The 54,621-nt window shown below is 71.0% G+C and carries 64 protein-coding genes; 10 read left to right on the top strand and 54 right to left on the bottom strand.

All coding sequences use genetic code 11. The features are described from left to right. Window positions 1-115: 115 nt before the first annotated feature. From tsaD to glmS, 12 genes are all read right to left on the bottom strand, one after another. Window positions 116-1,147, bottom strand: coding sequence for a tRNA (adenosine(37)-N6)-threonylcarbamoyltransferase complex transferase subunit TsaD (gene tsaD, locus D5H75_RS32205; protein ID WP_119930356.1), 1,032 nt, complete (start codon window positions 1,145-1,147; stop codon window positions 116-118). After that, on the bottom strand, window positions 1,140-1,574 hold the full coding sequence (rimI, locus tag D5H75_RS32200) for a ribosomal protein S18-alanine N-acetyltransferase (RefSeq protein WP_119930467.1): 435 nt from the start codon (window positions 1,572-1,574) through the stop codon (window positions 1,140-1,142). The genes tsaD and rimI overlap by 8 nt, the downstream gene beginning before the upstream one ends. A gap of 14 nt (window positions 1,575-1,588) precedes the next feature. Next, window positions 1,589-2,230, bottom strand: coding sequence for a tRNA (adenosine(37)-N6)-threonylcarbamoyltransferase complex dimerization subunit type 1 TsaB (tsaB, locus tag D5H75_RS32195; RefSeq protein WP_119930355.1), 642 nt, complete (start codon window positions 2,228-2,230; stop codon window positions 1,589-1,591). Between the two features lie 11 nt (window positions 2,231-2,241). Next, the gene (locus D5H75_RS32190) at window positions 2,242-2,862 is read right to left on the bottom strand and encodes a class F sortase (protein ID WP_119930354.1); all 621 of its coding nucleotides are present in this window, start codon (window positions 2,860-2,862) and stop codon (window positions 2,242-2,244) included. A gap of 1 nt (window position 2,863) precedes the next feature. After that, window positions 2,864-3,397, bottom strand: a complete 534-nt coding sequence (locus D5H75_RS32185; RefSeq protein ID WP_147425342.1) for a hypothetical protein — start codon at window positions 3,395-3,397, stop codon at window positions 2,864-2,866. A gap of 199 nt (window positions 3,398-3,596) precedes the next feature. After that, window positions 3,597-4,115, bottom strand: coding sequence for a tRNA (adenosine(37)-N6)-threonylcarbamoyltransferase complex ATPase subunit type 1 TsaE (gene tsaE / locus D5H75_RS32180; protein ID WP_119930352.1), 519 nt, complete (start codon window positions 4,113-4,115; stop codon window positions 3,597-3,599). Then, the gene (locus tag D5H75_RS32175; RefSeq protein ID WP_242454645.1) at window positions 4,112-5,086 is read right to left on the bottom strand and encodes an alpha/beta fold hydrolase; all 975 of its coding nucleotides are present in this window, start codon (window positions 5,084-5,086) and stop codon (window positions 4,112-4,114) included. The genes tsaE and D5H75_RS32175 overlap by 4 nt, the downstream gene beginning before the upstream one ends. 107 nt (window positions 5,087-5,193) lie before the next feature. Further along, window positions 5,194-6,309: an alanine racemase gene (gene alr / locus D5H75_RS32170; protein ID WP_119930350.1), complete on the bottom strand. Its 1,116-nt coding sequence runs from the start codon at window positions 6,307-6,309 to the stop codon at window positions 5,194-5,196. Window positions 6,310-6,636: 327 nt separating this feature from the next. Then, window positions 6,637-8,091, bottom strand: coding sequence for an NAD(P)H-hydrate dehydratase (locus tag D5H75_RS32165; protein WP_119930349.1), 1,455 nt, complete (start codon window positions 8,089-8,091; stop codon window positions 6,637-6,639). Next, window positions 8,088-8,453 (bottom strand): holo-ACP synthase, encoded by a 366-nt coding sequence (locus D5H75_RS32160; RefSeq protein WP_119930348.1) that lies wholly within the window; start codon window positions 8,451-8,453, stop codon window positions 8,088-8,090. The genes D5H75_RS32165 and D5H75_RS32160 overlap by 4 nt, the downstream gene beginning before the upstream one ends. Window positions 8,454-8,662: 209 nt before the next feature. After that, on the bottom strand, window positions 8,663-10,105 hold the full coding sequence (locus D5H75_RS32155; RefSeq protein WP_119930347.1) for an alkaline phosphatase PhoX: 1,443 nt from the start codon (window positions 10,103-10,105) through the stop codon (window positions 8,663-8,665). A gap of 233 nt (window positions 10,106-10,338) precedes the next feature. After that, on the bottom strand, window positions 10,339-12,189 hold the full coding sequence (glmS, locus tag D5H75_RS32150) for a glutamine--fructose-6-phosphate transaminase (isomerizing) (RefSeq protein ID WP_119930346.1): 1,851 nt from the start codon (window positions 12,187-12,189) through the stop codon (window positions 10,339-10,341). 180 nt (window positions 12,190-12,369) lie between these two features. Here glmS and coaA point away from each other — a divergent pair, with 180 nt between their 5' ends. The 7 genes from coaA (at window position 12,370) to D5H75_RS32120 (ending at window position 18,344) form a co-directional block, all read left to right on the top strand. Next, window positions 12,370-13,308 (top strand): type I pantothenate kinase, encoded by a 939-nt coding sequence (gene coaA, locus D5H75_RS32145; RefSeq protein WP_119930345.1) that lies wholly within the window; start codon window positions 12,370-12,372, stop codon window positions 13,306-13,308. Window positions 13,309-13,426: 118 nt separating this feature from the next. Further along, window positions 13,427-14,398, top strand: a complete 972-nt coding sequence (locus tag D5H75_RS32140; protein WP_119930344.1) for a DUF389 domain-containing protein — start codon at window positions 13,427-13,429, stop codon at window positions 14,396-14,398. 170 nt (window positions 14,399-14,568) lie between these two features. Then, window positions 14,569-14,706 carry a hypothetical protein gene (locus D5H75_RS42135; RefSeq protein WP_202638712.1) on the top strand — a complete coding sequence of 46 codons (138 nt, stop codon included), beginning with the start codon at window positions 14,569-14,571 and terminating at the stop codon, window positions 14,704-14,706. 27 nt (window positions 14,707-14,733) lie between these two features. Beyond that, window positions 14,734-15,648, top strand: coding sequence for an ABC transporter ATP-binding protein (locus tag D5H75_RS32135; protein ID WP_119930466.1), 915 nt, complete (start codon window positions 14,734-14,736; stop codon window positions 15,646-15,648). Further along, window positions 15,638-16,525, top strand: coding sequence for an ABC transporter permease subunit (locus D5H75_RS32130; protein WP_119930343.1), 888 nt, complete (start codon window positions 15,638-15,640; stop codon window positions 16,523-16,525). Before D5H75_RS32135 ends, D5H75_RS32130 begins: the two co-directional genes overlap by 11 nt. Then, entirely contained in the window at window positions 16,522-17,631 is a 1,110-nt protein-coding gene (locus tag D5H75_RS32125) for an ABC transporter ATP-binding protein (protein WP_119930342.1), read from the top strand. Before D5H75_RS32130 ends, D5H75_RS32125 begins: the two co-directional genes overlap by 4 nt. Next, window positions 17,628-18,344, top strand: coding sequence for an ABC transporter permease (locus D5H75_RS32120; protein WP_119930341.1), 717 nt, complete (start codon window positions 17,628-17,630; stop codon window positions 18,342-18,344). The genes D5H75_RS32125 and D5H75_RS32120 overlap by 4 nt, the downstream gene beginning before the upstream one ends. Before the next feature lie 86 nt (window positions 18,345-18,430). Here the strand turns inward: D5H75_RS32120 and glmM are convergent, their stop codons facing one another. From glmM to rplM, 3 genes are read right to left on the bottom strand one after another with little or no spacing between them, the layout of a single operon-like run. Further along, entirely contained in the window at window positions 18,431-19,783 is a 1,353-nt protein-coding gene (gene glmM, locus D5H75_RS32115) for a phosphoglucosamine mutase (protein WP_119930340.1), read from the bottom strand. Between the two features lie 4 nt (window positions 19,784-19,787). After that, window positions 19,788-20,300 carry a 30S ribosomal protein S9 gene (rpsI, locus tag D5H75_RS32110; RefSeq protein ID WP_119930339.1) on the bottom strand — a complete coding sequence of 171 codons (513 nt, stop codon included), beginning with the start codon at window positions 20,298-20,300 and terminating at the stop codon, window positions 19,788-19,790. 42 nt (window positions 20,301-20,342) lie between these two features. Next, complete coding sequence (gene rplM / locus D5H75_RS32105) at window positions 20,343-20,786, bottom strand: 50S ribosomal protein L13 (protein ID WP_119930338.1); 444 nt, start codon at window positions 20,784-20,786, stop codon at window positions 20,343-20,345. 313 nt (window positions 20,787-21,099) lie between these two features. On the opposite strand from rplM, the gene D5H75_RS32100 reads away from it, so the two are divergent. The 3 genes from D5H75_RS32100 (at window position 21,100) to D5H75_RS32090 (ending at window position 26,556) form a co-directional block, all read left to right on the top strand. Beyond that, on the top strand, window positions 21,100-21,738 hold the full coding sequence (locus D5H75_RS32100) for a CAP domain-containing protein (RefSeq protein WP_202638711.1): 639 nt from the start codon (window positions 21,100-21,102) through the stop codon (window positions 21,736-21,738). A gap of 37 nt (window positions 21,739-21,775) precedes the next feature. Beyond that, window positions 21,776-22,924, top strand: coding sequence for a hypothetical protein (locus tag D5H75_RS32095; protein ID WP_119930336.1), 1,149 nt, complete (start codon window positions 21,776-21,778; stop codon window positions 22,922-22,924). A 116-nt stretch (window positions 22,925-23,040) separates the two neighbouring features. After that, complete coding sequence (locus D5H75_RS32090) at window positions 23,041-26,556, top strand: hypothetical protein (RefSeq protein WP_147425341.1); 3,516 nt, start codon at window positions 23,041-23,043, stop codon at window positions 26,554-26,556. 78 nt (window positions 26,557-26,634) lie between these two features. On the opposite strand, the gene truA is transcribed toward D5H75_RS32090, so the two are convergent. From truA to D5H75_RS31895, 39 genes are all read right to left on the bottom strand, one after another. Next, window positions 26,635-27,507, bottom strand: a complete 873-nt coding sequence (truA, locus tag D5H75_RS32085; RefSeq protein WP_119930334.1) for a tRNA pseudouridine(38-40) synthase TruA — start codon at window positions 27,505-27,507, stop codon at window positions 26,635-26,637. A 90-nt stretch (window positions 27,508-27,597) separates the two neighbouring features. Continuing rightward, window positions 27,598-28,176 carry a 50S ribosomal protein L17 gene (gene rplQ, locus D5H75_RS32080; RefSeq protein ID WP_119930333.1) on the bottom strand — a complete coding sequence of 193 codons (579 nt, stop codon included), beginning with the start codon at window positions 28,174-28,176 and terminating at the stop codon, window positions 27,598-27,600. A 93-nt stretch (window positions 28,177-28,269) separates the two neighbouring features. Continuing rightward, the gene (locus tag D5H75_RS32075; RefSeq protein ID WP_119930332.1) at window positions 28,270-29,286 is read right to left on the bottom strand and encodes a DNA-directed RNA polymerase subunit alpha; all 1,017 of its coding nucleotides are present in this window, start codon (window positions 29,284-29,286) and stop codon (window positions 28,270-28,272) included. Between the two features lie 99 nt (window positions 29,287-29,385). Next, complete coding sequence (gene rpsD / locus D5H75_RS32070) at window positions 29,386-30,012, bottom strand: 30S ribosomal protein S4 (RefSeq protein ID WP_119930331.1); 627 nt, start codon at window positions 30,010-30,012, stop codon at window positions 29,386-29,388. 17 nt (window positions 30,013-30,029) lie between these two features. Continuing rightward, on the bottom strand, window positions 30,030-30,434 hold the full coding sequence (gene rpsK / locus D5H75_RS32065; RefSeq protein ID WP_119930330.1) for a 30S ribosomal protein S11: 405 nt from the start codon (window positions 30,432-30,434) through the stop codon (window positions 30,030-30,032). 40 nt (window positions 30,435-30,474) lie between these two features. Then, window positions 30,475-30,855: a 30S ribosomal protein S13 gene (gene rpsM / locus D5H75_RS32060; RefSeq protein WP_119930329.1), complete on the bottom strand. Its 381-nt coding sequence runs from the start codon at window positions 30,853-30,855 to the stop codon at window positions 30,475-30,477. Between the two features lie 176 nt (window positions 30,856-31,031). Next, complete coding sequence (rpmJ, locus tag D5H75_RS32055) at window positions 31,032-31,145, bottom strand: 50S ribosomal protein L36 (RefSeq protein WP_009740505.1); 114 nt, start codon at window positions 31,143-31,145, stop codon at window positions 31,032-31,034. A 41-nt stretch (window positions 31,146-31,186) separates the two neighbouring features. Next, the gene (infA, locus tag D5H75_RS32050; protein ID WP_119930328.1) at window positions 31,187-31,408 is read right to left on the bottom strand and encodes a translation initiation factor IF-1; all 222 of its coding nucleotides are present in this window, start codon (window positions 31,406-31,408) and stop codon (window positions 31,187-31,189) included. 540 nt (window positions 31,409-31,948) lie between these two features. After that, a complete protein-coding gene (locus D5H75_RS32045) occupies window positions 31,949-32,374 on the bottom strand; it encodes a DUF1707 SHOCT-like domain-containing protein (protein WP_119930327.1) in 426 nt (141 codons plus the stop codon). Beyond that, window positions 32,358-33,197 carry a type I methionyl aminopeptidase gene (gene map, locus D5H75_RS32040; protein ID WP_119930326.1) on the bottom strand — a complete coding sequence of 280 codons (840 nt, stop codon included), beginning with the start codon at window positions 33,195-33,197 and terminating at the stop codon, window positions 32,358-32,360. Before map ends, D5H75_RS32045 begins: the two co-directional genes overlap by 17 nt. A 201-nt stretch (window positions 33,198-33,398) precedes the next feature. Next, window positions 33,399-34,052, bottom strand: coding sequence for an adenylate kinase (locus D5H75_RS32035; protein WP_119930325.1), 654 nt, complete (start codon window positions 34,050-34,052; stop codon window positions 33,399-33,401). Beyond that, entirely contained in the window at window positions 34,052-35,368 is a 1,317-nt protein-coding gene (secY, locus tag D5H75_RS32030; RefSeq protein ID WP_119930324.1) for a preprotein translocase subunit SecY, read from the bottom strand. Before secY ends, D5H75_RS32035 begins: the two co-directional genes overlap by 1 nt. 176 nt (window positions 35,369-35,544) lie before the next feature. Continuing rightward, a complete protein-coding gene (gene rplO / locus D5H75_RS32025; RefSeq protein WP_119930323.1) occupies window positions 35,545-36,000 on the bottom strand; it encodes a 50S ribosomal protein L15 in 456 nt (151 codons plus the stop codon). A 2-nt stretch (window positions 36,001-36,002) separates the two neighbouring features. Further along, window positions 36,003-36,185, bottom strand: a complete 183-nt coding sequence (gene rpmD, locus D5H75_RS32020; protein ID WP_119930322.1) for a 50S ribosomal protein L30 — start codon at window positions 36,183-36,185, stop codon at window positions 36,003-36,005. 2 nt (window positions 36,186-36,187) lie between these two features. After that, window positions 36,188-36,820: a 30S ribosomal protein S5 gene (gene rpsE / locus D5H75_RS32015; protein ID WP_119930321.1), complete on the bottom strand. Its 633-nt coding sequence runs from the start codon at window positions 36,818-36,820 to the stop codon at window positions 36,188-36,190. 41 nt (window positions 36,821-36,861) lie between these two features. After that, window positions 36,862-37,245, bottom strand: coding sequence for a 50S ribosomal protein L18 (gene rplR, locus D5H75_RS32010; protein WP_119930320.1), 384 nt, complete (start codon window positions 37,243-37,245; stop codon window positions 36,862-36,864). A 2-nt stretch (window positions 37,246-37,247) separates the two neighbouring features. After that, window positions 37,248-37,787, bottom strand: coding sequence for a 50S ribosomal protein L6 (gene rplF, locus D5H75_RS32005; RefSeq protein ID WP_119930319.1), 540 nt, complete (start codon window positions 37,785-37,787; stop codon window positions 37,248-37,250). Window positions 37,788-37,803: 16 nt separating this feature from the next. Further along, complete coding sequence (gene rpsH / locus D5H75_RS32000; protein WP_119930318.1) at window positions 37,804-38,202, bottom strand: 30S ribosomal protein S8; 399 nt, start codon at window positions 38,200-38,202, stop codon at window positions 37,804-37,806. Window positions 38,203-38,315: 113 nt separating this feature from the next. Next, window positions 38,316-38,501 carry a type Z 30S ribosomal protein S14 gene (locus tag D5H75_RS31995; RefSeq protein ID WP_119930317.1) on the bottom strand — a complete coding sequence of 62 codons (186 nt, stop codon included), beginning with the start codon at window positions 38,499-38,501 and terminating at the stop codon, window positions 38,316-38,318. Between the two features lie 29 nt (window positions 38,502-38,530). Further along, window positions 38,531-39,100 carry a 50S ribosomal protein L5 gene (gene rplE / locus D5H75_RS31990; protein ID WP_119930316.1) on the bottom strand — a complete coding sequence of 190 codons (570 nt, stop codon included), beginning with the start codon at window positions 39,098-39,100 and terminating at the stop codon, window positions 38,531-38,533. Beyond that, complete coding sequence (gene rplX / locus D5H75_RS31985; RefSeq protein ID WP_147425348.1) at window positions 39,100-39,393, bottom strand: 50S ribosomal protein L24; 294 nt, start codon at window positions 39,391-39,393, stop codon at window positions 39,100-39,102. The genes rplE and rplX overlap by 1 nt, the downstream gene beginning before the upstream one ends. 9 nt (window positions 39,394-39,402) lie before the next feature. Next, window positions 39,403-39,771, bottom strand: coding sequence for a 50S ribosomal protein L14 (rplN, locus tag D5H75_RS31980; RefSeq protein ID WP_119930314.1), 369 nt, complete (start codon window positions 39,769-39,771; stop codon window positions 39,403-39,405). Window positions 39,772-39,907: 136 nt separating this feature from the next. Beyond that, on the bottom strand, window positions 39,908-40,183 hold the full coding sequence (rpsQ, locus tag D5H75_RS31975) for a 30S ribosomal protein S17 (RefSeq protein ID WP_119930313.1): 276 nt from the start codon (window positions 40,181-40,183) through the stop codon (window positions 39,908-39,910). Further along, window positions 40,176-40,412, bottom strand: coding sequence for a 50S ribosomal protein L29 (gene rpmC / locus D5H75_RS31970; protein WP_119930312.1), 237 nt, complete (start codon window positions 40,410-40,412; stop codon window positions 40,176-40,178). Before rpmC ends, rpsQ begins: the two co-directional genes overlap by 8 nt. Next, on the bottom strand, window positions 40,412-40,828 hold the full coding sequence (gene rplP / locus D5H75_RS31965) for a 50S ribosomal protein L16 (RefSeq protein WP_119930311.1): 417 nt from the start codon (window positions 40,826-40,828) through the stop codon (window positions 40,412-40,414). The genes rpmC and rplP overlap by 1 nt, the downstream gene beginning before the upstream one ends. Window positions 40,829-40,830: 2 nt before the next feature. After that, the gene (rpsC, locus tag D5H75_RS31960) at window positions 40,831-41,655 is read right to left on the bottom strand and encodes a 30S ribosomal protein S3 (RefSeq protein WP_119930310.1); all 825 of its coding nucleotides are present in this window, start codon (window positions 41,653-41,655) and stop codon (window positions 40,831-40,833) included. Beyond that, a complete protein-coding gene (rplV, locus tag D5H75_RS31955; protein WP_119930309.1) occupies window positions 41,655-42,020 on the bottom strand; it encodes a 50S ribosomal protein L22 in 366 nt (121 codons plus the stop codon). The genes rpsC and rplV overlap by 1 nt, the downstream gene beginning before the upstream one ends. 29 nt (window positions 42,021-42,049) lie before the next feature. After that, window positions 42,050-42,328 carry a 30S ribosomal protein S19 gene (rpsS, locus tag D5H75_RS31950; protein ID WP_119930308.1) on the bottom strand — a complete coding sequence of 93 codons (279 nt, stop codon included), beginning with the start codon at window positions 42,326-42,328 and terminating at the stop codon, window positions 42,050-42,052. An 11-nt stretch (window positions 42,329-42,339) separates the two neighbouring features. Further along, on the bottom strand, window positions 42,340-43,176 hold the full coding sequence (rplB, locus tag D5H75_RS31945) for a 50S ribosomal protein L2 (RefSeq protein ID WP_119930307.1): 837 nt from the start codon (window positions 43,174-43,176) through the stop codon (window positions 42,340-42,342). Window positions 43,177-43,200: 24 nt separating this feature from the next. Continuing rightward, on the bottom strand, window positions 43,201-43,503 hold the full coding sequence (rplW, locus tag D5H75_RS31940) for a 50S ribosomal protein L23 (protein WP_119930306.1): 303 nt from the start codon (window positions 43,501-43,503) through the stop codon (window positions 43,201-43,203). Continuing rightward, on the bottom strand, window positions 43,500-44,144 hold the full coding sequence (gene rplD / locus D5H75_RS31935) for a 50S ribosomal protein L4 (RefSeq protein ID WP_119930305.1): 645 nt from the start codon (window positions 44,142-44,144) through the stop codon (window positions 43,500-43,502). The genes rplW and rplD overlap by 4 nt, the downstream gene beginning before the upstream one ends. A gap of 2 nt (window positions 44,145-44,146) precedes the next feature. Beyond that, window positions 44,147-44,809: a 50S ribosomal protein L3 gene (rplC, locus tag D5H75_RS31930; RefSeq protein WP_119930304.1), complete on the bottom strand. Its 663-nt coding sequence runs from the start codon at window positions 44,807-44,809 to the stop codon at window positions 44,147-44,149. 14 nt (window positions 44,810-44,823) lie between these two features. Continuing rightward, a complete protein-coding gene (gene rpsJ, locus D5H75_RS31925; RefSeq protein WP_013156110.1) occupies window positions 44,824-45,132 on the bottom strand; it encodes a 30S ribosomal protein S10 in 309 nt (102 codons plus the stop codon). A gap of 102 nt (window positions 45,133-45,234) precedes the next feature. Further along, the gene (gene tuf, locus D5H75_RS31920; protein WP_119930303.1) at window positions 45,235-46,428 is read right to left on the bottom strand and encodes an elongation factor Tu; all 1,194 of its coding nucleotides are present in this window, start codon (window positions 46,426-46,428) and stop codon (window positions 45,235-45,237) included. An 86-nt stretch (window positions 46,429-46,514) separates the two neighbouring features. Further along, window positions 46,515-48,563, bottom strand: a complete 2,049-nt coding sequence (fusA, locus tag D5H75_RS31915; RefSeq protein WP_242454653.1) for an elongation factor G — start codon at window positions 48,561-48,563, stop codon at window positions 46,515-46,517. Between the two features lie 114 nt (window positions 48,564-48,677). After that, window positions 48,678-49,148: a 30S ribosomal protein S7 gene (gene rpsG, locus D5H75_RS31910; RefSeq protein ID WP_119930301.1), complete on the bottom strand. Its 471-nt coding sequence runs from the start codon at window positions 49,146-49,148 to the stop codon at window positions 48,678-48,680. A 1-nt stretch (window position 49,149) separates the two neighbouring features. Further along, window positions 49,150-49,524, bottom strand: a complete 375-nt coding sequence (rpsL, locus tag D5H75_RS31905; RefSeq protein ID WP_119930300.1) for a 30S ribosomal protein S12 — start codon at window positions 49,522-49,524, stop codon at window positions 49,150-49,152. A 404-nt stretch (window positions 49,525-49,928) separates the two neighbouring features. Continuing rightward, window positions 49,929-50,435 carry a hypothetical protein gene (locus tag D5H75_RS40990; protein WP_147425340.1) on the bottom strand — a complete coding sequence of 169 codons (507 nt, stop codon included), beginning with the start codon at window positions 50,433-50,435 and terminating at the stop codon, window positions 49,929-49,931. A gap of 189 nt (window positions 50,436-50,624) precedes the next feature. Beyond that, complete coding sequence (locus D5H75_RS31895) at window positions 50,625-54,500, bottom strand: DNA-directed RNA polymerase subunit beta' (protein ID WP_119930298.1); 3,876 nt, start codon at window positions 54,498-54,500, stop codon at window positions 50,625-50,627. Window positions 54,501-54,621 lie beyond the last annotated feature (121 nt).

Here is a 54,621-nt window from a genome sequence, read left to right as displayed (position 1 = left end):
GCAGACTATGCGAGCCATCGCCACCACAGCGTCACACAGTGGGGCCATCCCGAACATACCTCCGGGGTATCAGCGGCGGCGGCCCGGCGTGGCCCTCAGGGGGCGTGGAGCCCCGTCACAGGGTGACGGCGGTGATGGGCAGCGAGGAGTCGGCGGGGATGTCGAGGTGGGACGGGGCGACCCCGGCCGCGACCAGCTCGGAGCCCAGCGCGGCGACCATCGCGCCGTTGTCGGTGCACAGCTTGGGGCGGGGCACGCGCAGCCGGATTCCGGCGGCGTCGCACCGCTCCTGCGCCAGGGCGCGCAGCCGGGAGTTGGCCGCGACGCCGCCGCCGATGAGCAGGTCCTTCACGCCGTGCTCGCGGCAGGCGGCGATCGCCTTGCGCGTGAGCACGTCCACGACCGACTCCTGGAAGGACGCGGCCACGTCGGCCACCGGCACCGGCTCGCCCGAGCGCTCCCGGGCCTCGACCCAGCGAGCCACGGCGGTCTTCAGCCCGGAGAAGCTGAAGTCGAAGGTGCCGTCGTCGTACTTCCCGCGCGGGAAGAAGATCGCCTCGGGAGAGCCCTCGCGGGCGGCGCGGTCGATGTGGGGGCCGCCCGGGAACGGCAGGCCGAGCACCCGCGCCACCTTGTCGAACGCCTCCCCCGCCGCGTCGTCCACGGTCGAGCCGAGCGAGATCACCGAGGTGGCCACGTCGGGCACGAGCAGCAGCGAGGAGTGCCCGCCGGAGACGAGCATGGCGACGCAGGGCTTGGGCAGCGCGCCGTGTTCGAGCTGGTCCACGGCGACGTGGGCGGCCAGGTGGTTGACGCCGTAGAGCGGCTTGCCCAGGCCGAGGGAGTACGCCTTGGCGGCGGCGACCCCGACCAGCAGCGCCCCGGCGAGCCCGGGACCGGCGGTGACGGCGATGGCGTCGACGTCTGCGAACTTCACCCCGGCCTCGGCGAGCGCGCGCTCGACCACCGGGGTCATCGCCTCCAGGTGGGCGCGGGAGGCCACCTCGGGCACGACGCCGCCGAACCGCGCGTGCTCCTCCATGCTGGAGGCGATGGCGTCGGCCAGCAGCGTGTGCCCGCGCACGATGCCGACCCCGGTCTCGTCGCAGGACGTCTCGATGCCGAGCACGAGTGGTTCGTCACGCATCCCGGTTCTCCCCCCGCATCATCACGATCGCGTCGGTTCCGTCGTCGTAGTAGGCCCGGCGCAGCCCGATCTCCCTGAAGCCGAACCGTTCGTACAGCTCGCGCGCCCGCGGGTTGTCGGCCCGCACTTCGAGGAACACCTCGCGCGCGCCGCGGCGGGCGGCCTCGCCGAGGAGCTCGGTGAGCAGGAGGCGGCCCGCGCCCCGGCGCTGGTACGGCGCGGCGACGGCGATGGTCTGGACGTCGCCCTGGTCGGCCGCCGCGAACAGCCCGGCGTATCCCACTATCTCGCCCTCCGGAGTGACCGCGACGACGTAGTGCCGGGTGGGGGCGGCCAGTTCCTCGCGGAACATCCGCTCGCTCCAGGCGTCGGCGGGGAACAGCGCCCGCTCGATCGCCAGCACCGCGGGCACGTCGTCCCCGGTCATCGGGCGCAGGCTGATCACTGCGACACCTTCTTTGGCGCCGCGGGCACCTTCGCGTCGGGCCTGCGCAGGTAGATCGGCCAGGGCGCGTCCAGCTCCCCGCCCGCGCGGAGCCGTTCGACCACCAGGGCCGCCAGCGCCCCCGCCGAGGGGTGCTCGGGCCCTGTGGCGTTGGGGAACGCCTCGGGGTACAGCACCGCGCCCGCCCCGGCCACCGGCTCGTCGGTCGCCACGTCGGCGGGCTTGTCCACCGAGGGGCCGAGGAAACGCGTGCGCGCGTCGCCGTACCGGGCCCAGAAGACCTCCTTGCGGCGGGCGTCGGTGGCCACGGTGAACTGCGTCTCCAGCCCCGTCTCGTGGGCCAGGACGTCGAGCGTGCACACGCCGTACGCCGGGACGCCGAGCGCGGTGGACAGGGCCTGCGCGGTCATCAGGCCGACGCGCAGCCCGGTGTACGGCCCGGGGCCCGTGCCCACGGCTATCGCCGTGAGGTCGGAGCGGTCGGCCCCGGCTTCGGAGAGCACGTGCCCGATGGCGGGGACCAGGAGCTCCCCGTGTCGGCGGGCGTCGATCGTCGTCGCGTCGGCGAGCACCCGGTCCCCGTCGTGCACGGCGACGGTGACCGCGGGCGTCGCGGTGTCAAAGGCCAAGACCAGCACGGATGAGAAGCCTATCCGGCCGCCGGGGTGAGCCCGGTCAGCTTGGCGTAGACGATCACGTTCTCCTTGTACTCATGCCGGGCGCGGTCGAACCCGCCCCCGCACGTGACCAGGCGCAATCCCGGCGCGCTGTAGACCTTCTCGACCGGGAAGCGGTCCTTGTCCACGCTCTCGACCGACTCGACCCGGTAGGAGGCGACCTTGCCGTCGCTGCGGGTGATCCGCAGGGACGCGCCCTTCTTCACCCGCTTGAGGTCGTAGAACACCGCCGGCTCGGTGCGGGTGTCCACGTGCCCGATGATCACCGAGGCGCCCTTGTCACCGGGCACGACGCTGTGCTCGAACCACCCGGCCACCTCCGGCTTCTCGTACGGCGGCAGCTCGATGTCGCCCTCGTCGTCGAAGCCGAGCAGCATCAGCTCGGCGTCCACCTTCAGCGAGGGGATCTCCAGGCGCTCGGGCGCGACCGGCGGCGCGTCGAGCGTGTCGGGGCCGCTGGTGACCGCCCAGAGCAGGCCGCCGGACACGAGCGCGGCGACCGCGATCCTGGCCAGGCCAGGGGAGCCCGGACCCGCCTTCTTGGAGACGTTGCGCGCGCCCGCGGTCTTGGGGCCGCGAAGCAGCGCGACCATCTCAGCCGTTCGCCGCCCTGCGGCGCGCGAACGCGACGCCGACGCCGCCCGCGACGACGATCAGGGCGCCGATGCCCAGCGGGCCGAAGGACATGCCGTCGTCCTCGCCCGCCGCGCCGAGCGCGGTGCCTCCGCCGCCGGCCTTCGGGCCCTTGGTGGGCAGCGGGCCGACGATCTCCAGGTTGGCCTGGCCGGTGTGGTTGGACTCGCAGCGCACCTTGACCTCGTAGGTCTTGGCCTCCAGCGAGGTCTCCAGCTTGGCCACGCCGCGCACGCCCGCCTGCCCCTCGGTGATGGGCTGGAGCGTGACGGTGCCGAACGCGGGTGAGGTGGCGATGCCGCGCAGCGGCTTGCCCACCTCGCGCGGGCACTGGGCCACGATCTCCACGGTCTTGCCCGGGCCCGTCACCGTGCGCGCGGGATTGAGCGTGACCTCGATCTCCTGCCCGGCCGACGCGTAGGCCGCGCCCCCGCCGCCGAGGACCAGGGCCCCCGCCCCGAGCCCCGCGGCAATCGCCTGCTTGAACCTGTGCACCGCCCGCACCCCACTTCGCCGCACGGCAGACACGCGCAAGGAACGCGTGACCTCATCTTAGGAGATCTTTACCTGAACGACGGATCTATAACGAGAGAATGTCCGCCGTGTCGCGAAAGGTCCGCCCACGCCCGCCGATTCCCGGACCTGCCGGGGCGGCGAGCGCGGGGGGACGCGGGAAACGCGGGGGACGCGGATCTCAGAAGGGGAGAGGCGTCCAGCGGGGGCCGACCGGGGTCATGCGGACCTCCCGGACGTCGTCTCCCCCGGGGCCGTCGCCGCCCTCAGCGCCGTCGCCGCCCTCGCCGCCGCCGGCGCGGGAGATCTCGATCTCCAGCCGCTCCTCGGACAGGCCCTCCACCAGGCCGGAGCCCCACTCGACGACCGTGACGGACTCCTCCAGCGAGGCGTCCAGGTCCAGGTCGTCCACCTCGACGTCGCCGCCGAGCCGGTAGGCGTCCACGTGCACCAGCGCGGGCCCGCCGCGCAGCGACGGGTGGACGCGGGCGATCACGAACGTCGGGGACGTGATCGGCCCGCGCACCTTCAGGCCCTCCGCCAGGCCCTGCGTGAACGTGGTCTTGCCCGCGCCCAGCGACCCGGACAGCACCAGCAGGTCCCCGGCGCGCGCGGCCTCGCCGACCCGCCGGCCGAGGTCCTGCATGTCCGCCACCGTCGGCACGCGGAACACGCGCGCCTCTCCGTGCCCCGGGCTCATGCCGTACGCCTCTCGGGGGCGAGCCGCCACGCGCGGGACACCAGGTCGCGCAGGGCGTCGTTGACCACGCCCGGCTGTTCGAGCTGGACCAGGTGGGAGGCGCCCGCGACCTCGATGAGCTGGCTGCGGGGCAGGCTGTCGGCGATGGCCTTGCTGTGGTCCGGCGGCGTCAGCCAGTCCTCGCCGCCGACGAGCACGGTGACCGGGATGCGTTCGAGCACGGGCAGCGCGCTCAGCTTGTCGTGCGACATCAGCGCCGGGTAGAAGTCGGCGATCACGTCGATCGGGGTGGACCTGATCATCGTCTCGGCGAAGTCCACCACGGTCGGGCTGATGTTCTTGGAGTCGCCGAACGCCAGGTGGCGCAGCGCCAGGAAGGCCACGTCGTTGCCCAGGCGGCGGCTCGGCTCGACCAGGTCGGGGCGGCGGCCCAGCGCGCGGACGGTGGGCGGCAGGGCCTTGTGCACGAGCTTGGCGAACATCGCGGGCAGGCCCAGGGTGATCTCGGCGAGCTTGCCCGCGGACGTGGCGATCAGCGCGACGCCGCGGACCCGCTCCTCGAACACCTCCGGGTGCCGGTCGGCCAGCGCCATGATCGTCATGCCGCCCATGGAGTGGCCCACGAGCACCACCGGCCCGGGCGCCACGGCCTGGATCACCTCGTACAGGTCATCGCCGAGGCGGTCCACCGTGCAGTCCTCGCGGGAGCACCGGTCCGAGTGCCCGTGACAGCGCTGGTCCCAGAACACCAGGCGGTGCTCCTTGCGCAGCTCACGCCGCTGGTAGTGCCAGGAGTCCAGGTTCAGGGTGTAGCCGTGGCAGAAGACGACGGTCACCGGGGCGTCCTCCGGCCCGTCGACCTCCACGTGCAGGCCGACCCCGTCGGAGGTCGTCACGGTCTGCGCGCGCCCGCGCAGCTCGCCGAACGGCTCGTTGGCCTCCAGGTCCGGGCGCAGGCGTATCCGGCCCACGGCGTACCTCTTGACGGCGACTCCCGCCGCGACACCGGCCGAGGCGGCTCCGACGATCGCCCCCGCTATACCGACCTTCCGCCGTCTCGTCATCGCTGCTCCCACCTTCACACGTACACGCGCGGAACACGCGCACCGATCCTCGTCACGATCTCATGAGTGATGGTGCCGAGCGCGTCGGCCCACTCTTGCAGGGTCGGCTCCCCCGCGTCACCCGGTCCGAACAGGGTCACGACGTCCCCGGCGCGCACCGGGTCGTCGCCCACGTCGATCACGAACTGGTCCATGCACACCCGCCCGGCCACGCGCCGCCGTACGCCCGCGGCCAGCACCTCGCACGTGTTGGTGGCGTGGCGCATGATCCCGTCGGCGTATCCGAGGGGGATGAGGGCCAGGGTGGTCTCGCGGTCGGTGACGTACTGGTGGCCGTAGGAGACGCCGCTGCCCGCGGGGACCCGCTTGGCCATCGCGACCTGCGCCTTCAGCGTCATCGCCTGGCGCAGCCCGAAGTCGCCGAGCTCCGGGATGGGGCTCAGGCCGAACGCGGCGATGCCGGGCCTGACCATGTCGTAGCGCGCCTGCGGGACGGTCAGCGTGGCGGCCGAGTTGGCGAAGTGCCGGATGACGTGGCTGCCGACCCCGGCGTCGTCGGCGATCTTCAGCGCCTCCTCGAACAGGTCGAGCTGGCTCTGGATCGAGCCGTCGCCGGGGATGTCGGCGCAGGCGAAGTGCGACCAGACGCCGACGACGTCGATGACGCCCTCGGCGCGCGCCTTGAGCGCGTGGTCCACGAGGGTGGGCCAGTCGGCCGCGGTCGCTCCCCCGCGCGAGATGCCGGTGTCGGCCTTGAGGTGCACCTTGGCGACCCTGCCGGTGCGGCGGGCCGCGGCGGCGATCTCGTCGACCAGCCAGATCGCGCCGGCGGAGAGCTCGACGTCCTGGGTCACGGCCTCGTCGAGCGGCTCTCCGGGGGGGATGATCCACGCGAGGATGGGCGCCTCCACGAACGCGGCGCGCAGCTCCAGCGCCTCGCGGACGTAGGCCACCCCGAGCCGCCCGGCGCCGCCCTGGAGCGCGGCGTGGGCGCAGCGGACCAGACCGTGCCCGTAGGCGTCCGCCTTGACGGCCACCATCATCTCCGCCCCCGGCGCGTGGTCGCGCAGCAGAGCGACGTTGTGCCTGATCGCGGACAGATCCACGACGGCTTGCGACGGGTGGTTCATACCTTCCAGTCTCGCAGGGTCACCGGCCTGCCGTGTCCGGGAACACCCGCGGCTCCCCCGAATTACGTAGTCCCCCGGACCCCCGCGCCTCCCGATCCGCACCCCTGCCGACCTCCCGAAAGCCTCTTTTCCTCGCATTGCCCCCACCCGCCCCGCCACCGGCTCCCGCGAGCCCTCCACGCCTCCGCCCGCACCGTCTCACCCCCGCTCATCGGGGCGAGTTATCCACAGAACGGGGTTCGGGTGGGATGAGGTGGCCCGCCGGGGCGCATCGTGGATCCCGGCGGGACGCGGGTGGCGCGTTCCACGGCCGGAGGGGGCGCGATGTCAGGGGATCAGCGAGCGGAAGGCCTCGGGCAGGCGGGCGATGACGTCCTCCGCCGAGATGGGGCTCTCGCCGTACGGCAGGCCGGCGGGCGCGCCGGTCGCGGCGCGGCGGGCGGCGAGACCGTGCAGGTAGGCCGCGGCCGACGCGGCGTCGTAGCAGCTCAGGCCGCCGGCCAGGAGCGCGCCCGCCAGGCCGGACAGCACGTCGCCGGTGCCGCCCGTGGCCAGCCACGGGGTCCCGGTGGGGTTGACCCTGACGGGCCGGTCCACCTCGGCGATCAGCGTCGTCGAGCCCTTGAGCAGCACGGTCACGCCCAGTTCCTCGGCCGCGCGCCGGGCGTGCTCCAGCCGCCGCGCCTCGATCCGCTCCCGGGGCACCCCGAGCAGCCGCGACAGCTCCCCCGCGTGGGGCGTGATGAGCGTCGGCGCCGTCCGCCGGAGCAGCGCGCGGTCGCGGGAGGCCAGGGTGATCCCGTCGGCGTCGATCAGCGCGGGCACGTCGCTCTTCAGCAGGGCCGCGGCGATCCGGTGCGACTCCTCGCCCGTGCCCAGGCCGGGCCCGACCACCCAGGCCTGCACCCGCCCGACCTTGGCGGGGTCGTCGATCGTCGTCACGGCCTCCGGCCAGCGCGCCCGGACCAGCCCGATGGGCTCCTCCGGGCCCAGATAGCGCACCATGCCCGCGCCGCCCCGCACCGCGCCGCCCACCGCCAGCACCGCCGCCCCGGTGAACAGGTGGCTCCCCGCCGCGATGCCCACGACCCCCCGGCGATACTTGTCCGACTCCGGCGCGGGCCGCGGCAGCAGGTCCGCCACGTCCTCGTCCTGGAGCGCGACGACGTCGGGGTCGGGCAGGTCGAGCCCGATGTCCACCAGCTCCACGACCCCGGCGTGGGCGGCGCCGGGATCGACCAGCAGCCCGGTCTTGTGCGCCCCGAACGTCACCGTCACGTCCGCGCGCACGGCCTCGCCCTCGACCTGGCCGGTGCCCGCGTCCACGCCGCTCGGCACGTCCACCGCCACGACCGTCGCGCGCACGTGCCGGGTCTCGCGGGCCAGGCCGGCGTACGGCTCCCGCAGGGCGCCCTTGCCGCCGATGCCCACCAGGCCGTCGATCACCAGGTCGGCGCGGGCCAGCGCGCTCGCGTCGCTCACCCGCCCGCCGGCCGCGCGCAGCGCCGCCAGCCCGCCCTCGTGGGTCCTCGATCCGGCGAGCACGGCCTCCACCCGGGCTCCGCGCCGCGCCAGCCGTTCCCCGGCGTACAACGCGTCGCCGCCGTTGTCGCCGCTGCCCACCAGGAGCACCACGCGGGAGCCGTACACCCTCCCGAGCAGGCGGGCGCAGGTGGCGGCGAGCCCGGCGGCGGCGCGCCCCATCAGCGTGCCCTCGGGGAGCCTGGCCATCTGCACGCGCTCCGCGTCGCGCACCTTGCCCACGTCGTAGGCGGTTCTCATGGAGTCTCCGCTCCTCCTTCCGCGATCACGTACGCGACGGCGACGCCCCCGTCATGGCTGAGCGACAGGTGCCAGCGGGCCACGCCGCGCTCGGCGGCGACCCGGGCCACGGCCCCGCTCACGGCCAGTTCCGGCCGCCCGTGCTCGCCCACCCGCACCTCGGCGTCGAGGTGCCGCAGTCCCGGGGGCGCGCCGAGGGCCTTGGCCACGGCCTCCTTCGCGGCGAACCGCGCCGCCAGCGATCGGGCGGGCAGCCCCCGCTCCCCCTCGGTGAACAACCGCGCGGCCAGGCTCGGAGTGCGCTCCAGCGAGGCCCGGAACCGCTCGATGTCCACGACGTCCACTCCGATGCCCACGATCACCGTCCTAGGTTGTCATGCCATACCCCGACCCCGCCCCCCGTACCTCCACCCCCCGGCGGGCGAAGGGGCGCGCGGGGCGGTGGACGAGGTCCTGGGGGAGGCCGGGAACGGCGAAGTCCCCGGCCGGGAACGGCGAAGTCCCCCGGACGGGGTCGCCGGGGGACTTCGGGAGGGGGCTCGCGGCCGGGGGCCGCCGGGCGCCGCCGGGGTCAGAAGCCGCCGCGGTGCCAGGGGCCCCAGATCGCGAAGGTGAGGCCCTTCCTGGACTGGACGTTGACGTAGAGGGTGTGGCCGTCGGGGCCGAAGGTGGAGCCGGCGAACTCGGCGCCGGCGTCGCCGTCGACCGGGGCCAGGCGGGCGAAGTCGAAGATCTCGCCGCGCCGGGTCAGGCCGCGCAGGAAGTTGTCGCCGTCGCCGTCCTCGCAGAGCACGAGCGTGCCGCGCGGGCTGGCGGTGACGTTGTCGGGCAGGTCGAGCACGGCCGAGCCCGGCGACTCGAACACCAGCCGCAGGCGGCGCCGGTGCGGCTCGTAGGCCCAGACCTGGCCGCGGCCGTCGCCGAAGCCGTCGGGGGCCGAGTCGCCCGCGGCGGTGGCGCCGCCCTGCGTGGAGACGAAGTAGATCGTGCCGTGGTGGTAGATCGCGCCCTCGAGGCGGGAGAAGAGCGCGCCGCCCTTGTCACGGCCCTGCTTGCCGACGGCCTGGATGGCGAAGTCGTTGCTCGGCGTGCCGGTGAACTCCGGGTCCGGGTCCTCGATGTCCACCCAGGTGACGTCGTAGGTGGCGCCCTTGGGCTGGCCGGCGGACAGGTCCTTGTTGGGCGCGCCCTTGACCGCCAGCATCTGCAGCCGGCCGCCGTCCAGGAGCCTGCCCGCCCGCAGCGGGTGCTTCGGCGGGAGGTAGCGGTAGAAGCCGGAGGCGAAGCCGAAGTTGTCCTCGGTCATGTAGACCGCGCCCTCGACGGGCTCGAACGCCGCCGACTCGTGCGCGAACCGGCCGGCCGAGCGGATCGGCGCGGGAGCGGCCACCTGGCCGTTCGCGTGCCTGTTGGTCGCCGGGACCTCGAAGAGGTAGCCGTGCTTCCGCGTCAGCTTGGAGTTGTCGCCGCCGGAGAAGTCGTTGCCCACGTCGGGGCCGTTGACGGTCTCCTCGCAGGTGACCCAGGAGCCCCACGGCATCGGGCCGCCGGAGCAGTTCATGATGGTGCCGGTCAGGCTGGGGTTGGCGCTGATCAGCCTGCCGTAGCGGTCCACGACGAGGGTCGCGGTGCCGCCGCCGGCCATCGGGTCGTACGCCTTGGAGACGTCGCCGAACGCGCCGACCGGGCCGTTGACCTCGTGGTTGCGCACGAGCACGGTGGTGCCGTGGCGGCCGCGGAAGGCGGCCATGCCGTCGTGCTTGCCCGGGACCGTGGAGCCGTCGCTGAACTTGCTCCCCGCCTCGTTGAAGCTGCGGTACTGGAAGCCCTCCGGGAGGTGGAGCCGCACGGCTCCGTCGCGGGCGTCGGGGACGGGGACGAGGGGCCCGTAACCCCCGCCGGGACGGCGCTGACCGGTGTCCGCCATGGCGGTGAGGCCGTGGAAGGGCCCGCCCGCGAGGCCGGCGGCCCCGACGACGGTGGCGCTGCGGGCGAGGAAACGGCGTCGATCCACCGTGCACTCCTTATGTTCAAGCGTGATTCAGCGGTCGTTAACCAACTGGTCACAGGAAATCGCTTCGGAGCACCCTAACTGCGCCATCCACCCCAAATCCAGACACACAACGCCTCATTCCTGGAACCCCTCACACCTACCACCAGAACACCCCAGATCATGACGAAGGCGCCGCGCCCCTCCGAGGGGGGACGCGGCGCCTCGCGCTCAGGTCCTGCGGCCGGCCCGCGGCGCTACTCGACGGTGACGGACTTGGCGAGGTTGCGCGGCTGGTCCACGTCGTGGCCCTTGGCGCTGGCCAGCTCGCAGGCGAAGACCTGGAGCGGCACCGTGGACACGAGCGGCTGGAGCAGGGTCGGCACCGCCGGGATCCGGATGATCGTGTCGGCGTACGGACGGACGTCCTCGTCACCCTCCTCGGCGATGACGATCGTCTTGGCGCCGCGCGCCCGGATCTCCTGGATGTTGGAGACGATCTTGTCGTGGATGACCCGCTGCCCCGTGGGCGACGGCACCATGACCACGACCGGCAGGTCCTGCTCGATCAGCGCGATCGGCCCGTGCTTGAGCTCGCCCGCCGCGAAGCCCTCGGCGTGCATGTACGCCAGCTCCTTGAGCTTGAGCGCGCCCTCCAGCGCCACCGGGAAGCCCACGTGGCGGCCGAGGAAGAGCACGCAGCGCTCGCCCGCCAGGGACCGCGCCAGCTCGCGCACCGGCTCGACCGTGGACAGCACCTCCTCGACCTTGCCCGGCATCTGCTCGAGCTGGTCGAGGATCTCCTTCACCTCGTCGCCGAACTTCACCCCGCGCACCTGGGCGAGATAGAGCCCGACCAGGTAGCAGGCCACGAGCTGGGTCAGGAACGCCTTGGTCGAGGCCACCGCGACCTCGGGCCCGGCGTGGGTGTAGACGACGGCGTCGCTCTCGCGCGGGATCGTCGAACCGTTGACGTTGCAGATCGCGAGCACCTTGGAGCGCTGGCCGCGGGCGTGCCGCACGGCCATCAGCGTGTCCATCGTCTCGCCGGACTGGGAGATGACGACGACGAGCGTGTCGCGGGTCAGGATCGGGTCGCGGTAGCGGAACTCGCTGGCCAGCTCCACCTCGCAGGGGATCGCCGCCCAGTGCTCGATGGCGTACTTGGCGATCAGGCCCGCGTGGTAGGACGTGCCGCACGCCACCACGATGATCTTGTCCACGTCGCGGAGGTCCTGGTCGGACAGGCGCATCTCGTCGAGCACCAGGCGGCCCTCGGCGTCGATGCGGCCCAGCAGCGTGTCCGCGACGGCGCGCGGCTGCTCGGCGATCTCCTTGAGCATGAAGTAGTCGAAGCCGCCCTTCTCGGCGGCCGAGGCGTCCCAGTCGACCGTGAACTCCTTGGTCTCGGCCGGGTTTCCGTCGAAGTCGGTGATCGTGATCGACTCGCGGCGCAGCTCGACCACCTGGTCCTGGCCCAGCTCGATCGCCTCGCGCGTGTGCGCGATGAACGCGGCGACGTCGGAGCCCAGGAAGTTCTCGCCGTCCCCGCGCCCCACGACGAGCGGGGAGTTGCGGCGCGCGCCCACGACCACGTCGGGGTCGTCGATCTGCACGGCGAGCAGCGTGAAGGCGCCCTCCAGGCGGCGGCACACGCGCCGCATCGCCTCGGCCAGGTCGTTCCCGGCCTCGGGCAGCGCGTCCTCCAGCAGGTGCGCGACCGTCTCGGTGTCGGTCTCCGAGAGCAGCTTGTGGCCGCGCTCCTCCAGCTCGGCGCGCAGGGCCGCGAAGTTCTCGATGATGCCGTTGTGGATGACGGCGACGCGGTCCTTGCAGTCGGTGTGCGGGTGCGCGTTGCGGTCGTTCGGCGGGCCGTGCGTGGCCCACCGCGTGTGCCCGATCCCCACCGACGACGCCGGGAGGGGGCGCTCCCGCAGCGCCTCGCGCAGGTTCACCAGCTTGCCGGCGCGCTTCTCGGTCTTCAGGCCCTCCTCGGTCAGCAGGGCGACCCCCGCCGAGTCGTAGCCCCGGTATTCCAGCCTGGCCAGGCCTTCGATCACGACGTCCAGTGCCTGCCGGTCGCCGACGTACCCCACGATTCCGCACATGGGTGACAGAGTATCCGCTCGCGGTGTGCTCCCCCTGCCCGTGCGGGGTATCGGCACAACCCCGGCTCCTCGCGCGACCTGGGCTTTCTCCGCGCGAAACGCCTATCGCCGCGACCGCCGCGCGTGACCGGGCACCGCCCGCCGCGTGTCGGCTACCGGCCGGTCACTAGAGTTCGGCGCATGAAGAACGGCTGGGGGCAGACGCCTAACCCGTACGTCGAGCTGACGCGCGAGCAGTGGCAGGCGCTGCGGCGCAACACGCCGCTGACCCTCACCGCCGAGGAGCTGGAGGAGCTGCGCGGGATCGACGACCCGATCGACCTGTCGGAGGTGACCGACGTCTACCTCCCGCTGACGCGGCTGCTCAACCTGCACTTCAGCGGCTCCCGCGCCCGCAACGCCGCCCTCGGCACGTTCCTCTGCGACGACACGGGGCCCGCGCCGTACATCGTCGGCATCGCGGGCAGCGTCGCCGTCGGCAAGTCCACCACCGCGCGGCTGCTGCACACGCTGCTCGCCCGGTGGCCCGAGCATCCGCACGTCGAGCTGGTCACCACCGACGGCTTCCTCTACCCGAACGCGGTGCTCGAGGAGCGCGGCATCATGCACCGCAAGGGCTTCCCCGAGAGCTACGACCGGCGCGCGCTCGTGCGGTTCGTGTCCCAGGTCAAGGCCGGCGTGCCCGAGGTCTCGGCGCCGGTCTACTCCCACCTGGAGTACGACATCGTGCCCGGCGAGCGGCAGGTCGTGCGCAAGCCGGACATCCTCCTGCTGGAGGGGCTGAACGTGCTCCAGCCCGCGCCGATGAACTCCCTCGCCGTCTTCGACTTCTTCGACTTCTCGATCTACGTGGACGCGAAGACCGAGCACATCCGCGAGTGGTATCTCAACCGGTTCCACTCGCTGCGCCGCACGGCCTTCAACAACCCGCGCTCGCCCTTCCACTACCTGGCGAGCCTGCCGGACGAGCAGGCCACCGAGTTCGCGCGCGGGGTCTGGCGCGACATCAACGAGGCGAACCTCATCACCAACATCCAGCCGACCCGCGCCCGCGCCAGCCTCATCCTCCACAAGGGCCACGACCACTCCATCCGCAAGATCTCCCTCCGCCGCACATGACACCGCACCTGGGCCCCGGGAAGCCTCGCCGAACCGCGTTCTGTGGATAACCCCGGCGGGCGAGGGCGCGCGGCGGGGGTTCGCCGGCGGCCCGGAGCGAGGCGGTAAGGTTCCCGGCGTGCTTCACGTGCGTGTTGTGTCTCCCGCCGACCGGACCGGGGAGGTCGAGGAGGCGCTGCTCGACTGCCCGGCGGTGACGAACGTCGCGGTGCTCCCCGGCGCCGCGCGGCGGCCCAGCGGCGACCTCGTGCTGTGCGACGTGGCCAGGGAGGGCGCGAACGCCGTGCTCGACACCCTCCGGGGCCTGGGCCTGGAGGAGAACGGGTCGATCGCCGTCGAGCGCGTGGACCTGTCGGTGTCCAGGGGCGCCGAGGAGGCGCAGCGGGCGGCGCCCGGGTACGGCGACGACGCCGTGATCTGGGAGGAGCTGGACCGGCGCACGATCGAGGAGACGCGCGTCACCTGGGCGTACCTGGCCTTCCTCGCGATCGCCACCCAGATCGCCGCGATCGGCGTCCTCGTCCCCTCCACGATCCTCATCGTCGGCGCGATGGTGCTCGGGCCGGAGTTCGGCGCCGTCTCGGCGATCTGCTTCGGGCTGCTGCGCCGGGACTGGCCCCGGATCGCCGCCGCCGCGCGCACGCTCGTGATCGGGTTCGCCGCCGCGATCGCCGTCACGTTCCTGTGCGCGATCGTCAGCCGCTGGCTGGGCTGGATCGACCCGAGCTGGCTCGACCTGAACAAGGAGATGGAGTTCATCGTCAAGCCCGACCGCTGGTCGTTCATCGTGGCGCTGCTCGCGGGCACGGCCGGCGTGCTCTCGATCACCGCCGGGAGGTCCTCGGCGCTGGTCGGCGTCTTCATCTCGGTCACCACCGTCCCCGCCGCGGGCAACATCGCCGTCGGCCTGGCCCTGAGCCACCTCGGCGAGGTCTGGGGCTCACTGGCCCAGCTCGGCGTCAACCTGGCGGGCATGATCCTGGCCGGCACCGCCACCCTCGCCGTCCAGCGCGTCGCCTGGCGCAAGTACGGCTTCCGCCTGCCCGGCCCCACCCGCCGCTCGGTCACGGGCCCCCGCCGGGAGCCGTGACCCGCGACCTGGGCGCGGCGGGGTGGAGGTAGCCCCACCGTCTGGAGGACCAGACGGCAGATGCCGTCTGGTCCTTTCGGCATAGATGTAGATAAGTCCACAGACCGATGTCCGGCGAACGGATTAGCGTGAGGCTTTGGAGGCAAAGGGATAACCAGAGAGGAGGCGTCATGCACCCGTGGTTCGCCGAGATGCTCGACGTGGTGCGCGCCGAGGCGCTCGACGACGACGAGACGCAACGCCGCCGGCGGCGCGCGAAACGCGTCAAACGCGCACGCAGCCGGGTCCGCGCCGCTTCGGCGGAGTGACCGGTGCGGGATAGTACGGTGGCGATCATGACGATCCTCGCCACCGAGGGATTGACGCGCCGGTTCCCGAGGGTGACGGCCCTCGACGATCTCACCGTGACGGTCACGCCCGGTGTGACCGGCCTCGTCGGGGCCAACGGAGCGGGCAAGTCCACGCTCATCAAGATCCTGCTCGGCCTCCTCGAACCCACCGGCGGGCGCGCTCAGGTCCTGGGCATGGACGTCGCCACCCGAGCCGAGGACATCCGCCGCCTGGTCGGCTACATGCCCGAGCACGACTGCCTGCCCCCCGACGTCTCCGCCACCGAGTTCGTGGTGCACATGGCGGGCATGTCCGGACTTCCGAAGACCGCCGCCCGCGAGCGCGCCGCCGACACCCTGCGCCACGTCGGCCTCTACGAGGAGCGCTACCGCCCCATGGGCGGCTACTCCACGGGCATGAAGCAGCGGGTCAAGCTCGCGCAGGCCCTGGTCCACGACCCCCGCCTGGTCTTCCTCGACGAGCCCACCAACGGCCTCGACCCGCGCGGCCGCGACGAGATGCTCGACCTGATCCGCCGCATCGGCGGCGAGTTCGGCATCAGCGTGCTGGTCACCTCGCACCTGCTGGGCGAGCTCGAGCGCATCTGCGACAACGTGATCGTCATCGACGGGGGCCGGCTGCTGCGCTCGTCGTCGATCGCCGACTTCACCAGGGCGGCCGCCGCGCTGACCGTCGAGGTCGAGGAGGGCCACGGCCCGCTCGCCGACGCGCTGCGCCGCTCCGGCCAGGAGGTCGCGCTCGACGGGCGCGCCCTGGTCGTGCAGGTCCGCGACGACGGCACCTTCGACGTCGTCCGCGACCAGGTCGCCGAACTGGGCCTGCACCTGGTCCGCATGGAGCACCGGCGCGCCCGCATCGAGGACGTCTTCCGCGGCGAGGAGGCCGTTCATGCACCCTGAGGCCGCCCCCGACATCCGGGGCGTCATCCACGACATCGGCTACCGCCGCTACGACGGCCCGCGCCTGGGCCGGCTGCACGGCTTCGGGACCCTGTTCCTGCACGGGCTGCGCGGCGTCTTCGGGCTGGGCCGTACGGCCAAGGCCAAGGTCATGCCGTTCCTGATGGTCACGATCATGCTGCTGCCCGCGGTGGTCGCGATCGCGGTGATGGCGCTGCTCAAGGAGGCCCCGCTCCCCTACCAGCAGCTCTCCGTCATCATGCAGCCCGTCCTGGCGATCTTCCTGGCGTCGCAGGCGCCCGTGCTCGTGGCCCTGGACCAGCGCTTCCACGTCCTGCCGCTGTACTTCTCGCGGCCGGGCTCGCGGATGGACTACGTGCTGGCGCGCTACTCGGCGATGGCCGCCGCGCTGTTCCTGATCCTGGCGCTCCCGCTGACCGTGGAGTTCGTCGGCGAGCTGCTCGTCGACCCGCCCGGGCCGGTCCACCTCGGCGCCTACCTGAGCTCGATGGCCGGCGCCGTGCTCCTGGCGATCACGCTCGGGGCGCTCGGCCTCGCCGTCGCCGCCGCCACGCACCGGCGCGGCCTCGGCGTCGCCGCGGTCATCGCCGTCTACCTCGTCCTGACCGTCATGTCCGGCGTGCTCCTGGGCGTCTTCATGGCCACGGGCAACGACGACAAGGCCCAGTGGGCCAACCTGATCAACCCGTTCCACCTGGTGGACGCGGTGCGCGCCTGGGCGTTCGGACATCCCCCCGGCGACTTCGCCTACCCCGACGGCCTCGCGGGCGGGCTGATCCCCCTCGGCGCGATGCTGCTGGTGATCGCCGCGTCCCTCGGGCTCCTGGCCGCCCGTTACCGGAAGGTCGGCTCATGACCCTGCCGAGCCAGCCCGCCGTGGCCGCCCCGGCCGCCCCGGCCGGGCCCCACCCCACGACCGTCTACCTCCAGCAGGTCTCCCGCTGGTACGGCAACGTGGTCGCCGTCAACGACGTGACCATGGCCATCGGGCCCGGCGTGACCGGGCTGCTGGGGCCGAACGGCGCGGGCAAGTCCACGCTGCTGCACATGATGGCCGGGTTCCTCGCCCCGTCCTCGGGAGCGGTCACGCTCGGGGCCGAGCGGATCTGGCGCAACCACCAGATCTACCGGTCCATCGGGCTCGTGCCCGAGCGCGAGGCCGTCTACGGGTTCCTCACCGGCTGGCAGTTCGTGCTGGCCAGCGCGAAGCTGCACAAGCTGCCCGCGCCCGAGGCGGCCGCCGAGCGGGCCATGAACCTCGTGGAGATGATGGGCCCGGCCAAGGACCGCCGGGTGGACACCTACTCCAAGGGCATGCGGCAGCGCGTCAAGGTCGCCGCGGCGCTCGTGCACGACCCGGCCGTCCTCCTGCTCGACGAGCCCTTCAACGGCATGGACCCGCGCCAGCGGCTCCACCTCATGGAGCTCGTCCGCGAGATGGGCGCCTCGGGCCGCACCGTCCTGTTCAGCTCGCACATCCTGGAGGAGGTCGAGCGCGTCGCCCAGCACATCGAGGTGCTGGTGGCCGGGCGGCACGCCGCCTCGGGCGACTTCCGCGAGATCCGCAGGCTGATGACCGACCGGCCGCACGTCTTCTTCGTACGGTCGAGCGACGACCGCAGGCTGGCGGCCGCGCTCATCGCCGACCAGGCCGCCGGCGGGGTCTCGCTGGCCGAGGGCGGGCTGGAGGTGCGCGCGCTGGACTTCCGCCGCTTCACCTGGCTGCTCCCGCGCGTCGCCCGCGACGCCGGGGTGCGCCTGTGGCAGGTGTCCCCGGCCGACGAGGACCTGGAGTCGGTGTTCTCCTACCTGATCTCCGGCAACGGCTCCGGCCGCCGTCCGGGCGGGCCTCCGGGTCCGGGAGGGCCTCCCGGTCCGGGCGGGCCCGCCGTACCCCATGCCGACGCTCCCCCCGCCGCCGGTCCGCTGCCGGCCCCGCCCCGCTCCGGAGGCGCCGCGTGAACGCCACCATCGCCGCCGTCACCTACCGGGGCATGATCGGCAGCCGCCGGATCTGGCTGCTGGTCGCGCTGCCGCTGATCATGGTGGGGCTGGCCCTGCTGCTCCGGCTCACGAACCAGGCCGACGAGCAGCTCGCGGTCATCCTCATGCAGCGGTTCGCCGTGGGGGCCCTGCTCCCGCTGATGGGCCTCATCGTCGGCACCGGGGTCATCGCCCGCGAGATCGAGGACGGCGTGATCATCTACATGCTGTCCAAGCCGATCCCGCGCCCGGTGGTGGCCTACACCAAGCTCCTGGTCGCCGTCTCGCTGATGATCGTCTTCGCCGCGATCCCCACGTTCCTGGCCGGCTACCTGATGGTGGGCGCCGAGTCCGGCGTGGCCACCGGGTTCTTCCTGGGCACGGCCGCCGGCGGGATCGCCTACGCCGCGGTCTTCCTGCTGATCAGCGTGCTCACCCGGTACGCCGTCACCATCGGCGTCATCTACGCCCTGATCTGGGAGGGACTGGTCGGCGGCATCGTGCCGGGCGCCCGCCAGTTCTCCATCCAGCAGTGGACCCAGTCGATCGCCGACTCGGTCTCCTCCTCGCCCTTCTTCAAGGCCGACGTCCCCCTGGGCTTCGCCGCGGTCGCCCTGATCGTGGTCACCCTCGGCGCCGCGATCTGGTCCGGGCAGCGCCTGCGCTCCCTGTCCATCACCGGCGACGACTGACCCTCCGTACGACGAGAAGGCCCTCCGTCACGATGACGGAGGGCCTTCTCGCATGTCCTGTACGGCCGCGCGGCCCGCGCTCCGGGCTAGCCGAGGGCGGCGCGGACGACCTCGGCGAGTTCGCCGGCCACCCGCTCGGCCTGGTCGTGGGACTCGGCCTCGACCATGACGCGGACCATCGGCTCGGTGCCGCTGGGCCGGATGAGGACGCGGCCGGTCTCGCCCAGCTCGGCCTCGGCCTTGGCGACCGCGTCGGCCAGCTCCGGGGAACTGCCCGCCCGCGACTTGTCCACGCCCTTGACGTTGATCAGGGTCTGCGGGAGCCGGGTCATGACCGACGCCAGCTCGCCCAGGGTGACGCCGCGGCGCGCGACCTCGGCCAGCAGGTGCAGGGAGGTCAGGACCCCGTCTCCGGTGGTCGCGTGGTCGAGCATCACCACGTGGCCGGACTGCTCGCCGCCCAGGTTGTACCCGTCGGCCTTCATCGCCTCAAGGACGTAACGGTCCCCGACCGCGGTCTCGACCACGGCGACGCCCGCCTCGCGCATCGCGAGCTTGAAGCCCAGGTTGGACATGACCGTGGCGACCACGGTGTCCTTCTGGAGCCTGCCCGCGTCGCGCATGGCCAGGGCCAGCACGGCCATGATCTGGTCGCCGTCGATGATCTCCCCGGAGGCGCACACCGCCAGGCAGCGGTCCGCGTCGCCGTCGTAGGCCACGCCGGCGTCGGCGCCGCGGCGCACGACCTCCCCGGCCAGCCGGTCGAGGTGGGTGGACCCGTGCCCGTCGTTGATGTTGAGGCCGTCGGGGTCGCAGCCGATCGTCTCCACGGTCGCCCCGGCGCGGCGCAGCGCCTCGGGCGCCACCTCGAAGGCGGCCCCGTGGGCGCAGTCCACGACGACGCGCAGGCCGTCGAGGCGGCCCGGCAGCGTGGAGAGCAGGTGCCCGATGTAGCGCTCGGCCTCGCCGTGCGCGTCACGGACGCGGCCGACGGCGTCGCCGACGGGACCGTGGCCCGGGCGGGAGCGCTGCTCGCCGAGCCTGGCCTCGATCTGGTCCTCGACCGCGTCGGGGAGCTTGTGCCCGCCACGCGCGAAGAACTTGATGCCGTTGTCGGGCGCCGGGTTGTGCGACGCCGACAGCATCACGCCCAGGTCCGCGTTGAGCGCCTGGGTGAGGTGGGCGACCGCCGGGGTCGGCAGCACGCCCAGCCGGAGCACGTCCACCCCGGCGGAGGCGAGGCCGGCGACGACCGCCGCCTCCAGGAACTCGCCACTGGCGCGGGGGTCGCGTCCGACCACCGCGAGGGGACGCCCGGACAGAGCCCCGGCGTCCCCGAGTACGTGCGCCGCGGCCACCGACAGGTCCATGGCGAGTTCGGCCGTGAGGTCGCGACCCGCGACCCCACGAACCCCGTCGGTGCCGAACAGACGGCCCACGTAATTAACGCTTGCTGTACTGCGGAGCCTTGCGGGCCTTCTTGAGGCCGTACTTCTTCCGCTCCTTCGCCCGGGCGTCACGGGTGAGGAAGCCGGCCTTCTTCAGCGGCGGGCGGTTGTTCTCGGCGTCGAGAATCGCCAGCGCGCGGGAGAGGCCCATGCGCAGCGCGCCGGCCTGGCCGGTCACGCCGCCGCCGTCGATGCGGGCGATGACGTCGAACTGACCCTCGGCGCCCAGCGTCACGAACGGCTCGTTGACGAGCTGCTGGTGGACCTTGTTGGGGAAGTACACGTCGAGCGAGCGGCCGTTGATCGTCCACTGGCCGGTGCCGGGGACGATGCGGACGCGGGCGATGGCCTCCTTGCGGCGGCCGGTGCCGTACGCGGTGCCCGTGGTGATCGGGCGGGGCTCGGCTACGCCCTCGGACGGGGACGACTCGGTGGTGTACTCAGCCGGGAACTCCTCGTTCTCCAGCTCGCCCTCGATGGGCGTCTCGACGCCGGTGGGCTCGGCCACGGTTCTCCTCGTGCTTCCTACTCGATGCGACAGCGGCCGCGATTACTGAGCGATCTGGGTGATCTCGAACGGCACCGGCTGCTGCGCCTGGTGCGGGTGCTCGGGACCGGCGTACACCTTGAGCTTCTTGGCCATCTTCCGGCCGAGCGAGTTCTTGGGGAGCATGCCCTTCACGGCCTTCTCGATCGCGCGCTCGGGGCGCTTGGCGAGAAGCTCGCTGTAGGGCACCGCCCGGAGTCCGCCGGGGTAACCCGAGTGGCGGTAGGCCTTCTTCTGCTCCAGCTTGTTGCCGGACAGGGCGACCTTGTCGGCGTTGATGACGATGACGAAGTCGCCGGTGTCGACGTGGGGGGCGAAGATCGGCTTGTGCTTACCGCGCAGCAGCGTGGCAACCTGGCTGGCGAGCCGGCCGAGCACGACGTCTTCTGCGTCGATGACGTACCACTGACGCTGAACGTCGGCGGGCTTCGGTGAGAACGTGCGCACGGTAGTTGGCCTTCTTCTCGCGTCTTGCTGACTGGACGGTCGGTCATGGCGGAATGCACACGTCGCCCCTGACCTTCCGTCTCCGCTCTCGGGAGAAGACGCCGGACGCGCCGCGCATCGGTCCCGGAAGAGACGCGGGACCCATCCGCACACAACGAACTAGGAGGATACCCCCGCGACGGGCGCGCGTCCAAATCGTGGACCCCGGGCACCCCCGGGTACGGCTCCGCAACGGCCTCCGTGTCCGATTGTATGCGCAGAGCGGCGGATATCTATCGGAGATACACGTCTCATGCCTATATTTGGCGAGGTTATGAGGCGAAGGCCACGGGGTGTGGCGCCCCGGTTCCGGTTCGGCGCTCTCGCATGCCTCGCTGCCGGGATCGCGCTCGGCCTGGGGATCCACGGCACCGGCCTGACCGGCCACGCCGCCCCTCCCCCGCCCGCCGCCGCGGCGGACCCCGCCGCGTCCGCCTCGCCGTACCCCTCCCGGGGGCGCGCGCAGGCGCGCGGCTCGATGGCCGAGGAACCCACGGGAGCCGCCTCCGGGGCGGCCTCGGGGCCCGCGTCGCCGGAGGCGGAGGCCGCGGAGGTCGTGCGGCTCACCAACGCCCGCAGGGTGCGCGCCGGCTGCCGCCCGCTGCGGGTGGACGCCCGCCTCGGCGCCGCCGCCCGCGCCCACTCCCGGGACATGGCCACGCGCGGGTACTTCGGCCACACCTCGCCGGGCGGCGTCAGCCCCTGGCGGCGCATGGAGAAGGCCGGATACCACGACGGCGGGGCGGAGAACATCGGGCGCGGCTACCTCACCGCCGCCGAGGCCGTCGCGGGCTGGATGAGCGCCCGGACCCATCGCCGCAACATCCTCGACTGCCGCCTGCGCGCGGTCGGCGTCGGCGTCCACCACGGCCCGGGAGGCCCCTGGTGGACGCAGGACTTCGGCTATTCGTGAGGGGGCATATGCGGTGATCTGCCACTAGTCTCGGCGCATGGGGTACGACCCGTACGGCAGGCGTCCGTACAACGACGAGCCCGGGCGGCGCGAGCCGTACGGCCGGGAGAGGGACGCGGGACACGCCGGCGGAGACCGGCACGCGGACGAGGCGCCTCCGCTCTCCGGCTACCCGGGCGAGCGGGTGTACCCGCCGCCGTCGCCGGAGGAGCGCCGGGGCGGGCACGCGCGCGAGGACGACCTCCGGCCCGGATACGCGCGCGAGGACGACTTCCGGCGCGGGTACCCGGACGATGACGACCCCGGCGGCCTCGCCCTCGCGGCCGACCGGGAGCGGCGGTACCGCGTGGGCTCGGGCCCGGCCACCTGGGAGGAGTACGCCGAGGAGCCGCCGCGCCGGCGCGTGCTGCCGATCGTGCTCGTGGTGGTCGCCGTGCTGGGGGCCGCGGTCGTGGGCGGATACCTGCTGCTCGGATCGTCCTCGCCGGACCGGGCTCCGTCGTCCGCCTCGTCGCCGGGCGCGGGCACGGCCCAGGACGGCGGCCCGGCCCCGGCCGGCAGCGGCGCGCCCGAGTCGCCCGCGGAATCCCCCTCCGAGCCCTCCGAGCCCTCCGGCGGCCCCCGGCCGGAGCCCTCGGGGGCGATCGGGCACGCGGCGAGCCGGGCCACGGACCCGATCCCGCTGACGCCCAAGGAACTGTTCCCCCGGAGCAAGGTCGGCGGGTTCACGCTGGTGGCCCACCGCACGGACAAGAAGTGCAAGTCCGCGGTGGACGGCGACAAGATCAGCAAGGCCGTCGCGGCGGCGGGCTGCACGCAGATCGTGCGCGCCAGCTTCCAGGACGCCAAGGGCAAGATCCTGGGCACGATCGGCGTGGTCAACCTCAAGGACTCCCAGGCGGCCGAGAAGGTCGCGGCGGCGGCGCGGGACAAGAAGCGCCGCGACTACGTCAAGCCGCTGCCCGGCAAGTCCGGCGCGGCCAAGTACCTGGGCACCGGGGAGGCGCTGGCCGGGGCGCAGACGCACGGGCACTACGCGGTGCTGCTGTGGTTCCAGTTCAAGGACGGTCACAAGCCCACGGCTGCCGAGCGGGAGACGCTGAACCGGGCCGCCGGTACGATCACCGAGTCCACCGTGTTCAAGGCGCTGGACACCCGTTCGCTGCTCGGGACGCCGGGGAACTGAGGGCCGGGAGCACGATCGCGACATTCCGGTCATCGACCACGAAAGCGGGCGTCCGGACCGGCTTGAAACGACCATACAGCTAAGACGATCACCATGATCTCGCTACGCTTCGGGCTATGCGTGGCCAGGAATCGGGGCCCCGGCAGGAGCACGAGACCGACGAGGCGGTGGCGCCGGTGAGCCCACCGCCCAGTTTCGGTCATCCGCAGTCCGCCGGCCGACCCGACGAACCCGCCGAACCCGGGCAGCCGGAGCACTCCGGGCCCTCACACGTCGCGGACCAGGGGCGATCTCAGCCGCCCCCGGGCGTTCCGCCGTACTCCGGCCAGCACCCACCGGGCGCCGGCCAGTGGTTCGTGGGCGACGAGGAGATGCGGGACGGCGCCGCCGCGCGGCCCGCCCCGTCCGCGGGGGCCGACTGGTACCTCCCCGACGGCCACCCCGCGTCCCCGCCGCACCCGGCCGGGGACGCCGCCCGGCAGCACCCCGGCCAGGGCCCCGCCGCGCCCGCCCCGTACGGCGGGCCGCCCGCGCCCCCGCCGGCCTGGGGCCCGCCGCAGGCCGGCGGATCACCGTGGGCGCCGCCCGCCGCCGAGTCCCCGGTGGACTGGTTCGGCGACGACCCCCGGATGGACGAGAGCCCGGGCGTCCCCGTCTGGCCCCTCCCGCCGGTGCCCCCGGCCCGCGAGTCGGCCGACGGCCCGCCGCCGCTCGCCGCGCCCCACGACGTCACCGCCGAGAAGACGATCCCCTTCCGCGCGCCCGCGCCGGGCGCGCCCGGCCCCACCCAGCCCGGCGAGTACGGCGGAGCGCCCGCCTGGGCGCCGCGGGGCGACCAGGCGCCGGGACACACGCCTTCCGGGCCGGGGTTCGGCACGGAATCCCCGTGGGGCGCGCAGCCGGCAGAGGGGGCGACCGGCGTCGCCACTCCGCCGGGCGGCATGCCGGCCTCCCCGGGCCCGTCCGCGCACCCGGGGCCCGGCGGCGCGAGCCCCGCTCCGGACACCGCGGGCCAGGGCTTCGGCGCGGAATCCCCGTGGGGGCGGCCGGCGTACGGCCAGGACGCACGTGAAGCGGCGACCCAGGCCGCGCCCGGTCACCCCGCCTTCCCGCCGGGCGTCCCGGCGGCCCGGCCCGGCGAGGTCCCGTGGGGCCCCGGGGACGCGGGCCACGGCGGTCCGCACGCCACGGGCGGCGAGGGCACCTCCGGAGCCCCCGGCGGCCCGGCCGGACCCGACGCCAGGACGCCCCACGACCCGTTCGCGGGCCCGCCGCCCGCGCCCGGTCACGCCCCCGGTCACGCGCCCGGCCCGGCGGCGCCTGACCGGCCGGCACTTGGCCAGGCTTGGCCGCAGAGCCCGGAGGGCGGCGATCTCGCCGGGCCGTCCGGCTACGGCGTCCATGGCGCGCCCGGTCACGCCCCCGTTCCCGCGGCCGCTCCCGGCGGCCCGGGCGCGGCCGCGGGCCCCGGTTCGCCCTGGGGTCCCGGCCCCGCGCAGGGTTCCCAGGACGGCCCGCACGCCGCCCCGGCGACCGGCGACAGCCGTACCTCCGGGCCCGGCGGCCCCGGGCAGCCGGTGGCCCCCGGCGGGTTCGCGGGCACGGCGGGCCAGGGCGCTTCCGTGTCCACCGATCCCGCGGCGCGACCCGGCTTCGAGGGCGGACCCGCGCGGGATCACCGCGCCCCCGGCGACGCGGGGCAGGCCGCGCAGGCCGCCGGTCCCGGGCAGGCCGCGCCACCCGCCGCGCCCGCTCACGGCGACGACTCCCCCTGGGCCCCGCCCAGGCCGGCCGCCCAGGGCGCGGCGGACGGCGCGCCGGGCGACGGCCGTACCGGGGACACCCCGGGCGGCGCGAGCGCTCCCGGGCGGCAGGACACCGCGTTCGCCGGCCCCGCGCCCACCGGTGCGGGGGCGCACGCCACGCCCGGCTCCCCCTGGGCACCACCCGCCGCGCACGGCCAGGAACCTCCGGGCGAGCCTGCCGCAGGCACGACGGCGCGGGCGGGCGCGTTCCCGTACCGCTCGCCGGACCCCGCGGGCCAGGGCGACTCCGCGTGGGCCCCGCAGGAGGGACGGCCGACGGCGTCCGAAGCGCTCGTAGGGAGCACCCCGACGCGCGACGGCGCGCAGGCGACCGGGCCGGACCATGGCCAGAACACGCCTGTCGGGCCGGACCGCGACCAGGGCGCGAACCCCGGCCGGCCCGCCGCAGGCGGCGCGGTCCAGGGAGCCCCGGGCACCGGCCAGGCGGCCTCAAGCCCGGGCCAGGGAGCCCCGGGCACCGCCCAGGCCGCACCCGGCACCGGCCAGGAGAACCCGGACGGCGCCCAGGGCGGTCCTTCCGGCGAGCCCTCCGGGCCGCACCAGCAGGTGCACCCCTCGGCGGCTCACGCCGTACCCCCGGCCGACGCGGCGCGGGGCGGCGGCGAGCGGCCCCGGGACGCCCAGAACCCGGAGCAGGGCACGCCCGAGGAGAACGCCTCGGGCAAGCTGCCGAAGCGGGAGAAGTCCGGCGGCGTGCAGCAGCACCACGTCCCGCAGCCGCCCTCCGGCGACCAGACCCGGCAGCTCCCGGTGAGCGGCCCGGGGCAGAACCCCGCGGACCAGCCCGGCCAGAACACCCCGAACCAGGGCGCGGCCGGACCGACCACTCCCAGCCAGGGCATCCCCCTCCAGAACACACCAGCCCAGACCGGCCAGAACCCGGCCGTCCCGGCTCAGACCGGCCAGACCCCGGCCGTCCCAGGCCAGAACGGCCCGAGCCAGGATGCGCCGGGTCAGACCGGCCCGGGCAAGAGCGGCCCGGGCAACAACGGTGCGGGCCAGGGCGCTCCCGTCGCGGCGGAGCGAGACGCGTTCACGCCGCCCTCGGCCGAGCCGCCGCCCCTGCCCGCCCCCGCCGAGCCGGAGACCCCGAAGAAGGGGCGCAAGAAGGTGCTCATCGGCGTCGCGGCCGTGGCGGGTCTCGCGCTCGTGGCCGCGGGCGGGTTCTTCGGGTACCGCGCACTCGACGACGGGCGGACCAGCACGGCGAGCCGGCCGATCCCGTCGAACAAGCCGCTCCCCGAGGTCCCCGGCAACCAGCAGCCGCGCACCGACACCAGCCGGATCAACTCGGTGAAGACCGATCCCAAGCTGATGGGCGTCGGCGAGGCGTTCCCGAGCGACGAGATCACGCTCTCGGGCAAGAAGTTCACCCGGGTGCAGACGAAGCTGGACGCCGACTGCTCCAAGGCCGCCGTCGGGCCGTTCGCGAACGCCCTGCGCAAGCAGAAGTGCCAGCGGGTGGTCCGGGCGACGTTCGTGGACAGCGAGAAGAAGTACGCGATCACCACCGGCGTCGCCGTGATGCCCACGCGCGAGGCGGCGGTGGCGGCGGACAAGGCCAAGAACCTCAAGAACAACCTGTGGTTCCGCGGCCTGCCCGGCCCCAAGTCGAGCGCCGCCACCAAGGTCCACGTCGCGGGCGGGTACGCCGCCGGGCTGGTCTGGGGCCGCTACATCGTCTTCTCGTACGCCACGTACGCCGACGGCCACACGCCGGCCAAGGACGAGAAGGATCTGGCCCCGGTCAGCGACGCGTTCCGCGACTACGCGGTGATCCCCATCGAGAAGCGCGCCACGGCCTGACCCCGGACCCAGGAGAACGGCGGCGGACTCAGCTCCGCCGCCGTTCTCCGCGTCGTGCCCGGCCCGCCCGAGGCGGTCTCAGGCGCCGAAGGGAGGCACCTCGACCGCCTCGGCCGGTTCGGCCGGTTCGGCCGGTTGGGCGGGGGTGAGGGTCCGGACGCGCCGGGTGGACGCGGCCCGGGCGGCCAGTTCCTCGTCCGGCGGGTAGGTGACCTCCTCCAGGCAGAGCCCGTGCGCGGGGGCCACGTGCACGGCGGAGTCCCGCACGGCCCGCGTGAGGACCTCCCCGGGCCAGGTGACCGGACGGCGCCCCTCGCCGACGGCCAGGAGCGCGCCGACCAGGGCGCGGACCATGGAGTGGCAGAAGGCGTCGGCCTGGACGGTGGCCACCAGCAGGCCGGACGGCTCGCGCCGCCAGTCCAGGCGCTGCAGCTCGCGGATGGTGGTCGCACCCTCGCGACGGCGGCAGTAGGCCGCGAAGTCGTGCTCGCCGAGCAGGGCGGCGGCGGCCTGGTTGAGGAGGTCCAGGTCCAGCGGCCGCCGGTGCCACAGCACCTCACGGCGGCGCAGCGGATCGGGCCCGCCCGGAGCGTCGCTCACCCGGTACGCGTACCGCCGCGATAGGGCGCCGAACCGCGCGTCGAAGCCCTCGGGCGCGAGCCGTACGGCGTGGACGCGCACGTCCGGCGGGAGCACCCCGGCGAGGCGGCGCAGCAGGTCGGCGGGCGACGTCTCGGGCGGCAGATCCACATGACAGACCTGGCCGCGCGCGTGCACCCCCGCGTCGGTACGGCCGGCCACCGTGAGCTGGGGCGGCGCGGGCAGGCGGAGGATGCGCCCGAGGGCCTCCTCCAGCGTGCCCTGCACGGTCCGCAGCCCGGGCTGCCGCGCCCAGCCGGCGAACTCGGTGCCGTCATACGCCAGGTCCAGGCGCAGCCGTACGGTGTCCACAGCCCCCTCCGGAGAAGTCGGGTCAGGTCGGAAAAGCCGCGAGCCCGGCCTCCGCGAAGGAAGCCGGGCCCACGGTCAGGTCCCGGAGAATCAGGCCTTGGTCTCGGGCTTGGCGTCGCCCTCGGCCTGCTCGACCTCGGTGGCCTCCTCCGTCTGAGCGGAGGTGGCGCCCTCGGCGGGCTGGTCGCCGGCCTCGGGGGCCTCGACCGTCTCCGTCTTGGCCTCCTCGTTCGCGGCCTCGGCGGCAGCGGCGGCGGGGGCCTCGGCGGCGGCCGGGGTGGCCACGCGACCGGTGGTGACCTTGGCCTGCATCGGCTCGCGGACGAGCTCGATCACGGCCATGGGGGCGTTGTCGCCCTTCCGGTTACCGATCTTGGTGATGCGGGTGTAACCGCCCGGGCGCTCCGCGAACATCGGGGCGATCTCGGTGAAGAGCGTGTGAACGACGCCCTTGTCGCGGACCACCGTCAGGACCTGGCGACGGTTGTGCATGTCGCCCTTCTTGGCCTTGGTGATCAGCTTCTCGGCCAGCGGACGCAGCCGCCGCGCCTTGGCCTGGGTCGTGGTGATCCGGCCGTGCTCGAACAGCGCCGTGGCGAGGTTCGCCATGATGTGCCGCTCGTGAGCCGGGCCGCCGCCGAGGCGCGGGCCCTTCGTGGGCTTGGGCATTTCGTTCTCCTTGTGGGATAACCCGCCCCGGCCGTGTCAGGTACCGGGGTCGGGCCGGCGGGCCCATGGGGAGGCCCGCCGTTACAGATGTCTCTAGTACTGCTCGGTCTCGGCGTAGCGCGAGTCGTCCTCGTCGCCGTAGTTGTCGGCGACGGCGCTCGGGTCGAACCCGGGCGGGGAGTCCTTCAGGGCCAGGCTCATCTCGTGCAGCTTGGCCTTGACCTCCTCGATGGACTTCGCGCCGAAGTTGCGGATGTCCAGCAGGTCCTGCTCGCTGCGCGCCACGAGCTCGCCCACGGTGTGGATGCCCTCGCGCTTGAGGCAGTTGTACGACCGGACGGTGAGGTTGAGCTCCTCGATCGGCAGCGCCAGGTCGGCCGCGAGAGCGGCGTCCGTCGGCGACGGGCCGATGTCGATGCCCTCGGCCTCGACGTTGAGCTCGCGGGCCAGGCCGAAGAGCTCGACGAGGGTCTTGCCGGCGGAGGCCACGGCGTCGCGCGGCTTCATGGCCGGCTTGGTCTCGACGTCCAGGATGAGCCGGTCGAAGTCGGTGCGCTGCTCGACTCGGGTCGCCTCGACCTTGTAGGTCACCTTCATGACCGGCGAGTAGATCGAGTCGATCGGGATGCGGCCGATCTCCTGGCCCGGCTGCTTGTTCTGCGCGGCGGAGACGTAGCCGCGACCGCGCTCGACGGTCAGCTCCATCTCCAGCTTCGCCTTGCCGTTCAGCGTGGCGATGCGCAGGTCCGGGTTGTGCACCTCGACGCCCGCGGGCGGCGCGATGTCGGCCGCGGTGACCTCGCCGGGACCCTGCTTGCGGAGGTACATGACCACGGGCTCGTCGTGCTCGGAGGACACGACCAGGCCCTTGAGGTTCAGGATGATGTCGGTGACGTCTTCCTTGACCCCGGGGACGGTCGAGAACTCGTGCAGCACGCCCTCGATGCGGATGCTCGTGACGGCCGCGCCCGGGATGGACGACAGCAGCGTACGGCGCAGCGAGTTGCCGATGGTGTAGCCGAAGCCGGGCTCCAGCGGCTCGATGACGAACCGGGACCGGTGCTCGTCGACCTGCTCCTCCAGGAGCGTCGGTCGCTGGGCGATGAGCATGTGGGTTCTCCCCTGGTTACGCGGCGCCCGCTATATGACGTCCGCGGTCTGACTGTGCGTGATGGGGGCCGCGGCTCGCGGCCCCCATCGGGGGCTCTACTACTTGGAGTAGAGCTCGACGATCAGCTGCTCCTGCACCTGGGTGTCGATCTGCTGGCGAACCGGCAGCTGGTGCACGAGGATGCGCATCTTGTCGGGGACGACGCCGAGCCACGCCGGAACCTGACGCTCGCCGGCCTCGGCGCGGGCGACGACGAAGGGCGTCATCTCCCAGGACTTCTGCCGGACCTCGATGATGTCGTGCTCGCGGACGCGGGCCGACGGGATGTCGACCTTGCGGCCGTTGACGGTGATGTGACCGTGCCGCACGAGCTGACGGGCCATGTCACGGGACTTCGCGAAGCCCGCGCGGTAGACCACGTTGTCGAGGCGGCTCTCCAGGATCTGGAGGAGGTTCTCACCGGTCTTGCCGGCCTTGCGGTTCGCCTCTTCGTAGTAGTTGGCGAACTGCTTCTCCAGCACGCCGTACATGCGGCGGGCCTTCTGCTTCTCACGAAGCTGGAGGAGGTACTCGGTCTCCTTGGGGCGGCCGCGGCCGTGCTCGCCCGGCGGGTAAGGCCGGATCTCGATCGGGCACTTGGGGCCATCGCACTTGGAGCCCTTGAGGAAGAGCTTGGTCTTCTCGCGGCGGCAAAGCTTGCAGTCCGCGCCGGTGTAACGCGCCATTGTTGTAGTTCTACCCCTCAGACCCTGCGCCGCTTCGGCGGACGGCAACCGTTGTGCGGAACGGGCGTGACGTCCTGGATGGACCCGACCTCAAGACCCGTCGCCTGGAGCGAGCGGATCGCGGTCTCACGGCCGGAGCCGGGGCCCTTGACGAAGACGTCGACCTTGCGCATGCCGTGCTCCATGGCGCGGCGGGCGGCCGACTCGGCGGCCATCTGGGCGGCGAACGGGGTGGACTTGCGGGAGCCCTTGAAACCCACGTGGCCGGCGCTGGCCCAGGAGATCACGTTCCCGTTGGGGTCGGTGATCGAGACGATCGTGTTGTTGAACGTGCTCTTGATGTGGGCGTGCCCGTGAGCGACGTTCTTCTTTTCCTTGCGGCGCACCTTCTTCGGGGCGCCCTGGCGGCTCTTGGGAGGCATCTGTTGCCAAACTCCTGGAGGTCGTCGGTCCGACTACGGACTACTTCTTGCCGGGCTTCTTCTTGCCGGCCACGGTCTTCTTCTTGCCCTTGCGGGTGCGCGCGTTGGTCTGCGTGCGCTGACCGTGCACGGGAAGCCCGCGGCGGTGACGGATGCCCTGGTAGCAACCGATCTCGATCTTGCGGCGAATGTCGGCCTGGACCTCACGGCGGAGGTCACCCTCGATCTTGAAATTCGCCTCGATGTAGTCACGCAGCGGGACGAGCTCGTCGTCCGTGAGCTGGTGCACGCGCAGGTCACCCGAGATGCCGGTGTCCTTGAGAATCCTCAGAGCGCTGCTGCGGCCGATTCCAAAGATGTACGTAAGGGCGACTTCGAGTCGCTTGTCGCGAGGCAGGTCGACGCCGACGAGGCGTGCCATCGCTTTCTCCTTCTACAAGGCGGAGGTCCTACGCACCGCGCCCCTCACACAGACGGGCCCCGGCCTCCGACCGGGGGTCCTCCCGGGGGTGTCCCCCGGGCGTTGCGGTACGTGCTTACGTTGTGATGACCGCTTGGCGCGATCCCCGGCCGCCCGTCGCGGGCGGCCGCCACGAATCAGCCCTGGCGCTGCTTGTGGCGCAGGTTCTCGCAGATCACCATGACGCGACCGTGCCGGCGGATCACCTTGCACTTGTCGCAGATCTTCTTGACGCTCGGCTTGACCTTCATTGTCCTTATTCCGTCGTGAGACGCTGCCCTGTGACGGGCGGCTACTTGTACCGGTAGACGATCCGGCCGCGACTCAGGTCGTACGGGCTCAGTTCGACGACAACCCTGTCGTCGGGAAGAATCCGGATGTAGTGCATCCGCATCCGTCCGCTGATGTGGGCCAGGACCTTGTGCCCGTTATCGAGCTGCACCCGGAACATGGCGTTCGGGAGAGACTCGATCACAGTGCCCTCGATCTCGATGGCGCCGTCCTTTTTGGGCATGTCCTCCGCGCTTCACTGATCGATCGTCTGTTTCTTCGGCTCACTACGCAGCCGCACCAGCTCGCCCTCGCGATCGACACAGTGTTCGGCACGGAGGCGTGCATGGTCATAGGGGCCGACAAAGGAGTGTACGACACGCGGCGCGATAATGCGAAACGCGCGTGTGGGCCGCGCCGAGCGCGAACGCCGCTGTCAGTGTCTCCCCATACAGCATACGTCATGCCCTTCGCGACTCTCATGAGGTACGCCCCCAGCGCGGCGCGACGCCTTCCCCACGCCCGGAGCCGCGCCCCGACACACCCCGGCGCCGCCCCACACCGGCCGCGCCCGCCCTTGGACGCCCATTACCGCCCATGACGCCCCATGCCGTACGGCCTGAGCCCGGAGCGGCGGCAGGCGGGCTCACGCCGTACGGCATGGGCGCGGCCCCGCCCGCAGGGGACGGGGCCGCGCGACGCGATCGGGGACGGACGCGCGTCAGCGCCCGGTGAGGTCCGGCCCGGCGCGTGCCCGGTCGCCGCGACCGGGCGGGGCGTCCGCTCAGGTCTTCTTCCTGCCCTCGCCGAAGATCGACGCGACCAGCAGCACCGCGCCCCAGGGGCCCGCGACCCAGATCGGCCAGAAGTAGATCAGCTCGCCGGCGGTGACGCAGATGATCGCCCAGATCGCCGTGGTGATAGCGGTGACCGAGGCCCAGCTCGCCCAGGCGGCCCGCATCCCCGAGTCCTTCTCGGCGGGGGGCTTGGCGGCCTGCGGCTCGGGCGCCCGCATCTGGTGCAGGTCGATGTCGGGCAGGTCCGACGTGATCTCGGCGAGCTGGCCCAGCGTCTTGGCCTGGTAGAGGTGCTCCAGCCGCTCGTGGAACTCGTCCACGGTGAGCCGGCCCTGGGCGCAGTGCTCGCGGAGGGCCTCCGCGACCCGGTCCCGGTCGCGGTCGGAGGCCCGCATCTCAGGAGCGTTCGCCATCGCCTCCCACTCCCGCGGAGAGAAGTCCGGCAAGTCGGGACTCGCCGCCGTCGATGGCGGTGAGGACCCAAGGCCCATTATGTGTCACGGCGACGCTGTGCTCGAAGTGCGCGGAGGCTTTTCCGTCCTCGGTGACGACCGTCCAGTCGTCGTCCAGCACGCGGGTCGTGGCGGTCCCCAGGTTCACCATCGGCTCGACGGCGAAGCACATCCCCGCCTCCATCCGCGGGCCGCGCCCCGGCTTGCCGTGGTTGGCGATCCAGGGGTCCATGTGCATCTCGGTGCCGATGCCGTGCCCGCCGTACTCCTGCGGGATGCCGTACCGCCCCTGGCTCCTGACGTACGTCTCGACGGCGTGCCCGATGTCCGACAGCCGGCCGCCGACCTTGAGCGCCGCGATGCCCCGCCACAGGGACTCCTCGGTCACCCGCAGCAGCTCGGTCAGCTCCGGGGCCACCTCGCCGACGGGCACGGTGATCGCGGCGTCGCCGTGCCAGCCCTCGAGGATCGCGCCGCAGTCGATCGAGATGATGTCGCCCTCGCGCAGCTTGCGGCGGTCGGTCGGGATGGCGTGGACCACCTCGTCGTTCACCGACGCGCAGATCGTCGCCGGGAAGCCCTGGTACCCCTTGAACGAGGGAATCGCGCCCGCGTCGCGGATGGCCCGCTCGGCGATGGCGTCCAGATCCAGCGGGGTCACCCCCGGCTCCACGGCCTCGCGCAGCAGCTCCAGCGTGCGGCCCACCACGAGACCGGCCGCCCGCATCTTCTGGAGCTGCTGGTCGTCCTTGATCTGAATCGCCGACTTGGTCTTCCGGAACACGATTCACCTCCAGCAGTCAAACGCCCAATACCCACCCAAAGATTCCAAACTCCACGCCGTACGGCCCCGCCGCCGCGCCGCCTCCCCCGGCGTACGGCCCGCGGGCCGAAGGCGGGCGCGTCGCCGTACGGCGGGCCCAAACGCGCCGCGCCACCCTCCGCGGGGAGCGGGGGTGGCGCGGCGTGGCGTGTGAGGCGCTGATCAGTCCGCGAACGGGCGCAGGGCGTCCATGGCGCGTTCGGTGATCTCCTCGACCGGCCCGGTGGCGTCGATGCCCACCAGCAGGCCCTCGGAGGCGTAGAACGAGATCAGCGGCGCCGTGTCGCGCTCGTAGACGCCCAGGCGGTGCCGGACGGTCTCCTCGCGGTCGTCGTCGCGCTGGAACAGCTCCCCGCCGCAGGCGTCGCAGACGCCCTCGACGGTCGGCGGGTCGAACACCATGTGCCAGACCTTCCCGCAGGAGCGGCAGGTGCGGCGGCCGGCGAGGCGGCGCACGACCTCGTCGTTGTCCACGATGAGCTCGAGGACGATGTCGAGCTTGGTGCCCCACTCCTCGAGCATCTTCTTGAGGATCTCGGCCTGCGGCACGTTGCGCGGGAAGCCGTCGAGCAGGAAGCCCTCGCGGGCGTCCTCCTCGCCGAGCCTGTCGCGAACCATGGCGATCGTGACCTCGTCGGGGACGAGGTCACCCCGATCCATGTACTGCTTGGCCAGCTTGCCGAGCTCGGTGCCACCGGACACGTTGGCTCGGAAGATGTCACCTGTCGAGATTTTCGGGATGGACAGGTGCGATGCGATGAACTGGGCCTGCGTCCCCTTGCCCGCTCCGGGGGGCCCGACCAGGACGACGCGCACTACCGCAGGAAACCCTCATAGTTGCGTTGCTGGAGTTGGCTCTCGATCTGCTTGACCGTGTCCAGCCCGACACCGACGATGATCAGAATGCTCGTGCCTCCGAACGGGAAGTTCTGGCTGGCACCGACCAGCGTCAAGGCGACCAGCGGCACCAGGGAGATCAACCCCAGATAGAGCGACCCGGGAGCCGTCAGCCTGCTGAGCACGAAGCTGAGGTACTCGGCCGTGGGCCGACCCGGGCGGATGCCCGGGATGAAGCCACCATACTTCTTCATGTTGTCGGCGACTTCGGGGGGGTTGAAGGTGATCGACACGTAGAAGTAGGTGAAGAAGACGATCAGCAGGAAGAAGGTCAGCATGTAGACCCAGTTCCCGGTGTTCGCGCTGGAGTAGTACCGCGAGATGAACGACACGACCGCGTTCGGGTTCTTCTGGTCCCCGAACATCGTGATCGCGAGCTGCGGGAGGTAGAGCAGCGAGGAGGCGAAGATGACCGGGATGATGCCGGCCTGGTTCACCTTCAGCGGGATGTAGGTCGAGGTGCCGCCGTACATGCGGCGGCCCACCATGCGCTTGGCGTACTGCACGGGCACGCGCCGCTGCGCCTGCTCGACGAAGACGACCGCGGCGATCATCAGCACACCGACGATCATGACGACCGCGAAGGTCCAGCCGCCCTTGGTCTGCAGGATGCGGCCCAGCTCGGCCGGGAATACCGCGACGACCTGGGTGAAGATCAGGATCGACATGCCGTTGCCGATGCCGCGGTCGGTGACCAGCTCACCCAGCCACATGATCACGGAGGTGCCGGCGGTCATCGTGATCACCATCACGACCAGCGTGAAGATGCTGTCGTTGACCATGATGTCGAGGTTGCAGCCCGGGAACATCTGCCCGCTGCGCGCCAGCGCGATGAACGCCGTGGACTGCAGGACCGCCAGCCCGATCGTGAGGTACCGCGTGTACTGCGTGATCTTCGCGGTGCCCTGCTGGCCTTCCTTGCGCAGTGCCTCCAGGCGCGGGATCACCACGGTGAGCAGCTGCAGGATGATGCTCGCGGTGATGTACGGCATGATGCCCAGCGCGAAGACCGCGAGCTGGAGCAGCGCCCCACCGCTGAAGAGGTTGATCAGGCTGTAGACCGAGGCGTTGGGACCGGCCTGGACCTGGCCCAGACACTGCTGGATGTTCGAGACGTGGACACCCGGCGTGGGCAAGAACGAGCCAAGCCGGAAAAGCGCGATGATGCCCAGAGTAAAGAGCAACTTCTTGCGCAGGTCGGGCGTTCGAAACGCCCGAGTGAACGCGGTCAGCACGGCTCCTCCTGCGCGCCTGGTCGGCGAAAGTCTGTCTGCTGCCGGTTCATCCGGCAGATCGGGGTTGGTACGACGCGGAACGCGGCCCGCCGAGCGGCACCGCGTTCCAGCGCACTCTAACGCAATGAGAGCGCAGGGGAGACCGCCGACTGGCGGAAACCCCTGCGCTCACCATTTCACAGCTCGTTGGCCGTGCCCCCGGCCGCCGCGATCTTCTCCTTCGCGGAGGCCGAGAAGGCGTGCACCGTCACGTTCAGCGCGACGGTGATGTCGCCGGTGCCCAGCACCTTGACGGGCTGGTTCTTCCGTACGGCGCCGCGCGCGACCAGTTCGTCCACGGTCACGTCGCCGCCGCCCGGGAACAGCTCGGACAGCTTGTCCAGGTTGACCACCTGGTAGGTGGTCTTGAACAGGGCGTTCGAGAAGCCCTTGAGCTTGGGCACCCGGCGGATGAGGGGCATCTGGCCACCCTCGAAGCCGAACGGCACCGTGCTGCGGGCCTTCGTGCCCTTGGTGCCGCGACCGGCGGTCTTGCCCTTGGACGCCTCGCCGCGGCCCTTGCGGGTCTTGGCCTTGTTGGCGCCCGGGGCCGGCCGCAGGTGGTGCACCCGGAGCGGAGTGTTCTCAGCCATGTCTACTCGACCTCTTCAACCACGACGAGGTGCGTCACCACGGAGACCATGCCGCGGATCTCCGGGCGGTCCTCCTTGACGACGACGTCGCCGATTCGCTTGAGACCCAGCGAACGAAGCGAGTCGCGCTGGTTCTGCTTGCCGCCGATCTGCGACCGGACCTGCTTGATCTTCAGACGCGCCATGGTCAGCTCACCGCCTTCGCGGCCGCCGCGGCCTCGGCCAGGCCCTCGGCGCGAGCCTTGAGCATGGCGGCCGGGGCGACGTCCTCGATCGGCAGGCCACGCCGGGCCGCGATCTCCTCGGGGCGGTTGAGGCCCTTCAGCGCCGCGACGGTGGCGTGCACGATGTTGATCGGGTTGTCGGAGCCGAGCGACTTCGACAGGACGTCGTGGATGCCGGCGCACTCCAGGACGGCGCGCACCGGACCACCGGCGATGACGCCGGTACCCGCGGACGCCGGGCGCAGGAGGACGACGCCGGCGGCGTCCTCACCCTGCACGCGGTGCGGGATCGTGCCCTGGATGCGCGGCACCTTGAAGAAGTGCTTCTTGGCCTCTTCGACGCCCTTGGCGATCGCCGCGGGCACCTCCTTGGCCTTGCCGTACCCGACGCCGACGGTGCCGTTGCCGTCACCGACGATCACGAGGGCGGTGAAGCTGAAGCGCCGACCGCCCTTGACGACCTTGGCCACTCGGTTGATCTTGACGACGCGCTCGATGTACGAGACGCCCTTGTCGGCGGCGCCACCGCGGCGATCGTCGCGACGGTCACGCCGCTCTCCACCGCCACCGGCGCCGCGCCGCGGAGCTGCGGCCATCAGTGGTTCCTCATCTCATTGCTCGTGTGGGTGTTGTTCATCTAGAACTCCAGCCCACCTTCACGGGCGCTGTCCGCCAGGGCGGCGATCCGCCCGGCGTAGCGGTTTCCGCCACGGTCGAAGACGACCGCGGTGATCCCGGCGTCCTTGGCCCGCTGAGCGAGGAGCTCGCCGACCTGCTTCGCCTTGGCCGTCTTGTCGCCTTCCGCGGTGCGCAGCGCGGCGTCCATGGTGGACGCGCTCACCAGCGTGTGGCCCTGGGTGTCGTCCACGATCTGGACGAACAGGTGACGCGTGGAGCGCGTGACGACCAGACGCGGACGGGCGGAGGAGCCGAACACCTTCTTGCGGACTCGCCGGTGACGCCGGCCGCGCGAGACGGCGCGCGGCGAAGTCTGCTTGCCGTACGCAACCTTGCCAGCCATGCCTACTTACCAGCCTTTCCGACCTTGCGGCGGACAACCTCGCCCTGGTAACGCACGCCCTTGCCCTTGTACGGGTCGGGCTTGCGCAACTTGCGGATGTTCGCGGCGACCTCGCCGACCTTCTGCTTGTCGATGCCGTCCACGTGGAACAGGGTCGGCTTCTCGACACGGAAGGTGACGCCTTCAGGAGCGTCGACGATCACGGGGTGGCTGAACCCGAGCGAGAACTCGAGCTGCGCCGGGCCCTTGGCCTGGACGCGGTAACCGACACCCACGATCTCGAGCGTCTTGCTGTAGCCCGCGGTCACACCGGTCACCATGTTGGCGATCAGCGTGCGGGACAGACCGTGCAGCGCACGGTTCTTGTTCTCGTCGTTCGGCCGGGCGACCGTGATGGTGCCGTCCTCGGCGCTCACGGTGATCGGCTCCGCGACAGTGTGCGAAAGCGTGCCCTTGGGTCCCTTGACGGTGACGTTCCGGCCGTCGATGGCTACATCGACGCCGCTCGGCACGGGGATGGGCAGCCGTCCGATTCGCGACATGCTGGGTTCCTCCCCTCTACCAGACGTAGGCGAGGACTTCCCCGCCCACACCGCGCTTGCCGGCCTGCTTGTCGGTCATGAGACCGGCGGACGTCGAGATGATCGCGACGCCCAGCCCCCCCAGGACCTTCGGCAGATTGTCCTTCTTCGCGTAAACCCGCAGACCGGGCTTGGAAACCCGGCGCAGGCCCGCGATGGCCCGCTCACGGCTCGGCCCGAACTTCAGCTCCACCACGAGGTTCTTGCCGACCTTGGCGTCCTCGACGCTCCAGGCCTGGATGTAACCCTCCTGCTGGAGGATCTCGGCGATGTGCGCCTTGATCTTGGAGTACGGCATCGACACGGAGTCGTGATAGGCCGAGTTCGCGTTACGCAGACGAGTCAGCATGTCTGCGATCGGGTCGGTCATCGTCATGGCCGGTGGCCCTCCTCGCCGCGGTTTCCCGGAGTACGGGACCTTCGGCGTGGTCGTGGGCGCCGGTTGCCCGGCGCCCGGGTTGGTTGATTACGTACGGCTGAAGCCTGGGCTTACCAGCTCGACTTCGTGATGCCGGGCAGCTCGCCCCGGTGCGCCATCTCACGGAAGCACACGCGGCACAGGCCGAACTTGCGGTAAACGGCGCGGGGCCGACCACAGCGCGAGCATCGAGTATATGCACGCACCGCGAACTTCGGCTTGCGGGCCGCCTTGGCGATCAGCGACTTCTTCGCCACGTCAGGTCTCCTCGTTCTCTCTCAGCCGCTCAGGCGTCCTTGAAGGGGAAGCCGAGCAGCTTGAGGAGCGCCCGACCCTCGTCGTCGTTGGTCGCGGTGGTCACCACGGTGATGTCCATGCCGCGCTGCCTGTCGACGGTGTCGGGGTCGACCTCGTGGAACATGACCTGCTCGGTCAGTCCGAAGGTGTAGTTGCCCTGGCCGTCGAACTGCTTGGGCGACAGACCCCGGAAGTCGCGGATGCGCGGGAGGGCGAGCGCCAGGAGGCGGTCGAGGAACTCCCACATCCGGTCGCCACGGAGCGTGACGTGCGCGCCGATCGGCATGCCCTCACGCAGCTTGAACTGCGCGATGGACTTCTTCGCCCGGGCGACGGCCGGCTTCTGGCCGGTGATCAGGGTCAGGTCGCGGATGGCGCCCTCGATGAGCTTGGCGTCCCTGGCGGCCTCGCCGACCCCCATGTTGACCTTGACCTTGGTCACGGTCGGGATCTGCATGACGTTCTGGATGCCGAACTCCTCGCGCAGCTTCGCGGCGATCTCCTCGCGGTAGCGCTGCTTGAGGCGCGGAATCGTGCGCTCTTCAGTCTGGGTGCTCATTAGCTGTCCTCACCCGAAGCCTCGTCGGCCTTCTTCGCGGGCTTGTCGTCCTTCGGCTCCTCATCCTTGAGCTTCTTGACGTTGCTCACGTGGATGGGGGCCTCCATCCTCTGCGGGCCACCCTGCTGGGCGCCGCGGGGGCCGGTGGCCGTCACCTTGCTGTGCTTGGTGATCATGTTGACGCCCTCGACCACCACGCGCTCCTCGCGCGGGATCGCCCGGATGACCCGGCCCTTGGCGCCCTTGTCCTTGCCGGCGATGACCTGAACCAGGTCACCCTTCTTCACATGCAGCTTCGGCATTTAGAGCACCTCCGGAGCGAGCGAGATGATGCGCATGAACTTCTTCTCGCGCAGCTCGCGGCCGACCGGACCGAAGATACGCGTGCCCCGAGGGTCACCGCTGTCCTTGATCAGTACGGCGGCGTTCTCGTCGAAGCGGATGTAGGAGCCGTCGGGGCGGCGGCGCTCCTTGCTGGTGCGCACCACGACAGCCTTGACAACGTCACCCTTCTTGACGCCTGCGCCGGGAAGGGCGTCCTTCACCGTCGCGACGATGACGTCGCCGATACCCGCGTAGCGCCGACCCGAGCCGCCGAGCACGCGGATGCACAGAATCTCCTTGGCACCCGTGTTGTCGGCGACCTTGAGTCGCGACTCCTGCTGGATCACGTCAACTCCCGTGTGTCACGCCGGTTCTCAGTGTCTGAGCCTGGCGGAACTGTCTTTTGGTCTCACCGCCGGGGGACGCGTCCCCCGGCGGGTGGAGCTTCGCAACCTGGCCCGCCCCTCGTGGGGCGGGACGCGGTTACTTGGCCTTCTCGAGGATCTCGACGACGCGCCAGCGCTTGGTCGCGGACATCGGCCGGGTCTCCATCAGGAGAACACGGTCGCCGATGCCGGCGGCGTTGGCCTCGTCATGAGCCTTGTACTTCTTGGTGCGGCGGATGACCTTGTGGTACTTCGCGTGCTTCACGCGGTCCTCGACCAGGACGACCACGGTCTTGTCCATCTTGTCGCTGACCACGTAGCCCTCGCGGGTCTTGCGGTAGTTCCGCGCGCTCTCGTTCTTCTCGTCAGCCATCGCTGGACTCCGTCTCCACGGTCACGATTCCGAGCTCGCGCTCACGCATCACGGTGTAGATGCGGGCGATCTCCCGACGGACGGCGCGAAGCCGCCCGTGGTTCTCGAGCTGACCGGTCGCGGCCTGGAAGCGGAGGTTGAACAGCTCCTCCTTGGCTTCCTTCAGCTTGGCGACCAGCTCGTCCTCGGTCTGGACCCGCAGCTCACCGGCGGTCAGGCCCTTAGCCATCACGCCTCCACTTCACGCTTGACGAACCGGCACTTCATCGGCAGCTTGTGCATCGCACGCCGCAACGCCTCACGGGCGACCGGCTCCGCGACGCCCGAGAGCTCGAACATCACGCGGCCGGGCTTCACGTTGGCGATCCACCACTCCGGGGAACCCTTACCGGAACCCATGCGGGTCTCGGCCGGCTTCTTGGTGAGCGGGCGGTCCGGGTAGATGTTGATCCAGACCTTTCCGCCACGGCGGATGTGGCGGGTCATCGCGATACGAGCGGCCTCGATCTGGCGGTTCGTCACGTAGGCGTGCTCAAGCGCCTGGATGCCGAACTCGCCGAAGACGACTCTCGTGCCGCCCTTGGCAGCACCGGAACGGTCGGGCCGGTGCTGCTTACGGTGCTTGACCCTGCGCGGGATAAGCATGGTCAGCTCCCTTCAGCACCCGGCTGCTCCGCCGGGCTGGACTCGGGCGCAGATGCCTGCGCGGTTGCCTCGGACTTGGGACCGCGCCCCGCGCCCCGGCCCTCGCCGCGGCGGCCGCCGGAACGGCGCTGCGGGCGGTCGGTGCGGTCACGGCGCTGCCCCGCACGGGCGGCGGCACCCGCGGCCTCGCGCTCGGCGCGGGTCGCGGCGGCCTCGCCCTTGTAGATCCAGACCTTCACGCCGATGCGGCCGAAGGTCGTGCGGGCCTCGTAGAAGCCGTAGTCGATGTCGGCGCGGAGCGTGTGCAGGGGCACGCGGCCCTCGCGGTAGAACTCCGAGCGGGACATCTCGGCGCCGCCGAGACGACCGGAGCACTGGACACGGATGCCCTTGGCGCCGCTCTTCATGGCGGACTGCATCGCCTTGCGCATCGCACGGCGGAACGAGACCCGGCTCGACAGCTGCTCGGCCACGCCCTGGGCGACGAGCTGGGCGTCGACCTCGGGGTTCTTGACCTCAAGGATGTTGAGCTGAACCTGCTTGCCGGTCAGCTTCTCCAGGTCGCCGCGGATCCGGTCGGCCTCCGCGCCGCGGCGGCCGATGACGATGCCCGGCCGGGCGGTGTGGATGTCGACGCGCACGCGGTCACGCGTCCGCTCGATCACCACGTTGGAGATGCCGGCCCGCTCCATGCCGCGCTGCAGCATCCGGCGGATCTTGACGTCTTCCGCGACGTAGTCCTTGTACAGCTTGTCGGCGTACCACACGCTCTTGTGATCGGTGGTGATGCCGAGCCGGAACCCGTGCGGGTTAACCTTCTGCCCCACTATCGGGTCCTCCCCTTCGGCTGGGACTGCTCAGACCGGGGCTCCACGACCACGGTGATGTGGCTGGTCCGCTTGTTGATCCGGTACGCACGACCCTGCGCGCGCGGCCGGAACCGCTTGAGCGTCGGCCCCTCGTCGACCCAGGCACGGCTCACAACGAGCGTGTCGCGGTCGAGCTTGTTGTTGTGCTCGGCGTTGGCGATGGCACTCGCCAGCACCTTGCCCACGGTGTCGCTCGCCGCCTGGGGAGCGAACTGCAGCACGGCCTGCGCCTCCGAAGCGGGCAGCCCGCGAATGAGGTCCACCACTCGGCGGGCCTTCCGGGGCGTGACGCGGGCATACCGCGCCTGGGCCCTGGCTTCCATCGCTTTCTCCTCTGACTTCTTCGGCTTGCTTATCGCCGGCTGCGGCGGTCTTCCTTGACGTGGCTGCGGAACGTCCGCGTCGGCGCGAACTCCCCGAGCTTGTGGCCGATCATCGACTCGGTGATGAACACCGGGACGTGCTTGCGGCCATCGTGGACGGCGATCGTGTGACCGAGCATGTCGGGCACGATCATGGAGCGCCGTGACCACGTCTTGATGACGTTCTTGGTGCCCTTTTCGTTCTGAGCGTCCACCTTCTTCATCAGGTGGTCGTCCACGAACGGGCCCTTCTTAAGGCTACGTGGCATCGGGACTGCTCCTACCGCTTCTTCCTCTTGCTCCGACGACGGACGATCAGACGGTCGCTGGCCTTGTTGGCCTGACGCGTGCGACCCTCCTTCTTACCCTTCGGGTTGACCGGGTGCCGGCCGCCGGAGGTCTTGCCCTCACCACCACCGTGCGGGTGGTCAACCGGGTTCATCGCGACACCGCGGACGGTCGGGCGCTTGCCCTTCCACCGCATACGGCCGGCCTTACCCCAGTTGATGTTGCTCTGCTCGGCGTTGCCGACCTGGCCGACGGTGGCGCGGCAGCGCACGTCGACCATTCGCATCTCGCCGGAGGGCATGCGCAGCGTGGCGTACTGGCCCTCCTTGGCGAGGAGCTGGATCTGCGCGCCGGCCGAACGGCCCAGCTTGGCGCCGCCGCCCGGACGGAGCTCCACCGCGTGGATGAAGGTACCGGTCGGGATGTTGCGAAGCGGCAGGCAGTTGCCCGGCTTGATGTCCGCGCCCGGTCCGTTCTCGATCCGGTCGCCCTGCTTGAGGCCGGTCGGAGCGATGATGTAACGCTTCTCGCCATCGGCGTAGTGCAGCAGCGCGATGTTGGCGGTGCGGTTCGGGTCGTACTCGATGTGAGCGACCTTGGCCGGGATGCCGTCCTTGTCGTGCCGCCGGAAGTCGATGATCCGGTAGGCGCGCTTGTGGCCACCACCCTGGTGGCGAGCCGTGACACGACCGTGCACGTTGCGCCCGCCCTTGCTGTGCAAGGGAGCGAGCAACGACTTCTCCGGCGTGCTGCGGGTGATCTCGGCGAAGTCCGAGACGCTGGACCCGCGGCGACCGGGGGTCGTCGGCTTGTACTTACGGATGCCCATCTTTTTCGTTCATCCTCTACTTGATCAGCCGACCGGGCCGAAGATGTCGATCCGGTCGCCCTCCGCCAGGCTCACGATCGCGCGGCGGGTGGAGGGGCGCTGGCCGTAGCCAACGCGCGTGCGCTTGCGCTTGCCCTGCCGGTTCACCGTGTTGACGCCGGTGACCTTGACCCCGAAGATCTGCTCGATCGCGATCTTGATCTGGGTCTTGTTGGCGTCCTTGTGGACCAGGAAGGTGTACTTGTTGTGCTCGTCGATCAGGCCGTAGCTCTTCTCGGAGACCACCGGCTTGATGATGACGTCACGCGGGTCGGCGATCCTGCTCACGCGCTCGTCTCCTCCTTGCTCAGCCGTGCGACGACCTGGTCGTAGGCCTCACGGGTGAAGACGACATCCTCGTGGCACAGCACGTCGTAGGTGTTCAGCTGACCGGCGTCCAGCAGGTGGACCTCGGGCGCGTTGCGCAGGCTCACCCAGGTCAGCTCGTCGTCCGCGTCGACCACCACGAGCACGGTGCGCGCCTGGGTGATCTTGCGGAGCGCGGTGAGGGCGGCCTTGGTCTTGGGCGTCTCGCCCTCGACCAGCCCGGTCACCACGTGGACCCGGCCGAGGCCGGCCCGGTCGCTGAGGGCCCCGCGCAGCGCGGCGGCCTTCATCTTCTTGGGCGTCCGCTGGGTGTAGTCACGCGGCACGGGACCGTGCACGGTGCCACCGCCGGCGAACTGCGGCGCGCGGGTCGAGCCCTGGCGGGCGCGACCGGTGCCCTTCTGGCGGTACGGCTTCTTGCCGCCACCGCTGACCTCGCCGCGGGTCTTGGTCTTGTGGGTGCCCTGCCGGGCCGCGGCCTGCTGCGCCACGACCACCTGGTGGATCAGCGGCACATTGACCTTGGCCTCGAAGACGTCGGCGGGGAGCTCGATCGTCTCGGTCTTCGCACCGGCCGCGTCGAGGACGTCGATGCTTGCCATCTTTACTTCGCCCCCTTCTTAACGGCGGTGCGGATGAGGAGCAGGGAGCCGTTGGCGCCCGGTACCGCACCCTTGATCAGGATGAGGCCCTTCTCGAGGTCGACCGAGTGGACCTTGAGGCTCTGCACGGTCTTGCGGACGTTACCCATCCGCCCGGCCATGCGAAGGCCCTTGAACACGCGGCCGGGGGTGGCGCAGCCACCGATGGAGCCGGGCGAACGGTGCTTGCGCTGGGTGCCGTGCGAAGCGCCGAGACCACGGAAGCCGTGGCGCTTCATGACACCCGCGGTGCCCTTGCCCTTGCTCTTGCCGGTCACGTCGACGTAGGAGCCGGCCTCGAAGATGTCCGCGGAGATCTCCTGGCCGATGGTGTACTCGGAGGCGTCGTCCGTGCGCAGCTCGACGAAGAACCGCCGCGGCGTGATGCCGTGCTTGCGGAGGTAGTCGCCGAGCGGCTTGTTGACCTTGCGCGGGTCGACCTGTCCGTACCCGATCTGAACCGCGGAGTAGCCGTCGGCCTCGGGGGTGCGAACGCGGGTCACCACGCACGGACCGGCCTTGACGACGGTGACCGGGACCATCCGGTTGTCCTCGTCGAAGACCTGGGTCATGCCGAGCTTCTCGCCGAGCACCCCGGCGGTCTTCCGCCCAGTAATCGCAGCCATGTCAGTGCGTTCCCTTAAAGCTTGATCTCGATGTCGACGCCGGCCGGCAGGTCGAGGCGCATGAGCGAGTCGACCGTCTTCGGCGTCGGATCGATGATGTCGATCAGCCGCTTGTGCGTGCGCATCTCGAAGTGCTCGCGGCTGTCCTTGTACTTGTGCGGCGAGCGGATGACGCAGTACACGTTCTTCTCGGTCGGCAGCGGCACCGGGCCTGCGACCTGCGCGCCGGTACGCGTCACCGTCTCGACGATCTTCCGTGCCGAGCTGTCGATGACCTCGTGGTCATAGGCCTTGAGCCGGATGCGGATTTTCTGTCCCGCCATGGTGGCCTCGGTGTCCTTCGCTGTCGTCCCAGTTGCTTCGTCGTCTTGTCGTGGGTCGGCGGTCGGGCCGTGATGTCGGCCCGACCGCCGCTCCGCGGGGTGTTACTTGATGATCTTCGTGACCTTGCCGGCGCCGACGGTGCGGCCACCCTCGCGGATCGCGAACTTGAGGCCCTCCTCCATCGCGATCGGCTGGATGAGCTGGACGGTCATCTCGGTGTTGTCACCGGGCATGACCATCTCGGTGCCCTCCGGCAGGTTCACAACGCCCGTCACGTCAGTCGTACGGAAGTAGAACTGGGGACGGTAGTTGTTGAAGAACGGCGTGTGGCGGCCGCCCTCGTCCTTGGCCAGGATGTAGACCTGGGCCTCGAACTCGGTGTGCGGGGTCGTGGTGCCCGGCTTGATGACACACTGGCCGCGCTCGACGTCCTCGCGCTTGATGCCGCGGAGGAGCAGACCCACGTTGTCGCCGGCCTGGCCCTCGTCGAGCAGCTTGCGGAACATCTCGACGCCGGTGACCGTGGTGGTGGTCGCCTTCTCCCGGATGCCGACGATGTCGACGGTCTCGTTGACCTTGACGATGCCGCGCTCGATACGACCGGTGACGACGGTGCCGCGACCGGTGATCGAGAAGACGTCCTCGATCGGCATGAGGAACGGCTTGTCGATGTCACGGGTCGGCTCGGGGATGTTCTCGTCGACCGCGTTCATGAGCTCGATGATCGAGTCGGCCCACTTGTCGTCGCCCTCCAGCGCCTTGAGCGCGGAGACGCGGACGACGGGCAGGTCGTCACCGGGGAACTCCTGGGCGGAGAGGAGCTCGCGGACCTCGAGCTCGACGAGCTCCAGGATCTCCTCGTCGTCCACCATGTCGGCCTTGTTCAGGGCCACGACGATGTAGGGGACGCCGACCTGGCGGGCCAGGAGGACGTGCTCCTTCGTCTGCGGCATGGGGCCGTCGGTGGCGGCGACCACCAGGATCGCGCCGTCCATCTGGGCGGCACCGGTGATCATGTTCTTCACGTAGTCGGCGTGACCGGGGCAGTCCACGTGGGCGTAGTGGCGCTTCTCGGTCTGGTACTCGACGTGCGCGATCGAGATGGTGATGCCGCGAGCCTTCTCCTCCGGCGCCTTGTCGATCTTGTCGAACGGCGTGGACTCGTTCAGCTCGGGGTAACGGTCGTGGAGCACCTTGGTGATCGCCGCGGTCAGAGTGGTCTTGCCGTGGTCGATGTGCCCAATGGTGCCGATGTTCACGTGCGGCTTAGTCCGCTCGAACTTCGCCTTGGCCACTGGTCTCTCCTTGAGAATCTGACGCTTACAGACTTACGTCTTCGCTCTGGTCGGGGTGGGCGCCCTCGCGGGCGCCCGTGATGGTGTTACTCGCCCCGCGCCTTCGCGACGATCTCCTTGGCGACGCCCGGAGGCACCTCCGCGTAGGAGTCGAAAATCATGGTGTACACCGCCCGGCCCTGAGTGCGGCTGCGCAGGTCGCCTACGTAGCCGAACATCTCGGACAGGGGGACGAGGGCGCTGATGACCTTGGCGCCGGTGCGGTCCTCCATCTGCTGGATCTGACCGCGGCGAGCGTTCAGGTCGCCGATGACGTCGCCCATGTAGTCCTCGGGCGTGGTGACCTCGACGGCCATGATGGGCTCGAGGATCACCGGGTCCGCCTTGCGCGCGGCCTCCTTGAAGGCCATCGAGCCAGCGATCTTGAAGGCCATCTCGGACGAGTCCACCTCGTGGTAGGCGCCGTCCAGCAGGGTGACCTTCACGTCGACCATCGGGTAGCCGGCGAGGACGCCGAACTCGGCGGCCTCCTGGCAGCCCGCGTCGACCGACGGGATGTACTCGCGCGGGATACGGCCACCGGTGACCTTGTTCTCGAACTCGTAGCCACCGCCGTCGCCGCCGGTGGGCTCGAGAGAGATGATCACGCGGCCGAACTGGCCCGAACCACCCGTCTGCTTCTTGTGGGTGTACTCGACCTTCTCCACCTTGCGGCGGATGGTCTCGCGGTAGGCGACCTGCGGCCGGCCGACGTTCGCCTCGACGTTGAACTCGCGGCGCATGCGGTCGACGAGGATCTCCAGGTGGAGCTCGCCCATACCGGAGATCACGGTCTGGCCGGTCTCCTCGTCACGGCGCACCTGGAAGGACGGGTCCTCCTCGGCGAGCCGCTGGATCGCGACACCCAGCTTCTCCTGGTCGGCCTTCGTCTTCGGCTCGATGGCCACCTGGATGACCGGGGCCGGGAAGTTCATCGACTCCAGGATGACCTGGTTCTGCGGGTCGCTCAGCGTGTCACCGGTCGTGGTGTCCTTGAGGCCCATGACCGCGACGATCTGACCGGCGTGCGCGCTCGGGCGCTCATCGCGCTTGTTGGCGTGCATCTGGTAGATCTTGCCGATGCGCTCCTTCCGGCCCTTGGTGGTGTTGAGGACCTGGGTCCCCGCCTCCAGGGTGCCGGAGTAGATGCGGATGTAGGTGAGCTTGCCGAGGTGCTTGTCGCTCATGATCTTGAACGCCAGCGCCGACAGGGGCTCGTTCACGTCCGCGTGACGCTCGATGACCGCTTCCTCGTCGCCCACCGCGTGGCCCTTGATGGACTCGATGTCGGTGGGGGCGGGGAGGTAGTCCACGATCGCGTCGAGCATGGGCTGGATGCCCTTGTTCTTGAACGCGGTGCCGCACAGGACCGGGGTGACCGCGCTGGCCAGGGTGGCCCGGCGGATCGCCGCGACGAGCTGCTCCTCGGTGGGCTCCTCGCCCTCCAGGTAGAGCTCCATCATCTGCTCGTCGTTCTCCGAGATGGTCTCGACGAGCTTGTCGCGCCACTCACGGGCGGCCTCGGCGTGGTCGGCCGGGATGTCGACGGTCTCGTACATCTCGCCCTTGGCGGCCTCGGCGCTCCAGAGCAGGCCCTTCATGCGGACCAGGTCGATGACGCCCTTGAAGTCGGCCTCGACGCCCCAGGGGAGCTGGACCACCAGCGGGGTCGCGCCCAGGCGGGACGTGATCATGTCCACGCAGCGGTGGAACTCCGCGCCGACGCGGTCCATCTTGTTCACGAAGCAGATGCGGGGGACGCCGTACCGGTCGGCCTGGCGCCAGACGGTCTCCGACTGCGGCTCCACGCCGGCGACCCCGTCGAACACGGCGACGGCACCGTCGAGCACGCGCAGCGACCGCTCGACCTCGACGGTGAAGTCGACGTGGCCGGGCGTGTCGATGATGTTGATCACGTGATCACGCCACTCGCAGGTGGTCGCGGCGGACGTGATGGTGATGCCGCGCTCCTGCTCCTGCTCCATCCAGTCCATCGTGGCAGCGCCCTCGTGGACCTCACCGATCTTGTAGTTGATGCCGGTGTAGAACAGGATGCGCTCAGTAGTCGTGGTCTTGCCCGCGTCAATGTGGGCCATGATCCCGATGTTGCGGACCCTGGCCAGGTCGAGAGCGGTCGTGGTGGCCACTTCTTTGCGTCCTCTACGTCGTCGTTGCCGGCCGCCCGGGGTGAGCCGGGCGGCCGATGAGCTCTACCAGCGGTAGTGAGCGAAGGCCTTGTTGGACTCGGCCATCTTGTGCGTGTCCTCGCGCCGCTTGACGCTGGCGCCGAGGCCGTTGCTGGCGTCGAGCAGCTCGTTCATGAGCCGCTCGGTCATGGTCTTCTCGCGGCGGGCGCGGGAGTACTGCACCAGCCAGCGCAGTGCCAGCGTGGTGCTGCGCGAGGCGCGCACCTCGACCGGGACCTGGTAGGTCGCGCCACCGACGCGGCGGCTGCGGACCTCCAGGGTCGGCTTCACGTTGTCCAGCGCACGCTTGAGCGTGACCACCGGGTCGTTGCCGGTCTTCTCGCGGCAGCCCTCGAGAGCGTCATACACGATCTTCTGGGCGAGCGAACGCTTGCCGTTGAGCAGGACCTTGTTGATCAGCGCGGTCACCAGCGGGGAGCTGTAGACCGGGTCACTGACCAGAGTGCGCCTGCCTGCGGGGCCCTTGCGCGGCATGTCAGCTCTTCTCCTTCTTCGCGCCGTAGCGGCTGCGCGCCTGCTTGCGGTTGCGCACACCCTGCGTGTCGAGCGAACCCCGAATGATCTTGTAGCGAACACCGGGGAGGTCCTTAACACGGCCGCCACGCACGAGCACCATGGAGTGCTCCTGGAGGTTGTGACCGACGCCGGGGATGTACGCCGTCACCTCCATGCCGTTGGTGAGCCGGACACGCGCCACCTTGCGAAGCGCGGAGTTCGGCTTCTTGGGCGTGGTCGTGTAGACGCGCGTGCAGACGCCGCGGCGCTGAGGGCTTCCCTTGAGCGCCGGAGTCTTGGTCTTACTGACCTTGTCCTGGCGGCCCTTGCGGACCAGCTGCTGGATCGTGGGCACCGCGTCTCCGTTCGTACCTGACCGGTAATCGATTCTTGTTGCTTTTGACAGGTGCTGCCGGTGTCTGACCTGTCGGTTTCCCCTCGTCCTCCGACCCACGCTGTCGGGCGTGTCGCGCCTAATCGCGGCCACGCCCGGCGCCATTGGCCGGAGCGAGAGGGAGAGGTCTCACCGCACTCGGGGCCGACACGGAACGGCCAGCCACCAAGCGCATGCATGTGAGCCCATGAACTCATGGGCACGAAGGGAAAGACTACCCAGCCCATCGCATGAGGTCAAAACGAACGGGCGAGCCGCCTTGCGTCGCTGTGTAGAACGCCAGGTCCCTGTGCCGGATTCCCATGAGCAGATCTCAGCGCCTAGTGTAGCCGCCCGCCGTCGTGCTCACGCCGTACGGCGCGCGTTCACGGCAGGCGGATGATCCCGCCGGCCACCACCACCGCGGCCACGGCGACGGCGGCGACCGCGGCGGACAGTCCCAGGGCCGCCGACGCCAGTCCGGTCGCCAGGCGGACCATGGCCGGTCCGGTCGCGCCCGGCACCATCACGAGCCCGGCCCGCGCCCGCCGCGCCTTGACGAGCGCCCTGGCGGCGCAGGCCGACGCCGGTACCACGGTCGGCAGCAGGATCAGTCCCGCCACAGCCCAGCCGAGCGCCCGCCGCGCGTCCCGTTCCGGGCCCAGCGGGAATCCCCGGCTGTCTATGTCGTCATACCCCAAATGCCCGAAATATCCCATTTCGTACGGCCGGCGTGGCGTGGCCTCTCCGGCCGCCTGAGCCGCGTCCCAGCGGCCGCCGGGCGCGAGCCGTACCGTGACCTCCCCCGGGGCCTGGGGGACGCTCTGCGGCGATGTGAGGCGCACCGTCGTCTCCGGATCGGCCGTGCGGACGCCGTCCGCGGGTCCCCTCATCTCCGTCTCCCCCTCCTGCGCCGTCGCGGGCCGGTCACGCGGTGATCCACTTTACGCGGGCGGGCCGCGGGAACTTGGGGACGCGGCCGGGGACACCGGGACAAAGGCGGTCAGGCGGCGGTCAACGGTGGGCAAACGCCGGAAGGCCCGGCCCCCGCAACGGGGACCGGGCCTCCTCGGCGCGTGTGACTAGCGGTTGTACTGACCGAAGTCGTACTCCTCCAGCGGGACGGCCTCGCCGGAGCCCTGCCCGAAGGTGTACTCGGCCGCGGAGCCGTCGTAGCCGCCGACGGTGTACATCGCCGTCTTGGCCTCCTCGGTCGGCTCGACCCGGATGTTGCGGTACTGGGACATGCCCGTGCCGGCCGGGATGAGCTTACCGATGATGACGTTCTCCTTGAGGCCGAGCAGCGGGTCGCTCTTGGCGTGGATCGCCGCGTCGGTGAGCACCCGGGTCGTCTCCTGGAACGAGGCGGCCGACAGCCAGGACTCGGTCGCCAGGGACGCCTTGGTGATGCCCATGAGGACCGGGCGGCCGGCCGCGGGCGTGCCGCCCTCGGCCACCACGCCGCGGTTGACCTCCTCGAAGCGCGGACGCTCGACCAGCTCGCCGGGCAGCAGATCGGTGTCGCCGGACTCCAGCACGTTCACGCGCTTGAGCATCTGCCGGACGATGACCTCGATGTGCTTGTCGTGGATCGACACACCCTGCGAACGGTAGACCTCCTGGACCTCCGCGACCAGGTGAAGCTGCACCGCGCGGGGGCCGAGGATGCGCAGCACCTCGTTGGGGTTGACCGCACCCGCGATGAGCTGCTGGCCCACCGTGACGCGCTGCCCCTCGGACACCTGGAGCCGGGACCGCATGGGAACCGGGTAGGCGATCTCCTCGGAACCGTCGTCCGGGATGATCACGACCTTGCGGGTCTTGTCCGTCTCGTCGATCCGGACGCGGCCCTCGACCTCGGAGATCGGGGCGACGCCCTTGGGCACGCGGGCCTCGAAGAGCTCGGTGACACGCGGCAGACCGTGGGTGATGTCCTGACCCGCCACACCACCGGTGTGGAAGGTACGCATGGTCAGCTGGGTGCCCGGCTCACCGATCGACTGGGCGGCGATGATGCCGACCGCCTCGCCGACGTCCACGAGCTTGCCGGTCGCGAGCGAACGGCCGTAGCAGGTGGCGCACAGACCGATCTTGGCCTCGCAGACGAGGGCGCTGCGGGTGCGGACGGACTCGATGCCCGCCTCGACCAGCGTCGTCACCACCGCGTCGGTGATGTCGGTGCCCTTGGCGACCAGGACCTTGCCGTCCACCTCGACGTCCTCGGCCACGATGCGGCCGTGGACGTTGCTCTCGGCGTTCTGCGCCTTGACGAGGACGCCCTCGCTGTTGCGCTCGCCGACGAACAGGGACACGGCGCGGTCGGTGCCGCAGTCGATCTCCCGGACGATGACGTCCTGCGCGACGTCCACCAGACGACGGGTCAGGTAACCCGAGTCGGCGGTGCGCAGCGCGGTGTCGGCCAGACCCTTCCGCTGACCGTGGGTGGAGACGAAGTACTCCAGCACCGACAGGCCCTCGCGGAAGGAGGACTTGATCGGGCGCGGGATGGTCTCACCCTTGGTGTTGGCGACCAGGCCTCGCATACCGGCGATCTGACGGACCTGCATCTGGTTACCGCGGGCGCCGGAGTGGACCATCATCCACACCGGGTTGGTCCGCGGGAACGCCTGCTCCATGTCGGAGGCCACGTCCGCGGTCGCCTGGGTCCAGATCTCGATGAGCTCCTGACGGCGCTCCTCGTCGGTGATCAGACCGCGCTCGTACTCACGCTGCACCTTGTCGGCGCGGCGCTCGTAGGACGCCAGGATCTCGCCCTTGTTCGGCGGCGCGATGACGTCGTCGATGGAGATCGTGACGCCCGCCCGGGTCGCCCAGTGGAAACCGGCGTCCTTGAGGGCGTCCAGCGCCGCGGCGACCTCGATCTTGGTGTAGCTCTCGGCCAGCTCGTTCACGATCGCCGAAAGCTGCTTCTTGCCCACCTCGTGGTTCACGAAGGGGAAGTCGGCCGGCAGCGTCTCGTTGAACAGCAGGCGCCCGAGCGTGGTCTCCAGGCGGTAGGGGTCGCCCGGCTCCCAGCCCTCCGGCGGGGTCCAGCCGAGCGGGGCCGGCTGGCCCTGGATCCGGACCTGGATCTTGGCCTGCGGGTCGAGCTCACGGCGGTCGTACGCCATGATCGCCTCGGAGGTCGAGGTGAACACGCGGCCCTCGCCCGGCGCGCCCTCCTTCTCGGAGGTGAGCCAGTAGAGGCCGATGACCATGTCCTGGGTGGGCATCGTCACGGGCTTGCCGTCGGCGGGCTTGAGGATGTTGTTGGTGGACAACATCAGGATGCGCGCCTCGGCCTGGGCCTCCGCGGACAGCGGCAGGTGCACGGCCATCTGGTCGCCGTCGAAGTCCGCGTTGAACGCGGTGCAGACGAGCGGGTGGATCTGGATGGCCTTGCCCTCGACGAGCTGCGGCTCGAACGCCTGGATGCCCAGGCGGTGCAGGGTCGGCGCCCGGTTGAGCAGCACCGGGTGCTCGGTGATGACCTCTTCGAGGACGTCCCACACCACCGGGCGGGCGCGCTCGACCATGCGCTTGGCGCTCTTGATGTTCTGCGCGTGGTTGAGGTCCACGAGCCGCTTCATCACGAACGGCTTGAACAGCTCCAGCGCCATCTGCTTGGGCAGGCCGCACTGGTGCAGCTTGAGCTGCGGGCCGACGACGATGACCGAACGGCCGGAGTAGTCGACTCGCTTGCCCAGCAGGTTCTGGCGGAAGCGGCCCTGCTTGCCCTTGAGCATGTCGGAGAGCGACTTCAGCGGGCGGTTGCCCGGCCCCGTGACGGGGCGCCCCCGGCGGCCGTTGTCGAACAGCGCGTCGACGGCCTCCTGGAGCATGCGCTTCTCGTTGTTGACGATGATCTCGGGCGCGCCCAGGTCGAGCAGCCTCTTGAGCCGGTTGTTGCGGTTGATCACCCGGCGGTAGAGGTCGTTCAGGTCCGAGGTGGCGAAGCGGCCACCGTCGAGCTGGACCATCGGCCGCAGGTCCGGCGGGATCACCGGGATGCAGTCGAGGACCATGCCCATCGGCGAGTTCCTCGTGTTGAGGAACGCGCTGACGACCTTGAGCCGCTTGAGGGCGCGGGCCTTCTTCTGGCCCTTGCCGCTGCGGATGGTCTCGCGCAGGTTCTCGGCCTCGGCGTCGAGGTCGAAGTTGGCCAGGCGCTCCTGGATGGCCTGCGCGCCCATGCCGCCGCGGAAGTAGCGGCCGAAGCGGTCGCGCATCTCGCGGTAGAGCAGCTCGTCACCCTCGAGGTCCTGGACCTTGAGGCTGCGGAAGCGGCTCCACACCTCGTCGAGGCGGTCGATCTCGCGCTGCGCGCGGTCGCGGAGCTGGCGCATCTCGCGCTCCGCGCCCTCGCGCACCTTGCGGCGCTGGTCGCCCTTGGCGCCGGCGGCCTCCAGCTCGGCGAGGTCGGACTCCAGCTTCTTCTGCCGGGCCTCGATGTCGGCGTCGCGGCGCTGCTCGATGTGCTGCCGCTCCACGGAGATCTTGGCCTCCAGGGACGGCAGGTCGCGCTCACGCATCTCGGTGTCGACATGCGTGATCATGTAGGCCGCGAAGTAGATGACCTTCTCCAGGTCCTTCGGGGCCAGGTCGAGCAGGTACCCCAGGCGCGAGGGCACGCCCTTGAAGTACCAGATGTGGGTGACGGGGGCGGCCAGCTCGATGTGGCCCATCCGCTCACGGCGCACCTTGGCGCGGGTCACCTCGACACCGCACCGCTCACAGATGATGCCCTTGAAGCGGACGCGCTTGTACTTGCCGCAGTAGCACTCCCAGTCCCGGGTGGGGCCGAAGATCTTCTCGCAGAAGAGCCCGTCCTTCTCCGGCTTCAGGGTGCGGTAGTTGATCGTCTCCGGCTTCTTCACTTCACCGTGCGACCACTGCCGGATGTCGTCCGCCGTGGCGAGGCCGATCCGCAGCTCGTCGAAGAAATTGACGTCGAGCACTTACATTTCCCCTTTGAATCAGACCTCGTCGACACTCATCGCGCCCTCGTGGGGGCGCCGGGACAGGTCGATGCCGAGCTCCTCCGCCGCGCGGAAGACGTCCTCGTCGGTGTCGCGCATC

Origin of the sequence: Bailinhaonella thermotolerans, from assembly GCF_003594875.1 — a bacterium.
Taxonomy (GTDB): Bacteria; Actinomycetota; Actinomycetes; order Streptosporangiales; family Streptosporangiaceae; genus Bailinhaonella; species Bailinhaonella thermotolerans.
The sequence above is the reverse complement of the archived record's forward strand: the minus strand, read 5'-3'. Positions and strand labels throughout refer to the sequence as shown.

What these genes read in the sequence shown, in the direction of transcription:
- tsaD (WP_119930356.1), bottom strand. Translation starts at nt 1,147, where the DNA reads ATGCGTGACGAACCACTCGTGCTCGGCATCGAGACGTCCTGCGACGAG.
- rimI (WP_119930467.1), bottom strand. Translation starts at nt 1,574, where the DNA reads ATGACCGGGGACGACGTGCCCGCGGTGCTGGCGATCGAGCGGGCGCTG.
- D5H75_RS32190 (WP_119930354.1), bottom strand. Translation starts at nt 2,862, where the DNA reads ATGGTCGCGCTGCTTCGCGGCCCCAAGACCGCGGGCGCGCGCAACGTC.
- tsaE (WP_119930352.1), bottom strand. Translation starts at nt 4,115, where the DNA reads ATGAGCCCGGGGCACGGAGAGGCGCGCGTGTTCCGCGTGCCGACGGTG.
- alr (WP_119930350.1), bottom strand. Translation starts at nt 6,309, where the DNA reads ATGAACCACCCGTCGCAAGCCGTCGTGGATCTGTCCGCGATCAGGCAC.
- D5H75_RS32165 (WP_119930349.1), bottom strand. Translation starts at nt 8,091, where the DNA reads ATGAGAACCGCCTACGACGTGGGCAAGGTGCGCGACGCGGAGCGCGTG.
- glmS (WP_119930346.1), bottom strand. Translation starts at nt 12,189, where the DNA reads ATGTGCGGAATCGTGGGGTACGTCGGCGACCGGCAGGCACTGGACGTC.
- coaA (WP_119930345.1), top strand. Translation starts at nt 12,370, where the DNA reads ATGAAGAACGGCTGGGGGCAGACGCCTAACCCGTACGTCGAGCTGACG.
- D5H75_RS42135 (WP_202638712.1), top strand. Translation starts at nt 14,569, where the DNA reads ATGCACCCGTGGTTCGCCGAGATGCTCGACGTGGTGCGCGCCGAGGCG.
- D5H75_RS32135 (WP_119930466.1), top strand. Translation starts at nt 14,734, where the DNA reads ATGACGATCCTCGCCACCGAGGGATTGACGCGCCGGTTCCCGAGGGTG.
- D5H75_RS32130 (WP_119930343.1), top strand. Translation starts at nt 15,638, where the DNA reads ATGCACCCTGAGGCCGCCCCCGACATCCGGGGCGTCATCCACGACATC.
- D5H75_RS32125 (WP_119930342.1), top strand. Translation starts at nt 16,522, where the DNA reads ATGACCCTGCCGAGCCAGCCCGCCGTGGCCGCCCCGGCCGCCCCGGCC.
- D5H75_RS32100 (WP_202638711.1), top strand. Translation starts at nt 21,100, where the DNA reads ATGAGGCGAAGGCCACGGGGTGTGGCGCCCCGGTTCCGGTTCGGCGCT.
- D5H75_RS32095 (WP_119930336.1), top strand. Translation starts at nt 21,776, where the DNA reads ATGGGGTACGACCCGTACGGCAGGCGTCCGTACAACGACGAGCCCGGG.
- D5H75_RS32090 (WP_147425341.1), top strand. Translation starts at nt 23,041, where the DNA reads ATGCGTGGCCAGGAATCGGGGCCCCGGCAGGAGCACGAGACCGACGAG.
- rplQ (WP_119930333.1), bottom strand. Translation starts at nt 28,176, where the DNA reads ATGCCCAAGCCCACGAAGGGCCCGCGCCTCGGCGGCGGCCCGGCTCAC.
- D5H75_RS32075 (WP_119930332.1), bottom strand. Translation starts at nt 29,286, where the DNA reads ATGCTCATCGCCCAGCGACCGACGCTCCTGGAGGAGCAGGTCGACGAG.
- rpsD (WP_119930331.1), bottom strand. Translation starts at nt 30,012, where the DNA reads ATGGCGCGTTACACCGGCGCGGACTGCAAGCTTTGCCGCCGCGAGAAG.
- rpsK (WP_119930330.1), bottom strand. Translation starts at nt 30,434, where the DNA reads ATGCCTCCCAAGAGCCGCCAGGGCGCCCCGAAGAAGGTGCGCCGCAAG.
- rpsM (WP_119930329.1), bottom strand. Translation starts at nt 30,855, where the DNA reads ATGGCACGCCTCGTCGGCGTCGACCTGCCTCGCGACAAGCGACTCGAA.
- rpmJ (WP_009740505.1), bottom strand. Translation starts at nt 31,145, where the DNA reads ATGAAGGTCAAGCCGAGCGTCAAGAAGATCTGCGACAAGTGCAAGGTG.
- infA (WP_119930328.1), bottom strand. Translation starts at nt 31,408, where the DNA reads ATGCCCAAAAAGGACGGCGCCATCGAGATCGAGGGCACTGTGATCGAG.
- D5H75_RS32045 (WP_119930327.1), bottom strand. Translation starts at nt 32,374, where the DNA reads ATGGCGAACGCTCCTGAGATGCGGGCCTCCGACCGCGACCGGGACCGG.
- rplO (WP_119930323.1), bottom strand. Translation starts at nt 36,000, where the DNA reads ATGGCTGAGAACACTCCGCTCCGGGTGCACCACCTGCGGCCGGCCCCG.
- rpmD (WP_119930322.1), bottom strand. Translation starts at nt 36,185, where the DNA reads ATGGCGCGTCTGAAGATCAAGCAGGTCCGGTCGCAGATCGGCGGCAAG.
- rpsE (WP_119930321.1), bottom strand. Translation starts at nt 36,820, where the DNA reads ATGGCCGCAGCTCCGCGGCGCGGCGCCGGTGGCGGTGGAGAGCGGCGT.
- rplR (WP_119930320.1), bottom strand. Translation starts at nt 37,245, where the DNA reads ATGGCTGGCAAGGTTGCGTACGGCAAGCAGACTTCGCCGCGCGCCGTC.
- rplF (WP_119930319.1), bottom strand. Translation starts at nt 37,787, where the DNA reads ATGTCGCGAATCGGACGGCTGCCCATCCCCGTGCCGAGCGGCGTCGAT.
- rpsH (WP_119930318.1), bottom strand. Translation starts at nt 38,202, where the DNA reads ATGACGATGACCGACCCGATCGCAGACATGCTGACTCGTCTGCGTAAC.
- rplE (WP_119930316.1), bottom strand. Translation starts at nt 39,100, where the DNA reads ATGAGCACCCAGACTGAAGAGCGCACGATTCCGCGCCTCAAGCAGCGC.
- rpsQ (WP_119930313.1), bottom strand. Translation starts at nt 40,183, where the DNA reads ATGGCTGACGAGAAGAACGAGAGCGCGCGGAACTACCGCAAGACCCGC.
- rpmC (WP_119930312.1), bottom strand. Translation starts at nt 40,412, where the DNA reads ATGGCTAAGGGCCTGACCGCCGGTGAGCTGCGGGTCCAGACCGAGGAC.
- rplP (WP_119930311.1), bottom strand. Translation starts at nt 40,828, where the DNA reads ATGCTTATCCCGCGCAGGGTCAAGCACCGTAAGCAGCACCGGCCCGAC.
- rplV (WP_119930309.1), bottom strand. Translation starts at nt 42,020, where the DNA reads ATGGAAGCCAGGGCCCAGGCGCGGTATGCCCGCGTCACGCCCCGGAAG.
- rpsS (WP_119930308.1), bottom strand. Translation starts at nt 42,328, where the DNA reads ATGCCACGTAGCCTTAAGAAGGGCCCGTTCGTGGACGACCACCTGATG.
- rplB (WP_119930307.1), bottom strand. Translation starts at nt 43,176, where the DNA reads ATGGGCATCCGTAAGTACAAGCCGACGACCCCCGGTCGCCGCGGGTCC.
- rplD (WP_119930305.1), bottom strand. Translation starts at nt 44,144, where the DNA reads ATGGCAAGCATCGACGTCCTCGACGCGGCCGGTGCGAAGACCGAGACG.
- rplC (WP_119930304.1), bottom strand. Translation starts at nt 44,809, where the DNA reads ATGGCTGCGATTACTGGGCGGAAGACCGCCGGGGTGCTCGGCGAGAAG.
- rpsJ (WP_013156110.1), bottom strand. Translation starts at nt 45,132, where the DNA reads ATGGCGGGACAGAAAATCCGCATCCGGCTCAAGGCCTATGACCACGAG.
- fusA (WP_242454653.1), bottom strand. Translation starts at nt 48,563, where the DNA reads ATGGCCCACATTGACGCGGGCAAGACCACGACTACTGAGCGCATCCTG.
- rpsG (WP_119930301.1), bottom strand. Translation starts at nt 49,148, where the DNA reads ATGCCGCGCAAGGGCCCCGCAGGCAGGCGCACTCTGGTCAGTGACCCG.
- D5H75_RS40990 (WP_147425340.1), bottom strand. Translation starts at nt 50,435, where the DNA reads ATGAGGGGACCCGCGGACGGCGTCCGCACGGCCGATCCGGAGACGACG.